The organism is Pseudomonas sp. GW823-FHT03E05, from assembly GCF_058796855.1.
Window position 1 is genome coordinate 172,332 of record NZ_JBXAJB010000003.1, and the last position, 56,813, is coordinate 229,144.

The following is a 56,813-nucleotide window of genomic DNA, read 5'->3' on the forward strand; positions in this document are numbered from 1 at the left end:
CCTGATGGGCAACGTGCTGGACGACAAGATGAAGCCTGAGGCGGCCGCCAAGGCCTGGCTGAAGCAGAACCCTCAGGTGCTCGATACCTGGCTCGCCGGCGTGACCACCATTGACGGTAAACCTGGCCTGGAGGCCGTGAAAGCCAAGCTTGCACAAGCTTCAAATTAAGTAGTGCGCTTACGCCGGGCGGGCTCGCCCGCCCGGGCTGTTTTTCCCTTGCATGCGGACGTTCAATACCATGCTCACTGATCAGAAAATCCCCCTGGGCCAGTACATCGCGGCTTTCGTCGAGTGGTTGACGAAGCACGGCGCCAGCACCTTCGACGCGATCGCTACCACCCTGGAAACCATGATCCACGGCGTGACGTTCGCGCTGACCTGGTTCAACCCCCTGGCCCTGATCGGCCTGATTGCCCTGCTGGCGCACCTGATCCAGCGCAAATGGGGCCTGACCGCCTTTGTCGTGCTGTCCTTCCTGTTGATCCTCAACCTGGGGTACTGGCAGGAAACCATGGAAACCCTGGCCCAGGTGCTGTTCGCCACCCTGGTCTGCGTGCTCATCGGCGTACCGCTGGGCATAGTCGCGGCGCACAAGCCGCTGTTCTACACCATGATGCGGCCGGTGCTGGACCTGATGCAGACCGTGCCCACCTTCGTCTACCTGATCCCGACCCTGACCCTGTTCGGCCTGGGGGTGGTGCCCGGCTTGATTTCCACGGTGGTGTTCGCCATCGCCGCGCCGATCCGCCTGACCTACCTGGGCATTCGCGATGTTCCACAAGAGTTGATGGACGCCGGCAAGGCCTTTGGCTGCTCGCGCCGTCAGTTGTTGTCGCGCATTGAACTGCCCCACGCCATGCCGAGCATCGCCGCCGGCATTACCCAATGCATCATGCTGTCGCTGTCGATGGTGGTGATCGCCGCCCTGGTGGGCGCCGATGGCCTGGGCAAGCCGGTGGTCAACGCCCTCAATACCGCGGATATCGCCCTGGGCTTCGAAGCCGGCCTGGCCATTGTGCTGCTGGCGATCATGCTCGACCGCATCTGCAAGCAACCTGAAGCCAAAGTAGGAGGTGACGCATGAGCATTATCCGCTTCGACAAGGTCGACGTGATTTTCTCCAAGGACCCGCGCGAGCCCCTCAAGCTGCTGGACCAGGGCATGACCCGCAACGAGATCCTGAAGAAGACCGGGCAGATCGTCGGCGTCGAGAATGCCAGCCTGGACATCGAGAAAGGCGAGATCTGCGTGCTGATGGGCCTCTCCGGTTCCGGCAAGTCGAGCCTGCTGCGCTGCATCAACGGCCTGAACACCGTGAGCCGCGGCAAGCTGTTCGTCGAGCATGAAGGCAAGCAGATCGACATCGCCTCCTGCAGCCCCGCCGAGCTGAAGATGATGCGCACCAAGCGCATCGCCATGGTGTTCCAGAAGTTCGCCCTGATGCCCTGGCTGACCGTGCGCGAAAACATCAGCTTCGGCCTGGAGATGCAGGGCCGCCCGGAAAAGGAACGGCGCAAGCTGGTGGACGAGAAGCTTGAGCTGGTGGGCCTGACCCAGTGGCGCAACAAGAAGCCCGACGAACTCTCCGGCGGCATGCAGCAGCGCGTGGGCCTGGCCCGTGCCCTGGCCATGGACGCCGATATCCTGCTGATGGACGAACCCTTCTCGGCCCTCGACCCGCTGATCCGCCAGGGCCTGCAGGACGAACTGCTGGAGCTGCAGCGCAAGCTGAGCAAGACCATCGTCTTCGTCAGCCACGACCTGGATGAGGCCCTGAAGCTGGGCAGCCGCATCGCCATCATGAAAGACGGACGGATCATCCAGTACAGCAACCCGGAAGAAATCGTGCTCAACCCGGCGGACGACTATGTACGGACTTTCGTTGCCCACACCAACCCCCTGAACGTGCTGTGCGGGCGCAGCCTGATGCGCAGCCTGGACAACTGCAAGCGGGTCAACGGCTCGGTATGCCTGGACCCGGGTGGCGATTCCTGGCTCGACCTGGCCGAAGGCAACACCATCAAGGGCGCACGCCGCAACGGCTCGCAGCTGGACCTGCAGAACTGGGTTCCGGGGCAAGCCGTGGAAGAACTGGGCCGACGCCCGACCCTGGTGGACTCCAGCATCGGCATGCGCGATGCCCTGCAGATCCGCTACCAGACCGGCAACAAACTGGTGCTCCACGACAACCAGAAAGTGGTGGGCATCCTTGGCGACAGCGAGCTCTACCACGCGCTGCTCGGCAAGAACCTGGGTTAAGCAGCAGACACAAAAACGCCGCGAGCAATCGCGGCGTTTTGCTTTAACCACCCACCCCCTTCTGTAGGAGCTGGCTTGCCAACGAACAGGCCCTGAAGCCTTGCAGCGCCCTTGAGGACGTCTTCGCCGGCAAGCCGGCTCCTACAAGGATGGGGCCGTTTTCACTCAGCTATAGACACGGCCAAGGAGCTGCCGATGGCTTTCGAACTGATCGAGCACATCCCGGGTGATCTGCTCCTGGGTGAAGCCCATCAAGTCGTATTCCTGGCTGCCGTTGTGCAGATACACCTCGGCGCGGTAGAAACGGCTGCGCACTTCGCTGTCGGCCCCTTCCGGCTGGGTCGATTCGCTAGGCGTCGCCAGGTAGCCGTCCAGGCTCACTTCATAGACGAAGGGATTGCCTTCATCCATTTCCACGCGCAGGCCCAGCAGGTTCTTCGACTTGCCCAGGTTGGTCTGCACTTCCAGGCTCAGGTTGCGCAACTGCGCAGCCGCTTCCTGCAAGGCCGGGCTGACGTGCTTGTCCATGTAGCGCTGCACCACCGACTGGGTCGGCTGCAGGTCCAGCTGGCTCAGGCGCTCGCTGAAACCGCGGCGGCCACGCTCGGCCAGTTGCGCCTGTTCCTGCTCGATCTGCACGTCCTGGCGCATGGCCTTGTGCAAGCCGAACATGAAGCAGATCAGCACCACCGAGAACGGCAGGCCGGCCAGCACCACCATGGTCTGCATGGCTTCGAAGTTGCCGGCGAACAGCAGGCCGATGGTCACCAGGGTGATCACCACCGACCAGAAGATCCGCAGCCAGTGCGGGGCGTCTTCGTCGACGTTGCCGCCCTTGCACGAAAGGTTGGCCATCATCACCGCCCCGGAGTCGGCGGGGGTCAGGAACAGCACGAAGCCGACGAAGATCGACACACCGATGACAATCTTCGAGGCCGGGTAGTGCTCGAGCAGTTGGTAGATCGCCATGGACGGCTGTTCCAACGCCGTCTTGCCCAACTCCACGGCTCCCTGATTGACCACCAGATCCAGGGCCGAGTTACCGAAGATCGACAGCCAGGCCAGGGTGAAGCCCAGGGGAATCAGCAGTACGCCGGCCACCAGTTCACGCACGGTGCGACCACGGGAAATACGCGCGATGAACATGCCTACAAATGGCGCCCAGGAAATCCACCAGGCCCAGTAGAACAGGGTCCACAGGCCCAGCCAGCGATCGGACTTGGCGCTGTCGCCCTCATACACATAGAGGTCGAAGGTCTTGAGCACTACACCGTTCAGGTAGTCGCCGATGTTCTGCACGAAGCCGTTGAGCAGGTGCAGGGTCGGGCCGAACAGCAGGACGAAGATCAGCAGGCCGCTGAACAGCACGATGTTCAGGTTGGACAGGCGGCGGATGCCGTTTTCCACGCCGGACACCGCGGCGATGGTGGCCACCGTGCTCATGACGATGATCACGATCAGCAGGTTGGTGTTGCTGTGCTCCATGCCGAACAGGTTTTCCAGGCCGGAAGACACCTGCATCGAACCAATCCCGAGGTTGGTCACCAGGCCCAGCAGGGTCACGAACATGCCGAAACCGTCCACCGCGTGGCCGGCCGCGCCCTTGACCCAGCGCTCGCCCACCAGCGGGTACAACGCCGAACGCAGCGCCAGTGGCTGGTTATGCCGATAGGCGAAGTACGCCACCGCCAGGCCCACCAGGGCATAGATGGCCCAGCCGTGCAGGCCCCAGTGCAGGAACGTCAGCTGCAGCGCCTGGCGTGCGGCCAGGTTGCTGCCCGGTACGCCTTCCGGCGGGTTGAAGTAGTGGTCCAGCGGCTCGGAAGCACCGAAGTACAGCAGCGAGATGCCGATGCCGGAGGAAAACAGCATCCCCGCCCAGGCGCCGTAGCTGAAGTCCGGGGTGTCCTGCTTGGTCCCCAGCTTGAGCTTGCCGTAGGAGGAGAACGCCAGGCCCACCACGAACACCAGGTAAGCGGCGATCACCACCATGTAGTACCAGCCGAAGCTGCGGGACAACCAGGCCTGGGCAATGCCCAGCAGTCGGCCGGCCTCTTGCGGGGCGATGATCAGAATGGCGGTCAACAACAGGATCAGCGCGGTGGAGGTGTAGAACACCCAACCGTTGACCCGCACCTTCTCCGGTGGGGTCTTTATAAGAGAGGCAGAACTCATTGCGCAGATGCTCCGGGCAGTGCGAGAGAAGGACACAAGGCAACACGGCACCCGACCAATCGGTTAGTTGGCAGCCGATCATCGGGTGTTATAAAGACACCCCGAAAACACCCGAAACCGCAAAAGCCGCGTTGCGCAACCGCATCCGGGGCCGGTGACGAACCTGCAGTTCGTCGCCTGGAACCCGGAGCGTCCTGCCCCTTCAACACGTGTGCTCTCTTGCCGGTCCACGCTATGCCGCGTGTAAGTTTCGGGCATTTTCGGAGGTCGTTTTTCCGCCATCTGCGAGCAGGAGAAACTCCCCAGGCAGCGACGATTTGTCGCAGATCTTATTCTTTGTTGATTGAACGTTCAATCAAAACAAAATAGACTGGCCCACAAGTCGACGGGCGTCATACGCCAATCGACAGGCCTAAGGAGAGGTATCAGATGCCCAAGGTCGGTATGCAACCCATACGCCGCCAGCAATTGATCGAAGCCACGCTGCAAGCGGTCGATCAGGTCGGAATGGGGGACGCCAGCATTGCGCTGATCGCCCGTTTGGCCGGTGTCTCGAACGGCATCATCAGTCACTACTTTCGGGACAAGAACGGCCTGATCGCAGCGACGATGGGTTACATCATGAGCATGCTCAACGAAGGCGTCAGAGCACGCCGCCAGGCCCTGACGGACGACAGCCCGCGCGCTCATCTGAAAGTGATCATCGAGGGCAACTTCGATGCCAGCCAGGTGAACGGCCCGGCAATGAAAACCTGGTTGGCCTTCTGGGCTTCCAGCATGCACCAGCCCGATTTGCACAGGTTGCAGCGGATCAACGACCACCGCTTGTATTCCAACCTGTGTTGCCAGTTCCGCCGTGCCCTGCCGCTCTACCATGCGCGCAAGGCAGCCCGCGGCCTGGCGGCCTTGATCGACGGTTTGTGGCTGCGTGGTGCCTTGTCGGGTGATGCATTCGACACCGACCAGGCGATACGGATCGCTTACGAATACATGGATCTACAACTGGCTAAGCAGGAGCGCTAGAGCACAAAAGAGACGCTCGGCCCCTGAACCGCCACTGATCAGCGCGCCCCGAACTTAGGGGCATGCCCGGTGGTCAAGCCCACTACTTAATGCACTTGCGAGGACACTATGGCCCGTTTCGAACTGCAAAAACTCTACATCGACGGCGGCTACACCGATGCCGGCAGCGACGCCACTTTCGATGCCATCAACCCGGCCAACGGTGAAGTTCTCGCACAAGTGCAGCGTGCGACCAAGGAAGACGTTGAACGCGCCGTGGTCAGCGCCGAGAAAGGCCAGAAGATCTGGGCCGCCATGACCGCCATGGAGCGTTCGCGCATCCTGCGTCGCGCCGTGGAAATCCTCCGCGAGCGCAACGACGAACTGGCCGCCCTGGAAACCCTGGACACCGGCAAGGCCTTCTCCGAAACCAAGTACGTGGACATCGTCACCGGCGCCGACGTGCTGGAATACTACGCAGGCCTGGTACCGGCCATCGAAGGCGAGCAGATCCCGCTGCGCACCACTTCCTTCGTCTACACCCGTCGCGAGCCCCTGGGCGTAGTGGCCGGTATCGGCGCGTGGAACTACCCGATCCAGATCGCCCTGTGGAAATCCGCACCGGCCCTGGCGGCCGGTAACGCGATGATCTTCAAGCCGAGCGAAGTGACCTCGCTGACCACCCTGAAACTGGCCGAGATCTACACCGAAGCCGGCCTGCCGGATGGCGTGTTCAACGTCCTGACCGGCAGCGGCCGCGAAGTCGGCACCTGGCTGACCGAGCACCCGCGCATCGAGAAGGTCTCCTTCACCGGCGGCACCGACACTGGCAAGAAAGTCATGGCCAGCGCTTCCAGCTCCTCGCTGAAAGACGTGACCATGGAACTGGGCGGCAAGTCGCCACTGATCATCTTCGACGACGCCGACCTGGATCGCGCCGCCGACACCGCCATGATGGCCAACTTCTACAGCTCCGGTCAGGTCTGCACCAACGGCACTCGCGTGTTCGTGCCGAGCCACCTGAAAGCCGCTTTCGAAGCCAAGATCGCCGAGCGCGTTGCACGCATCCGCATCGGCAACCCGGAAGACGAAAACACCAACTTCGGCCCGCTGGTCAGCTTCCCGCACATGGAAAGCGTGCTGGGCTACATCGCCAAGGGTAAAGAAGAAGGTGCCCGCGTACTGTGCGGCGGCGAGCGCCTGACCGACGGCGAATTCGCCAAGGGCGCCTTCGTTGCACCGACCGTGTTCACCGACTGCACCGACGACATGACCATCGTCCGTGAAGAAATCTTCGGCCCGGTCATGGCGATCCTGACCTACGAAACCGAAGAAGAAGTAATCCGCCGCGCCAACGACACCGACTTCGGCCTGGCTGCCGGCCTGGTCACCAAGGATCTGAACCGCGCTCACCGCGTGATTCATCAGCTCGAAGCCGGTATCTGCTGGATCAACGCCTGGGGCGAGTCCGACGCCAAGATGCCGGTTGGCGGCTACAAGCAGTCGGGCGTGGGCCGTGAGAACGGCATCAGCTCGCTGAACAACTTCACCCGCATCAAGTCGGTGCAGGTCGAGCTGGGCGACTACGCCTCGGTGTTCTAAGCAGCCGCTAGCAGCCAGCTACAAGCGGCAAGCCAGGGCAACAGCCTGTCTTGCCGCCTGCTCCTCATTCAACGCCAAGCCCGCTTCGCTGCCTTTTCCCGCAGCTTGAAGCTTGAGGCTTGCAGCTCTCCACGGAGGCTCCAATGGCCCAAGAATTCGATTACATCATCATCGGTGCCGGCTCTGCCGGTAACACCCTGGCGACCCGTCTGACTGAAGACGAAGGCGTCACCGTCCTGCTGCTGGAAGCCGGCGGCCCGGACTACCGTTTCGACTTCCGCACCCAGATGCCGGCGGCACTGGCCTTCCCCCTGCAAGGCCGTCGCTACAACTGGGCCTACGAGACCGATCCAGAGCCACACATGGACGGTCGTCGCATGGAATGCGGTCGCGGCAAGGGCCTGGGCGGCTCGTCGCTGATCAACGGCATGTGCTACATCCGCGGCAACGCCATGGACTACGACGGCTGGGCCAAGCTGCCAGGCCTGGAAGACTGGACCTACCTGGATTGCCTGCCGTATTTCCGCAAGGCGGAAACCCGTGACATCGGCCCCAACGACTACCACGGCGGCGAAGGCCCGGTCAGCGTGACCACGCCCAAGGCCGGCAACAACCCGTTGTTCCACGCCATGGTCGAAGCCGGCGTGCAGGCCGGTTACCCGCGTACCGAAGACCTGAACGGCTACCAGCAGGAAGGCTTCGGCCCGATGGACCGCACCGTGACCCCCAAAGGTCGTCGCGCCAGCACCGCCCGCGGTTACCTGGACACCGCGAAAAAGCGTTCGACCCTGACCATCGTCACCCACGCCCTGACCGACAAGATCCTCTTCGAAGGCAAGCGCGCCGTGGGCGTGAGCTACCTGCAAGGCAGCACTGAAGAGCGCGTGGAAGCCCGTGCGCGCAAGGAAGTCATCGTCAGCTCCGGCGCCATCGCGTCGCCGCAATTGCTGCAACGTTCCGGCGTAGGCCCTCGCGCCCTCCTGGAAAGCCTGGACATCCCGGTGGTTCACGACCTGCCGGGCGTGGGCGAGAACCTTCAGGACCACCTGGAACTGTACCTGCAGTACGCCTGCACCCAGCCAGTGTCGCTGTATCCATCGCTGCTGTGGTGGAACCAGCCGGCCATCGGTGCCGAGTGGCTGTTCAACGGCACCGGCATCGGCGCCAGCAACCAGTTCGAAGCCGGCGGTTTCATCCGTACCCGCGAAGAGTTCGAATGGCCGAACATCCAGTACCACTTCCTGCCGGTGGCGATTAACTACAACGGCAGCAATGGTGTGAAAGAGCACGGCTTCCAGGCGCACATGGGCTCCATGCGCTCGCCGAGCCGTGGCCGCGTGCAGCTCAAGTCCAAGGACCCGCGCCAGCACCCGAGCATCCTCTTCAACTACATGGCCACCGAGCAGGACTGGCAGGAATTCCGCGACGGCATCCGCCTGACCCGTGAAATCATGCAGCAGCCGGCCCTGGACCCTTTCCGCGGCCGCGAGATCAGCCCGGGCATCGAGGTGCAGACCGACGAGCAACTGGACAAGTTCGTCCGCGAGCACGCCGAGACCGCCTTCCACCCATCCTGCTCGTGCAAGATGGGCACCGACGACATGGCTGTAGTGGATGGCCAGGGTCGCGTGCATGGCATGCAAGGCCTGCGCGTGGTGGATGCCTCGATCATGCCGATCATCACCACCGGCAACCTCAACGCGCCGACGATCATGATGGCCGAGAAAATCGCCGACAAGATCCGTGGCCGCCAGCCACTGCCACGCAGCACCGCGGCCTACTACGTAGCCGGTGAAGCCCCGGTACGTGGCAAGCCGATGCGCGATGTGACTCCCGCCGCGCAGTAAGCCTGACGGGCGCCGACCGCAAGGGTCGGCGCCCTTTTTCTCTTCCCTTCATTCCCTCAGAACTACTTCCTTGATCGCAGCCTTCGGCAGCGGCTACAGTTCTGCAACTTGCACATCCCCTTTCGCCCCCGCGCCCATCAGCACCTATACCTGTAGGAACCGCCGGGCGGTGTTCCGTTTGCTGGCGAAACGCGTCGACCCGCTATCGCGCCTCACAAGGAGGTCCTCCATGTTCGACTTTCACCCCCAGCTCAAGCAGCGCTTCGCTGCCTTGCGCACGGGCGCCGAATTCTTTTCCCTGCGTTATGTCCGCGAGTCGGACCAGTACCTGTCGGTGCGCAAGAACGTCGCCGAGCCGCCGAGCCTGGGCCGAGACGAAGGGGCGATGCTGACCGTGCGGGTGCGCGGCGTGGAAGCCTACGCCGCCACCAACGACCTGTCGCAAAGCGGCCTGCAGGCCGCCCTTGACCGCGCCGAGCAGCAGGCCCGGGTCATCGCCGCCCATGCCCTGCTGGACCTGCGTGAGCAACCGGTCTCCAGCCACCGCGCGGACTATTTCTCGCCCAACCTGGAGCAGCCCTTCCCCTCCCTCAGCGACTGCTATCAGCTGCTGGGCGAGGAGTCGGCCTCGGTGCCCAAGGATGAACGCCTGGTGAACTGGCAGGTGGGCATCGGCGTGACCCAGGTCGAACAGATCTACCTCAACAGCGCCGGCGCCGAGCTGCGCCAGGCCCAGCGTTTTGTCTACCCGGGCCTGGACGTGACCGCCTACGACGGCAGCGACAGCCAGACCCGCAGCCTCGGCCGGGAGAACTTCGGCCAGCAGGGCGCCGGCGATGTGATCAGCCGCTGTGGCCTGCTGGGGGCCGCGCCGCGGGTCGCCGACCAGGCCCTGCAACTGCTGCTGGCGCCCAATACCCCCCAGGGCCCGCGGGACCTGCTGCTGATGCCGGACCAGATGATGCTGCAGATCCACGAATCCATCGGTCATCCCCTGGAGCTGGACCGCATTCTCGGAGACGAGCGCAATTACGCCGGCACCAGCTTCGTCAAACAGCAGGATTTCGGCCGCCTGCAATACGGCTCCTCGCTGCTCAACGTGACTTTCGACCCGCAGATCCCCGAGGAACTGGCCAGCTACAGTCACGACGACGACGGCACCGCGGCCAGCAAGCAGTTCCTGATTCGCGAGGGCCTGCTGGTACGCCCCCTGGGCAGCGCCCTGTCGCAATACCGCAGCGGCCTCGACGGCGTCGCCAACAGCCGCGCCAGCAGTTGGAACCGTGCACCGATCGACCGCATGGCCAACCTCAACATCGAGCCCGGCGACCAGCCCCTGGAGCAACTGATCGGGCACATCGAGCACGGCATCCTGATGTCCACCAACCGTTCCTGGTCCATCGACGATGCGCGCAACAAGTTCCAGTTCGGCTGCGAATGGGGCCAGTTGATCGAGAACGGCGAACTCCGCGGCGTGGTCAAGAACCCCAACTACCGGGGGATTTCCGCGCAGTTCTGGCGCAACCTCAGCGCGGTCGGCGACCGCAGCACCTTCCAGGTGCTGGGCACACCCAACTGCGGCAAGGGCGAGCCCAACCAGGTGATTCGCGTCGGCCATGCTTCGCCGGCCTGCGTATTCAGCAAGATTGATGTATTTGGAGGAGACGCCTGATGACCAGGACAGCCGATCAGGCCCAGCCATTCAAGGCCTTGGTGCAGTGGCTCAAAGACGCGCTGCGCGAGACCGAGCAGTTCACCCTGAGCTACGCCGCCGAAGCCTCGGAGTTCATTCGCTTCAACCACGCCAAGGTGCGCCAGGCCGGGCAGGTGCAACAGGCCAGCGTGCATTTCAAGCTGATCGACAATGGCCGCCACGCCGACCTCAGCATCACCCTGAGCAATGACCCCGAGGTGGATCGCCAGCGCCTGGCCGATGGCCTGCAACAACTGCGCGAGACCCTGCCACTGCTGCCGGCCGACCCGTACCTGATGCTCAACCACACCCATTGGCAAAGCCATCACGTGCAGGACCAGCCGCTGCCCGGCAGTGAGCAGGTGGTGGAAGAAATCGGTCGCGCCGGCGCCGGCCTGGACCTGGTGGGCATCTACGCTGCCGGCCCCATCAGCCGTGGCTTCGCCAGTTCCGGCGGGGCCTTCGGCTGGCACCAGGCCAACAGCTTCAACTTCGATTTCAGCCTGTTCCACGAAAACGGCGAGGCGGTGAAGGCCAGCTACGCCGGGCACGCCTGGGACAGCCAGGCCTTCGCCCTGCGCTTCCAGCAGGCCCGGGAACAACTGGAATTCCTTGGCCGGCCACTGCGCACCCTGGCGCCCGGGCAGTACCGGGCCTACCTGGCGCCGGCGGCCCTGGAGGAGATCATGGGCATGCTGGCCTGGGGCGGCTTCTCGGCCCAGTCGATCGCCAGCAAGCACAGCCCGTTGCAGAAGCTCTATGCCGGTGATGCCGCGCTGAACCCGCTGGTGTCGCTCGACGAACAGGTCAGCGGTTCCCTGAGCCCGGCGTTTTCCGACGAAGGCTACCCGCGCAGCGACCTGTCACTGATCGCCGCGGGCAGCGCTAATGCCCAACTGATCAACTCCCGCAGCGCCGCCGAGTACGGCCTGACCACCAATGGTGCCGGCAGCGGCGAGTACCCCAGTGCACTGAACATGGCCGCTGGGCGGTTGTCCCAGCAGGAGATCCTCAAGCAGCTGGGCACCGGGCTGTACATCAGCAACCTGTGGTACCTGAACTACTCGGACCTGCCGGCGGCGCGCCTGACCGGCATGACCCGCTTCGCCACCTTCTGGGTGGAGAACGGCGAGATCCAGGCGCCGGTGAGCACCATGCGCTTCGATGACAGCGTCTACAGCCTGCTGGGCTCGCAGCTGGAGGCCCTGACCGAGCAACGCGAGCTGCTGCTGTCGGCCAGTACCTACGGCCAGCGCCAGACCGCTTCGATGCACTTGCCCGGAGCGCTGGTCAGCCGCCTGACCCTGACCCTGTAGAAACCGCCCTCAAACCTGAACTCACCCAGAGGTCCCATGCCCGAACGCGCGCCACTCGATGCCACCACCGCCCGCTGGCTGCCCTGGGTGGTGGCCATCGCCTTCTTCATGCAGTCCCTGGACGGCACCATCCTCAATACCGCCCTGCCGGCCATGGCCCAGGACCTGGCGGAAAACCCGCTGCGCATGCAGGGGGTGATCATCGCCTACATGCTCACTGTGGCCCTCTTGATCCCGGCCTCGGGCTGGATCGCCGACCGCTTCGGCACCAAGCGGATCTTCTTCGGCGCCATCTTGCTGTTCAGCATCGGTTCCCTGCTCTGCGCCCTGTCCAACACCCTGACCCAGCTGATTGGCGCCCGGGTGATCCAGGGCCTGGGCGGTGCGCTGATGCTGCCGGTGGGACGGCTGGTGGTGCTGCGTGCCTACCCGCGTTCGGAACTGGTGCGGATCATGGGCTTCATCACCATTCCCGGGCTTCTGGGGCCGCTGATCGGCCCGACCATGGGCGGCTGGATGGTGCAGTACCTGACCTGGCACTGGATCTTCCTGATCAACCTGCCGGTAGGCGCCGTTGGCTGCTATGCGGTGTGGCGTTTCATTCCCGACCTGCGCGGCAGCGAGCGCACACGCTTCGACAGCCTGGGCTTTGTGCTGTTCGGCGCGGCGATGGTGCTGATCACCATCGCCATGGAAGGCCTGGGGGAACTGCACCTGCCGCACTTGCGGGTGATGTTGCTGCTGTTCGGCGGGCTGGCCTGCCTGGCGGCCTACTGGCTCCGGGCCGTGCACACCGACAACCCGCTGTTCGCCCCGTCACTGTTCAAGGTGCGGACCTTTGCCGTGGGCATTCTGGGCAACCTGTTCGCCCGCCTGGGCAGCGGCGCCCTGCCGTTCCTGGTGCCCCTGCTGCTGCAAGTGGCCCTGGGCTATTCACCGTCCCAGGCGGGGATGAGCATGCTGCCCCTGGCGGCCGCGGCAATGCTGGCCAAATCCATCGCCCGGCCACTGATCGAGCGCCTGGGCTACCGCATCGTGCTCACCGGCAACACCCTGGCCCTGGGCATCATGCTGGCCAGCATGGGGCTGGTCAGCGAACAGACGCCCTACCCGCTGCTGCTGGGCATGCTGGCGGTGCTGGGGGCGATCAACTCGCTGCAGTTCACGGCGATGAACACCGTGACCCTGATCGACCTCGACGATGCCGCCGCCAGCAGCGGCAACAGCCTGCTGTCGGTGGTGGCGCAACTGTCCCTGAGCCTTGGGGTGGCCTGTGCCGGCGCGCTGCTGGGCGGCTTTACCGCTGAGTTGGGCAACGATGGCGTGGACACCGTGCTCGGCGCCTTCCAACTGACCTTCCTCACGGTAGGCATCATGGCGATGCTGGCGGCGGCGATCTTCCTCCAGCTGTCGCCCACCGATGGCCGGCGCGCGCGCAAGCTCGAGGAGGAGCACATCGAACACTGAACCCACGCACCTCCCCCCGTAGGAGCCGGCTTGCCGGCGAAGAGCCCCCCCGGGCCCTGCGCCAACCTCGCGGCCGCTTTCGCTGGCAAGCCAGCGCCTACACAAAACCGCCCCTGCAAGGCTGCTCGTCCAGAATTTGCAGGTTGTGGGAGCGGGACTGATACACTGCGCGACATTTTGTTTTGCAGGCCAGTCCCGTGACCACCATTGCCACCGCTTTTAATACTTTGCCCCTGTCTCCCGCCATGCTGGCTAACCTCGACTCCCTCGGTTATGCCCAGATGACGCCGATCCAGGCGCAGAGCTTGCCGGTGATCCTCAAGGGCATGGACCTGATCGCCCAGGCCAAGACCGGCAGCGGCAAGACCGCGGCCTTTGGCATCGGCCTGCTGAACCCGATCAACCCGCGCTACTTCGGCTGCCAGGCCCTGGTGATCTGCCCGACTCGCGAGCTGGCCGACCAGGTGGCCAAGGAAGTGCGCCGGCTGGCTCGCGCCGAAGACAACATCAAGGTCCTGACCCTGTGCGGCGGCGTGTCGTTCGGGCCACAGATCGCCTCCCTGGAGCACGGTGCGCATATCATCGTCGGCACCCCAGGGCGTATCCAGCAGCATCTACGCAAGGGTTCGCTGGTGCTCGACGGCCTGAACACGCTGGTGCTCGACGAAGCCGACCGCATGCTCGATATGGGCTTCTACGACGCCATCGAAGACATCATCGAAAAGACCCCGTCGCGCCGCCAGACCCTGCTGTTCTCCGCCACGTACCCGGTGGGCATCAAGCAACTGGCGTCGAAATTCATGCGTGATCCGCAGACGGTGAAAGCCGAAGCGTTCCACGACGACACGCAGATCGAACAGCGTTTCTACGAGATTTCCCCGGAAGAACGCATGAGCGCAGTGACCAAAGTCCTGCACCACTTCCGCCCGGCCTCCTGTGTGGCGTTCTGCTTCACCAAGCAGCAAGTGCAAGAAACCGTCGATCACCTGACCGCCAAAGGCATTTCCGCCGTCGGCCTGCACGGCGACCTGGAGCAGCGTGACCGCGATCAGGTGCTGGCGATGTTCGCCAACCGCAGCACATCGGTACTGGTCGCCACCGACGTCGCCGCCCGTGGCCTGGACATCGATGCGCTGGACATGGTGATCAACGTCGAGCTGGCCCGCGATTCGGAAATCCACATTCACCGCGTTGGCCGTACCGGTCGCGCTGGCGAGAAAGGCATCGCGGTCAGCCTCGTCGCACCGTCCGAAGCACATCGTGCGCAAGCCATCGAACAACTGCAGAAAGCCCCGTTGAACTGGGATCAGGTCGATAACCTCAAGTCCCAGGGCGGCGCCCCGCTGCAGCCACCGATGAGCACGTTGTGCATCGCCGGCGGGCGCAAGGACAAGGTACGTCCGGGGGATATTCTCGGCGCACTGACCGGCGACGCCGGCATCCCGGGCGCCCAGGTCGGCAAGATCGCGATCTTCGACTTCCAGTCGTATGTGGCGGTTGAACGCACCGTGGTCATGCAGGCGCTGCAGCGCCTGAACAACGGCAAGATCAAGGGCCGTTCGCTGCGCGTGCGCGTCCTTTAACCCCACCGTCCCTGTAGGAGCGAGCAAGCTCGCTCCTACAGAATTTTGTGCGAGGACACCGTTTTGCGTTCTACCGAAGTCGTGATCATTGGCGCCGGCGCCGCCGGCCTGATGTGCGCCCTGACCGCGGCTGGCCGGGGCCGCCAGGTGTTGCTGCTGGACCACGCCAACAAGGCCGGCAAGAAAATCCTGATGTCCGGCGGCGGTCGCTGCAATTTCACCAATATGTACACCGAGCCGGCCAATTTCCTGTCGCAGAACCCGCACTTCTGCAAATCGGCCCTGGCGCGCTACACCCAGTGGGATTTCATCGGCCTGGTGGCCAAGCACGGCGTGCCCTACCACGAGAAGAAACTCGGCCAGCTGTTCTGCGATAACAAGTCCAGCGACATCCTCGGCATGCTGCTCGACGAGTGCGATCAGGTCGGCGTGGAGCTGCGCCTGGACACCTCGATCCAGACCATCGAAAAGGTCGAAAGCGGCTACCTGCTCGACACCACCCTCGGCCAGGTTCAGTGCCAATCGCTGGTGATCGCCACCGGCGGGCTGTCGATCCCGACGCTGGGCGCCACCGGCTTCGGTTATCAGGTGGCCAAACAGTTCGGCCACGAACTGCTGCCGACCCGTGCCGGCCTGGTGCCGTTCACCATCACCGACCAGCTCAAGGAACTGTGCAGCGAGCTGTCGGGGACCTCGGTGGATTGCCTGGTGAGCTGCAACGACCAGAGCTTTCGCGAGAACATCCTGTTCACCCACCGCGGCCTCAGCGGCCCGGCGATCCTGCAGATTTCCTCCTACTGGCAGCCCGGCGACAGCGTCGAGATCAACCTGCTGCCGGACCACGACGCCCTGGGCTGGCTGCAACAGCAGCAGGCCGAGCGCCCCAACAGCGAGCTCAAGACCCTCCTGGGGGAGATCTTCACCAAGAAGATGGCCGGCCTGCTGGCCGACCACTGGTTCGTCTCCAAGCCGATGAAGCAGTACACCCCGGCGGAGCTGGCGGACGTGGCGCAGAAACTCGGCAGCTGGCAACTGGTACCGGCGGGCACCGAGGGCTACCGCACCGCCGAAGTGACCCTGGGCGGCGTCGACACCCGGGAAGTTTCGTCCAAGACCATGGAATCGCTGAAGAGCCCGGGGCTGTATTTCATCGGTGAAGTGCTGGACGTCACCGGCCACCTGGGCGGCTTCAACTTCCAGTGGGCCTGGGCCTCGGGCTACGCGGCGGCGCAGTACGTCTGAGCCGCTGCGTGTCCCTGTAGCCGCTGCCGCAGGCTGCGAACGACCCGAAGGGGCGCGGCGATCCAATGTCAGCTGAGGTCCTGCGGACCTGTCGCAGCCTGCGGCAGCGGCTACAGGTGTCCGACCGGCAACGGCAACAGAATTTGCCGGCCGATGTGACGACGGCATTGCGCCGTCGTCAATACTGGCTCAATTTAGCTGCATCGCCCCGGAAGGCCTGCCCTACTCCATGTCCTCGACCTCTTTTCGCCAATCCCTGCGCCGCCTCTGGGCGCTGGATAAATTCAGCTACAGCGTGCGGGTGTTCATCGCCCTGACCGGCAGCATGGCGCTGTGCTGGTATCAGGATGAAATGGCCCTGCTGATCCCGCTGTTCCTCGGCATCATCGCCAGCGCCCTGGCGGAAACCGATGACAGCTGGCAAGGCCGGCTCAATTCCCTGGCCGTGACCCTGGTGTGCTTCAGCATTGCCGCGCTGTCGGTGGAACTGCTATTCCCCTACCCCTGGATCTTCGCCATCGCCCTGGCCCTGGCCAGCTTCGGCCTGACCATGCTGGGGGCGCTGGGCGAACGCTATGGCGCCATCGCCTCGGCGACCCTGATCCTCTCGGTCTACACCATGATCGGCGTCGACCAGCGCGGCGGCGCGGTGATCGATTTCTGGCACGAGCCGCTGCTGCTGGTGGCCGGCGCCGCCTGGTACGGCCTGCTGTCGGTGCTGTGGCAAGCGCTGTTTTCCAACCAGCCGGTGCAGCAGAGCCTGGCCCGGCTGTTTCGCGAACTGGGTTACTACCTCAAGCTCAAGTCCTCGCTGTTCGAGCCCATCCGCCAGCTGGACGTGGAGGCCCGGCGCCTGGAACTGGCCAAGCAGAACGGCAAGGTGGTGGCGGCCCTCAACGTCGCCAAGGAAATCATCCTGCACCGGGTGGGCAACGGCCGGCCGGGGTCGAAGGTCAGCCGCTACCTGAAGCTGTACTTCCTGGCCCAGGACATTCACGAGCGCGCCAGCTCTTCCCACTACCCGTACAACGCCCTGACCGAGGCGTTTTTCCACAGCGACGTGCTGTTCCGCTGCCAGCGCCTGCTGCGCCAGCAGGGCAAGGCCTGCCGTGCCCTGGCCGAATCCATCCAGTTGCGCCAGCCGTTCGTCTATGACGCCACCTTCGCCGAGGCCCTGGGCGACCTGCACGCTTCCCTGGAACACCTGCGGATCCAGAGCAACCCGGCCTGGCGCGGGCTGTTGCGCTCATTGCGAGCCCTGGCGGCCAACCTCGGCACCCTCGACCGCCTGCTCAGCGACGCCAGCAACCCCGACGCCCTGGCGGACGCCACCGACAGCAGCCTGCTGGACCGTTCGCCACGCAACTTCAAGGATGTCTGGACCCGCCTGCGCACCCAGCTGACGCCAACCTCGCTGCTGTTCCGCCATGCCCTGCGCCTGCCCCTGGCGCTGAGCATCGGCTACGGCATGGTGCATTTGATCCACCCTTCCCAGGGTTACTGGATCATCCTCACCACCCTGTTCGTCTGCCAGCCCAACTACGGCGCTACCCGGCGCAAGCTGGGCCAGCGGATCATCGGCACCGCCATCGGCCTGACCATCGCCTGGGCGCTGTTCGACCTGTTCCCCAGCCCCTTGGTGCAGTCGCTGTTCGCCATTGCCGCCGGGGTGGTGTTCTTCACCAACCGCACCACCCGCTACACCCTGGCCACGGCGGCCATCACTCTGATGGTGCTGTTCTGCTTCAACCAGGTGGGCGACGGTTATGGGCTGTTCCTGCCGCGGCTGTTCGATACGCTGTTGGGCAGCCTGATCGCCGGGCTGGCGGTGTTCCTGTTCCTGCCGGACTGGCAGGGCCGGCGCCTGAACAAGGTGCTGGCCAACACCCTGACCTGCAACAGCATCTACCTGCGCCAGATCATGCAGCAGTACGCCGCCGGCAAGAGCGACGACCTGGCCTACCGCCTGGCCCGGCGCAACGCCCACAACGCCGACGCCGCGCTGTCCACCACCCTGGCCAACATGCTCATGGAACCCGGGCATTTCCGTAAGGAAGCGGACGTGGGCTTCCGCTTCCTGGTGCTGTCCCACACCTTGCTCAGCTACCTCTCGGGCCTGGGCGCACACCGCGAGACCCGGCTGCCGGACGAAGTTCGCGAGCACTTGATCGAAGGCGCCGGGGTCAGCCTGGCGGCTAGCATCGACGAGATTGCCCAGGGTTTGGCCAACAAGACCCCGATCGATATCCAGAGCGATGCCGAAGAAGCCCTGGCCAATGAGCTGGAGCAAATGCCCGACGAGGTCGACGAAGGCCAGCGCCTGGTGCAGACCCAACTGGCGCTGATCTGCCGTCAGTTGGGCCCGTTGCGGACCCTGGCGGCGCATCTGATCAAGGACACCAGCGACAACGCAAAACCGTAGGAGCCGGCTTGCCGGCGAAAGGGGCCGCAAGACTCATGCACGGTCCGGAGTCGCTTTCGCTGGCAAGCCAGCTCCTGCATCTTCGGTTACATGCCGTGCTGGCGCAGCAGGCGGTCGTAGCTGCCGTCAGCTTTCATGGCAGCGATTTCCTTGTCGAACCTGGCCACGATCTGCGCATGCTCGGGGTTCTTCAGACTGACCAGGATATGCAGGCTGTTCTCGCTCAGGGGCTTGGGCAGGAACTCCACCGCATTGCGTACCCGCGGTGACTCCCGGGCCAGGTAGTAGCGGGCAACGTATTCGTCCTCCAGGGTCAGCTTGACCCGATCCGCCGCCAGCATGCGCACCGCCATGGCGAAGTTGTGCACCGGCACCTTCTGCAGGTCGGGGTCATTGTCGAATTCGGGGGAATAGGCGTAGCCACGCACCACTGCCACCGGGTACTCATGCAGCTGCTTGAGGTTGCTGTATTCCAGCGGCGCGTCCTTGCGCTTGATGAAGCGCACGCGGTTGACCATGTATTCCGCGGAGAACTGCCCCAACTGGGTGCGCTCTTCGTTGTACCAGGCATTCACCAGCACGTCGTAGCGCCCCTCGCCGATGCCCAGCAGGGCCCGGGCCCAGGGCACCTGCTCGAATTCGCTGGAATAGCCGGCGCGGGACAGGGCGGTGCTGACAATGTCGGTGGCCACGCCGCCATTGACCAGGGTCGCGTCGGTAAAGGGTGGCCAGGCATCGGCGACCAGCCGCAGCCTTTCGGCAAAAGCGCTCTGGCCCAGCAACAGCAATCCGATCAAAGCCAAAGCTCGATGCAGTCGCAGCATGCTAATAGATCCTTAGCGGGCCCTGGGCCCAGCGCGTTCCAGCCCATACTCCAGGGTCGCGGCCTGTGCGGCACAGGTCGGCCCAGCTCCTAACATTAGCTCATCAGAACCCATGCACAGGTCTTGAAAACAGATTACACAAAGAAGACAAATACCAGTGATCTCAGTAGTGGCATTTTGACCCATCTCACAGAAACAATTTCTGCGTGACAACCGGCAAGACATCCCGTGGCGATGTGCTTACTATTTCGCGCAGCACTCAATACAGGATATGAAGATGACCATCGAATGGGTCTGCAAACACCACACCGACCTGGGCAAGGAACAGTTGTACGCGATTCTGCAATTGCGCACCGAAGTCTTCGTGGTGGAACAGAAATGCCCTTATCAGGAAGTCGACGGCCGCGACCTTGAAGGCGATACCTGCCACCTGATGGCCTGGGACGGCGACCGGTTGCTGGCCTACCTGCGCCTGCTGGACCCGACTTCCCAGGGCGGCGACGTGGTCATCGGCCGCGTGGTCATCGCTGAACAGGCCCGTGGCCAGGGCCTGGGCCACACCCTGATGGAGCAGGCGCTGAAGCAGGCCGAGCGGCACTGGCCGCAAACGCCGATCTACCTCTCGGCCCAGGCTCATCTGCAGGCCTATTACGGCCGCTACGGTTTCGTGGTGGCGGGCGAAGCATACCTGGAGGACGGTATTCCTCACATCGGCATGCGTCGCTCCTGAGCCTCAGGGATAGCCCAGCACGGCCTTGATCTGCCGCAGGTTGGGCTCGATCCAGCCCTTGTCGATGGCGCCCCAGTTGTGGATCCGGTAACGCCCGGCATGGTTGCGCGCGCCGTCCTGCTGCTCGAACTCGCAGAGGATGTCCAGGTCCGCCAGGGCCGCGATGGTGTCCTGGGCGGTGCGCCGCGGCATGCCGGTGACCTCGGTCAGCGCCGGCACGCTGCTGGCCAGGCCGCTGTCGATCAGGTACGCCACATACAGGCGGCGGTAGAAACTGCTCTTGGTCTTGCTCACATCCATCGCCCACTCCTTGCCTTCAGGGGTTAATCCGGCGCTCCCGCCTTGCCTTGCAGGTCGCGCCAGGTCAGGTAGACCCGCAGGTCGAACTCCAGCTGGTGATAGCCCGGCAGCATATGCTCGCAGAGCTTGTAGAACGCCTTGTTGTGATCCGATTCCTTGAAGTGGGCCAGCTCGTGCACCACGATCATCCGCAGGAATTCCGGCGCCGCCTCCTTGAACAGCGAAGCGATGCGGATCTCTTTCTTGGCCTTGAGCTTGCCGCCCTGCACCCGGGAAACCGTGGTATGCAGGCCCAGGGCACGGTGGGTCAGGTCCAGACGGTTGTCGAACAGCACCTTGTCGATGGCCGGCGCATTGCGCAGGTATTCCTGCTTGAGCTCCAGAGCGTAGCTGTACAGCGCCTTGTCGCTCTGTACGGCGTGCCGGCCCGGGTAACGCTGGCTCAGGTAGTCGCCCAGGCGCTGTTCATCGATCAACTGGCGCACTTGCTGCTGCAAGGCAACGGGATAGGCCTGGAGGTATTTGAGTGCGGTCATGAAGGGGCAACGCAGGGCATAAAAGGCGCCAGTGTAGCGAATTCAGGCCTGTAGCGCGCTCCAGTCAAAGGGCTGGGCAAACTGGCTGGCGATACTGGCGGTCAGCGGCCGAGCCACCAGGAAACCTTGCACATACTCGCAGCCATTGGCCTTGAGCCACTGGTATTGCTCGAGGGTTTCCACGCCCTCGGCGATCACCAGCAGGTCGAACTGCTTGCACAGGTCGATCACGCAGCGGGCAATGGCGGCATCCCTTGGCGAGGTCAGTAGGCGGGCAATCAGGTGGCGATCGAGCTTGAGGGTGTCCAGTTGCAGGTCACGCAGGTAGGCCAGGCAACAACTGCCCGAGCCGAAGTCATCCAGGGCCACCCGCACCCCCAGCTGACGCAGGAGCTGCAACTGTTTGCGGGTGTCATCCAGGTTCTGGGTCAAGGCGGCCTCGGTAACCTCCACCTCCAGTTGGCGCGGTTGCAGGCCATGGCGCGACAGCACCTGGCGCAGCTCGGCCACCAGGTTGGGCATGTTGAACTGGGTGGCACTGAGGCTGACGCCCAGCACCAGGTCGGGGCTGAACACCTGCTCCCAGTCCTTGCGCTGGGCCGCGCCCTGTTGATAGATCCAACTGCCCAGGCGGCTGATCAGCCGTGCCTCCTCAAGCAGGGGCAGGAACAGCCCCGGAGGCACGTCGCCCACACTCGGATGACGCCAGCGCAGCAAGGCTTCGAAACCGCGCAGGCGCCCGTCGGCAATGGCCACCTGGGGCTGGTACACCAGGGTGAATTCCTTGCGCTCCACGGCGCTGCGCACGCTTTCCTCGAGCATCAGCCGCGAACGGGCGCGGCCATTCATCTCATGATCGTAGTAGCGGTACTGCTGGCGGCCGGCGCGCTTGGCTTCGTACATGGCGATGTCCGCCGCCCGCAACAGGCCGTCCAGGTTGGAGCCGCAGTCGGGGTAGATGGCGATGCCGATACTCGCCCCCAGCACCACCTCCAGGCCATCGATCTGCTGGTTGATGGACAGGCGTTCGATCAGCTTCTCGGCGATCTTCGCCGCCTGCTCGGGGAAGCTCAGTTCCAGCAGCGCGGTGAATTCGTCGCCGCCCATGCGCCCGAGAATGTCGAAGGAGTGCAGGCAGTCCTTCAATTGCTCGGAAACCCAGCGCAGCACCCGGTCGCCGGCGTCGTGCCCCAGGGAGTCGTTGACCCGCTTGAAGCCGTCGAGGTCCAGGTAGAGCAGGACCAGGGACTTTCCCGAGCGGTCGCTGCGCAGCAGGATGTTTTCCACCGTCTGATAGAAGCCGCGGCGGTTGAGCAGGCCGGTCAGCGGGTCGGTCACGGCCTGGTATTCCAGTTGCTGGTGCAGGTGACGCACTTCGGACATGTCCAGCAGGGTGACCACCATTGCCTTCTGGTCACTGGGCAAGGGCGCACAGGACAAGGCCACGCTGATCAACTGGCCGGGCACGGTGCGCATCTGAGCGTCGTGCAGGCGATAGGTTTCGCCCCGGCGATAACAGGCGTAGAGCTCGGAGCCGCTCCAGTCGGGAACGTGGGGCTTTTGCAGGTAGTCGAGAAAGGGCGAGCCTTCCAGCTCCTTGACCTGGGCATTGAGCAGGCGCGAGACCGCCGGATTGGCGAAACGCACGCACCCGCCCTCGTCCACCACCAGGATGCCCTCGGCAGCGTTGTCCAGCACCGAGGCATTGAAGGCCCGTGCCACCTCCAGGTCGTGGCTGAGGTGCTGCAGGGCCCGGCGGTTGCGCTGATGCTCCAGCAGGGCCTGGACCTTGGGCTTGAGAATCTGTGGGTCGAACGGCTTGAACAGGTAGTCCACGGCGCCACTGGCATAGCCCTTGATCACAGCGTCCTGAGACTGTTCGTTGGCGGTGAGAAAGATGATCGGGGTCAGCCGGGTACGTTGGCTGCCACGCATCAGGCGGGCGACTTCGAAGCCATCCATGCCGGGCATCTGTACATCCAGCAACACCAGGTCCACTTCATGTTCGAGCAGCAGGCCCAGGGCCTCGACCCCCGAGGCGGCGGTCATCACCTGCCAGTCCTGGCGCTGCAACAGAGCACGCATGCTGAGGAGGTTTTCAGGATAGTCATCGACGATCAGAAGAGTGGAGTGGCCTTCGGCTGGCTCTGGTTGCACGCATTCCATGCTGCTTCTCTTGTCTGTAATAAGACTGAACGGGTGTAAAAACCCGGTAAAACCTAAGGTTTCACTCTAGACCCGGATCCTCAAAAGCAGAAGCTGCCAACACGCCATCACTTCGCCAATGGGCACGACTCCCGACTAACGGTCACAGAGTTGCCGCATAAAAACCGGGATAGATGGCATTTCGACATTTTGCTGACGCCATATATCCGCCATACGGGCCTCGCCAAGCACCGCTTCTGCGCTATAAAGACCCCCTAAGAAGCGCAGGCTAAAGCCTTCGGCCACCTGCATCAGTCATGCCTTGCGGAAAACCACCATGATCGACCTGGCAACCTGGAACCTCAGCGTTCCCGTCGGCAGCCCGCCGGCGACCATCGACACCCCGACACTGGTCAAGGGGTTCAAGGACCAGTATTTCCACTCCGATACCGGCACCCTGTTCTTCTGGTCGCCGGTGACCGGCTCGAAAACCGAGAACGCCATCTACCCGCGCACCGAGCTGCGCGAGACCTACTCCAACGGCACCTTGCGCAACTGGACCTACCCCGAAGCGGACAACCTGCTGTACGCGACCCTGGCGGTGAACCAGGTGCCCTCCTCGGGCAAGATCGTCATCGGCCAGATCCACGCCTACAACAGCACCAAGCCGCTGGTGAAGGTCGAGTACCAGTACAAGACCAGCAAGGGCAGCGGCAACATCGTGGCCAAGGTGCGCCTGCACCCGGACGACGAGGAAGGCCGTGTCATCACCATCGCCGAGAACGTGCCCATGGACCGGGAGTTTTCCTACCTGATCCACCTGAGCCCGGGCGGCGCCCTGGGCGTCAGCGCTGCCGGCTATCAGTGGGACAGCCAGTTGAGCGCGACCTGGCGCGACAAGCCGCTGTACTTCAAGGCCGGGGTTTATGTGCAGGACAACACCGGCTATACCAGCGAAGGCGGCAAGGTGACCTTTTCCAAGCTGGACATCGACCACAACAAGACCTGACCCCCCTCCCTGCGTAGGAGCCGGCTTGCCAGCGCCTACGAAGGCAAGAATTCCGGATACAAAAAAGCCCGCATCGCTGCGGGCTTCTTCGTTCGACGCTTAGGCTCAGTTGACCTTGGCGTTCAGCTCACCCTTGAGGTAACGCTGGAACATGGCTTCCAGGGAGATCGGCTTGATCTTCGAGGCGTTGCCGGCGGTGCCGAAGGCTTCGTAACGGGCGATGCAGACATCGCGCATGGCGGTCACGGTGGCGCCGAAGAACTTGCGCGGGTCGAACTCGCTGGGGTTGGTGGCCATCAGGCGGCGCATGGCACCAGTGGATGCCAGGCGCAGGTCGGTGTCGATGTTGACCTTGCGTACGCCGTACTTGATGCCTTCGACGATTTCTTCAACCGGCACGCCGTAGGTTTCTTTGATGTCGCCGCCGTACTGGTTGATGATCGCCAGCCACTCTTGCGGAACCGACGAAGAGCCGTGCATCACCAGGTGAGTGTTAGGGATGCGCTTGTGGATTTCCTTGATGCGGTCGATGGCCAGTACGTCGCCGGTAGGCGGCTTGGTGAACTTGTAGGCGCCGTGGCTGGTACCGATGGCGATGGCCAAGGCATCCACCTGGGTCTTCTTGACGAAGTCCGCGGCTTCTTCCGGGTCGGTCAGCATCTGGCTGTGGTCCAGCACGCCCTCGGCGCCAATACCGTCTTCTTCACCGGCCATGCCGGTTTCCAACGAACCCAGGCAGCCCAGTTCGCCTTCTACCGACACGCCGCAGGCGTGAGCCATGGCTACGGTTTGCTGGGTAACACGGACGTTGTATTCGTAGTCGGTCGGGGTCTTGCCGTCTTCACCGAGGGAGCCGTCCATCATCACCGAGGAAAAGCCCAGTTGGATGGAGCGCTGGCAGACGTCAGGGCTGGTGCCGTGGTCCTGGTGCATGCACACCGGGATATGCGGAAACTCTTCGATGGCAGCCAGAATCAGGTGACGCAGGAAAGGCGCGCCGGCGTATTTGCGGGCGCCGGCCGAAGCCTGGACGATCACCGGGGAGTCAGTCTTGTCAGCGGCTTCCATGATGGCGCGCATCTGCTCAAGGTTGTTGACGTTGAAGGCTGGAACGCCGTAGCCGAACTCGGCTGCGTGGTCCAGCATCTGGCGCATGCTGATGAGTGCCATTGTGTGTGTCTCTCCCGGTCGAGGGTCGTTAATCGTGCAAGCCTGCCGTAGCGGCGACTGCTATTCAAGTGATTGCAGATCGGGGGTCAACCCGCTCTGTTCCATTCGTTAAAACCAAATCTCTACAGCCACGCAGGAGCCGGCTCGCCAGTGAAAGGGGCCTTGAACCTTGCACAGGTCTGGAGGCCGCCTCCGCTGGCAAGCCTGCCCCTACATGGCCTTGCAGCCGCGGCCGATCAGGTCATTGGTGGCGACCCAGTAGACCAGGCCCTCCTCGCCCTTGACGTGAAACGCCAGCATGTCGTCGCTGTACAGCGAGCCCGAACCGCTGGGCTCAAGCTTCAGGCGGCGTACCTGGTCGTCGCCCCCCAGGCGCACGTCGACGGCCTTGCGGCTGTCGTCGGTGTAGCGCCAGAGCACCTGGGCCTGGCTGTCGCAGGTCCAGGTGGTCCAGTTGTCAGTGGTCGGCGACTTGAGCAGGTTCAGGTTGGCACAACCTGCCAACAAGCCCAGCATCGCCACGGCGATCAAACCTTTCATCAATGTTCCTCGGCGGGCGGCCAACAGGCCCCGGCGCGTTGCGTTAACCCATCTGACCCGTCAAGGGCAACCCTGTTCCCTGGCCTTTGACGGCGTCTCGTACTTCTCCAGGCCCTCAGGGCCCAGGCGCTTGTTGATCACCGGAGCCGTCTCGGCCTGCCAGTCAGCCTGGTAGCAGCCTTTCTGCACCTCGCCGGCATCCTCCGCAGGCGTTGCCTTGGGGGCACTGGAACAGCCCGCCAGCAACGCCACGGCGATCAACAGTGGCAACGTCTTGACCATCAGAACACTCCTTTGCCCGGCCAATCGAGGCCTCAGGCCTTGGCCCGGGCTTCCAGGACTTCAACCGCCGGCAGCACCTTGCCCTCGACGAACTCGAGGAAGGCGCCGCCACCGGTAGAAATGTAGGAGATCTGCTGGGCTACGCCATATTTGTCGATGGCTGCCAGGGTATCGCCGCCGCCGGCAATGGAGAACGCGGCGCTGTCAGCGATGGCCTGGGCCAGGACCTTGGTGCCATTGCCGAACTGGTCGAATTCGAACACGCCCACCGGACCGTTCCAGAGGATGGTCCTGGAGGATTTCAGCAGTTCGGCGAACTGCGCGGCAGTCTGCGGGCCGATGTCGAGAATCATGTCGTCATCGGCCACATCGGCGATCAGCTTGACGGTGGCCGCAGCGCTCTCGGCAAATTCCTTGGCCACCACCACGTCCACCGGCAGCGGTACGCTGACCTTGGCGGCGATGGCGCGAGCGGTGTCCAGCAGGTCCGGCTCGTACAGCGACTTGCCCACCGGATGCCCGGCAGCGGCGAGGAAGGTATTGGCGATGCCGCCACCGACGATCAACTGGTCGCAGATCTGGCTCAGGCTATTGAGCACGTCCAGCTTGGTCGACACCTTGGAGCCGGCAACGATGGCCGCCATCGGCTTGGCCGGGTCGCCCAGGGCCTTGCCCAGCGCGTCCAGCTCAGCGGCCAGCAAAGGACCAGCAGCAGCCACTTTGGCGAACTTGGCCACGCCATGGGTCGAACCCTCGGCGCGGTGCGCGGTGCCGAAGGCGTCCATCACGAACACGTCGCACAGGGCAGCGTATTGCTGGGCCAGCTCGTCGGCGTTCTTTTTCTCGCCCTTGTTGAAGCGCACGTTCTCGAACAGCACGATGTCGCCGGCCTTGACCTCGACACCACCCAGGTAATCGGCCACCAGCGGTACTTCGCGACCCAGGGCGCGGCTCAGGTAGTCGGCCACCGGCTTGAGGCTGTTCTCGGCGGAAAACTCGCCTTCGGTCGGGCGGCCCAGGTGCGAGCAGACCATCACTGCCGCGCCTTTTTCCAGGGCCAGCTTGATGGTCGGCAGCGAAGCCAGGATTCGCGCATCGCTGGTGACAACACCGTCCTTGACTGGGACGTTGAGGTCTTCACGGATCAGCACGCGCTTACCTTGCAGATCGAGGTCGGTCATCTTCAACACGGTCATGGGTCGCAATTCCTGGGTTACTGTTCTTCAGAAACAGAGAGTTGAGTGTCAGTGCGTGGAGCGGCTGTGTGCAGGTAGTGCCCAGCTACGTCCAGCATTCGGTTGGCAAAGCCCCATTCGTTGTCGAACCAGGCCAGGATGTTCACCAGCCGGGGGCCGGAAACACGGGTCTGACTGGCATCGACGATCGCCGAATGGGGATCATGATTGAAATCACAGCTGGCATGCGGCAGCTCGGTGTAGGCCAGCAGGCCCTTGAGCGGACCGCTGGTGGCGGCCTCGCGCAGGATCCGGTTGACCTCGGTGGCGTCGGTATCGCTCACGGTCTGCATGGTGATGTCCAGGCAGGACACGTTCACCGTCGGCACCCGCACTGCTTTGGCCTGAATTCGCCCGGCAAGTTCCGGCAACAGGCGCTCGATACCCCGCGCCAGACCGGTGGACACCGGGATCACCGACTGGAAGGCCGAACGGGTACGCCGCAGGTCTTCATGGTGATAGGCGTCGATCACCGGCTGGTCGTTCATCGCCGAGTGAATGGTGGTGATCGATACGTACTCCAGGCCAATGGCCTGATCCAGCAGGCGCAACAGCGGCACGCCGCAGTTGGTGGTGCAGGAGGCGTTGGACACCAGCCGTTCGTCGCCGCTCAGGCAGTCCTGGTTCACCCCATAGACGATGGTGGCGTCGACATCCGCCTCGCTGGCCATCGGCTGGGAGAACAGCACCCGCGGCGCGCCGGCGTCGAGAAAACGCTGGCCGTCTTCGCGGGTGTGGTAGGCACCGGAGCATTCCAGCACCAGATCGACGCCCAGGGACGCCCAATCGATGCCTTCGGGGGTGGCACTGCGCAACACTTTCACGCAGTTGCCATTGATATGCAGACAATCGCCATCGACCTTCACCTCACCGGGAAAACGCCCGTGGGTGGAATCGAAGCGTGTCAGGTATTCAACGCTGGCCATGTCGGCCAGATCGTTGATGGCAACGATCTCGAACCCGGCCGCAGCCCCTCGCTCGAACAGAGCACGCAAGACGCAACGACCAATCCGGCCGTAGCCGTTGAGTGCAACTTTGTAGGGACGCGGTTGAGGCATGGGGTTCTCAATGACCGGTGGTGAAACCATCAGCTTCGTGCTGCCTGCGCCATCGTCATCGCGAGCAAGCTCGCCCCCACAAGGACGGTATACATCCCTGCAGGAGCGAGCTTGCTCGCGATTGCGTCAGTACAGACAACCCGGCTTCCGGGTTTAGTCTTCCAGCAACTCTTCAGCCTGGCCCAGGATGTTGTCCAGGGTGAAGCCGAACTCTTCGAACAGTGCCGAAGCCGGAGCCGATTCGCCGTAGGTGGTCATGCCGATCACGCGACCTTCCAGACCCACGTACTTGAACCAGAAGTCGGCATGAGCCGCTTCGATCGCGATACGTGCGCTGACCTGCAGCGGCAGAACCGATTGCTTGTAGCCAGCGTCCTGAGCATCGAACACGCTGGTGCAAGGCATGGAAACCACGCGCACCTTGCGGCCTTGCTCGGTCAGTTTGTCGTAGGCCTGAACGGCCAGGCCGACTTCCGAACCGGTGGAGATCAGGATCAGTTCAGGCTCGCCTGCGCAGTCCTTCAACACATAGCCACCGCGGCTGATGTCGGCGATCTGGCCGGCATCGCGGGTTTGGTGCTGCAGGTTCTGGCGCGAGAAGATCAGCGCCGAAGGGCCGTCTTTACGCTCCAGCGCGTTTTTCCAGGCCACCGCCGATTCAACGGCATCGGCTGGACGCCAGGTGTCGAGGTTCGGCGTGGTACGCAGGCTGGTCAGTTGCTCGATCGGCTGGTGCGTCGGGCCGTCTTCGCCCAGACCGATGGAGTCGTGGGTGTAGACATGGATCACACGCTTCTTCATCAGCGCCGACATGCGCACTGCGTTGCGGGCGTATTCCATGAACATCAGGAAGGTCGCGCCGTAAGGCACCAGGCCGCCGTGCAGGGCAACGCCGTTCATGATGGCGGTCATGCCGAACTCGCGCACGCCGTAGTACATGTAGTTGCCGCTGGCATCTTCAGCGCTGACACCCTTGCAACCTTTCCACAGGGTCAGGTTGGAACCGGCCAGGTCGGCCGACCCACCGAGCACTTCCGGCAGCAGGGGGCCGAAAGCATTCAGGGTGTTCTGGCTGGCCTTGCGGCTGGCGATGGTTTCGCCCTTGGCGGCTACTTCGGCGATGTAGGCGTCGGCCTTCTCGGCGAAGTCGGCAGGCAGGTCACCGCTCAGGCGACGTACCAGTTCGTTGGCTTCGGTTGGGAAGGCAGCGGAATAGGCCGCGAAACGCTGGTCCCACTCGGCTTCGGCAGCGCGACCTTTTTCCTTGGCATCCCACTCGGCATAAATGTCGGCCGGGATTTCGAACGGGCCATAGTTCCAGTTCAGCGCCTGGCGGGTCAGGGCGATTTCCGCGTCGCCCAGTGGCGCGCCGTGGCAATCTTCCTTGCCCTGCTTGTTCGGCGAACCGAAACCGATGGTGGTCTTGCAGCAGATCAGGGTCGGCAGCGGGCTCTTGCGCGCGGTGTCGATGGCGGTCTTGATCTCTTCCGGATCGTGGCCGTCGACGTTGCGGATCACTTGCCAGTTATAGGCTTCGAAACGCTTGGGCGTGTCGTCGGTGAACCAGCCTTCGACTTCGCCGTCGATGGAGATGCCGTTGTCATCGTAGAAGGCGATCAGCTTGCCCAGGCCCAGGGTGCCGGCCAGGGAAGCGACTTCGTGGGAAATGCCTTCCATCATGCAGCCATCACCCAGGAACACGTAAGTGTGATGGTCGACGATGTTGTGGCCTGGACGGTTGAACTGCGCCGCCAGGACTTTCTCCGCCAGGGCAAAGCCCACAGCGTTGGCCAGGCCCTGGCCCAGCGGGCCGGTGGTGGTTTCCACGCCTGGGGTGTAACCGACCTCCGGGTGGCCCGGGGTGCGGCTGTGCAGTTGGCGGAAGTTCTTCAGGTCATCGATCGACAGGTCGTAGCCGGTCAGGTGCAGCAGCGAGTAGATCAACATCGAGCCGTGGCCATTGGACAGCACGAAGCGGTCGCGGTCGGCGAAGGATGGGTTGCTCGGGTTGTGCTTCAGGTAGTCACGCCAAAGTACTTCGGCGATATCCGCCATACCCATAGGGGCACCTGGATGGCCGCTGTTGGCTTTTTGCACGGCATCCATGCTGAGGGCACGAATGGCGTTGGCACGCTCACGACGGCTTGGCATCGCTGATCTCCTGGGGATTGAATAAAACGAAACGGAAAAAAGGCCTGCATTTTCCCTCAGGCGTCAGGCGGGGGCAATGACAGATAGTCACTCAGGCATGTTTTTCCCCTGCTGAAGACACAATCCATTGATGAAACCCCTTCGCCACTCGTTGACTGTAGAAGCAGAGGCTCTGGAAAAGCCCCTGCAGACTCCAATATCAAAACTTTTTGATATTGGCCTTGCGAGCATTTGCGGGCATCTCTAGACTGCTGCCCCATGAACCTGCCCGCGCCTGCCATCAGCCATGACGATTGCGACGAACTGGCGGCCCTGTGCAAGGCCGGCGGCGACCCCCTGCGGCTGAATGTATTGCGCGCGCTGAGCAACGATTCGTTTGGTGTGCTGGAGCTGGCGCAGATCTTCGCCATCGGCCAGTCGGGCATGAGCCACCACCTGAAGGTCCTGGCCCAGGCCAGCCTGGTGGCAACCCGCCGTGAAGGCAATGCGATTTTCTATCGCCGCGCCCTGCCCCATACCGGGCTCCTGGGCGGCAAACTACACGCAGCCTTGCTGGAAGAGGTCGACCAGCTGAACCTGCCGGGCGAGGTACAGGCCCGGATCAGCCTGGTGCACCGGCAGCGGGCTGCAGCCAGCCAGGACTTCTTTTCCCGGGTGGCGGAAAAATTCCGCGCCCAGCAGGACCTGATCGCAGGACTGCCCCAGTATCGCGACAGTGTGCTGGCGCTGCTGGACAAACTGAGTTTCGACCCAGTGGCCACGGCCATTGAAGTCGGCCCCGGCGACGGTGGATTTCTCCCCGAGCTGGCCCGACGCTTTGCCCGGGTTACCGCGCTGGACAACAGCCCGGCGATGCTGGAGCTGGCACGCCAGCTGTGCGAACGCGATACATTGGCTAACGTCAGCCTGCAATTGGCCGATGCACTGAACGGTGTACAGCTGCAGGCCGATTGCGTGGTGCTGAACATGGTCCTGCACCATTTCGCCGCGCCGGCCGAGGCCCTCAAGCAGATGGCCCAATTGCTGCAACCAGGCGGCAGCCTGTTAGTGACAGACTTGTGCAGCCACAACCAGAGTTGGGCCAAAGAGGCTTGCGGCGATCTCTGGCTAGGGTTCGAACAAGATGATTTGGCCCGTTGGGCCACCGCTGCGGGACTGACTCCCGGGGAAAGCCTGTATGTAGGCTTACGTAATGGTTTCCAGATCCAGGTTCGCCATTTTCAGCGACCGGCTGGCGACACTCACCATCGGTAAATTTAGGAAACCTTCAAGATGAGCGAATACTCCCTTTTCACCTCCGAGTCCGTGTCTGAAGGGCATCCGGATAAAATCGCTGACCAGATTTCCGATGCGGTGCTGGACGCCATCATTGCCCAGGACAAGCACGCCCGCGTAGCGGTCGAGACCCTGGTCAAGACTGGCGTGGCCATTGTTGCCGGCGAAGTCACCACCAGCGCCTGGGTCGACCTGGAACAGATCGTTCGCGATGTGATCTGCGATATCGGCTACACCAGCTCCGACGTCGGCTTCGACGGTGCTACCTGCGGCGTGATGAACATCATTGGCAAGCAGTCCCCCGACATCAACCAGGGCGTCGACCGCGCCAAGCCGGAAGATCAGGGCGCTGGCGACCAGGGCCTGATGTTCGGCTACGCCAGCAACGAAACCGAGGTGCTGATGCCGGCGCCGATCACCTTCTCGCACCAACTGGTCCAGCGCCAGGCCGAAGCCCGCAAATCGGGCCTGCTGCCTTGGCTGCGCCCGGACGCCAAATCCCAGGTCACCTGCCGCTACGAAGGCGGCAAGGTGGTCGGTATCGATGCCGTGGTGCTGTCGACCCAGCACAACCCCGAGGTGTCCTACAACGACCTGCGCGAAGGCGTGATGGAGCTGATCGTCAAGCACGTGCTGCCTGCCGAGTTGCTGAGCAAGGACACCCAGTTCCACATCAACCCGACCGGCCAGTTCATCATCGGTGGCCCGGTAGGTGACTGCGGCCTGACCGGCCGCAAGATCATCGTCGACAGCTACGGCGGCATGGCCCGTCACGGCGGTGGCGCGTTCTCCGGCAAGGATCCATCCAAGGTCGACCGTTCCGCCGCTTACGCCGGTCGCTACGTGGCCAAGAACATCGTTGCCGCCGGCCTGGCCGAGCGCTGCGAGATCCAGGTGTCCTACGCCATCGGCGTGGCCCAACCGACCTCGATCTCGCTGAACACCTTCGGCACCGGCAAGATCAGCGACGACAAGATCATCAAGCTGGTACGCGAAGTGTTCGACCTTCGCCCCTACGCAATCACCACCATGCTCGACCTGCTGCACCCGATGTACCAGGAAACCGCTGCCTACGGTCACTTCGGCCGGGCTCCGCAAACCAAGACCGTGGGTGACGACACCTTCACCACCTTCACTTGGGAAAAGACCGACCGCGCCGACACCCTGCGCGCCGCTGCCGGCCTGTAAGCTTCACCTGGCAACATCCAAAGCCCCGCCCGGCTCGCCCGGCGGGGCTTTTTTGTCGCCTGAAGTTTCTTGCACATCCCGCAAACCGGCGCTGGTACGGGGCCGAGCGAGCAAGGACACAGGTGCTCGCTGACGGGGAAACACCTCGCAACCACCTTCGTCCCGGCCTTCAGCCAATCCCCTCTAGCCTTTAGCGCATGACCCACAGAGCAAGGATGCTCCCCATGCTGCCAAGAGCCGTTGTGCTGCTGAGCCTCACTCCATTCTTCGCCCAGGCCGCCTGCCCCGACTGGCCGGTTCCCCGTGCCACCGATGAAATCACCGCCCTGCAGCAGCAACTGCAGCGCTGGGATAGCAGCTATTACCGTGACGGCCGATCACTGGTGGCGGATGAGCTCTACGATCAGGCCCGCCAGCGCCTGCTCACCTGGCGCCAGTGCTTCCCCCAGGCTCCCCGTGCAATGGACCAGCCCCTGCTCGGCGCCGGGGGCAGCATCCGCCACCCCATCCCCCACACAGGAGTGGAAAAACTCGCCGATGCCAATGCCGTGACGGGGTGGTTCAAGGGCCGCGACGACATCTGGGCGCAACCCAAGGTCGACGGCGTAGCGGTGACCCTGATCTACCACCAGGGGCAGTTCCAGCAAGCACTCAGCCGTGGCGACGGCGTGCATGGCCATGACTGGACCCGTGCAGCCTGGCAAATCGAGGCCATACCCAAACGACTGCCACGGCCCGTCGACCTGTTGCTGCAAGGAGAGCTCTATCTGCGCCTGGAGCAGCATGTCCAGGCTCGCTCCGGCAGCCTCAAGGCGCGCAACCGGGTGGCAGGCTGGATGGCGCGCAAACAGCTGACGGCGGCGGAGGCGGCGCAGATCGGGCTGTTTGTCTGGGACTGGCCCCAGGGCCCGGCTACGTTGAGCGAACGCCTGGAGCAACTGGCAGACCTGGGCTTTGTCGAACCCCGCGAGTACAGCCGGCCCGTAGGCGGCTTCGCCGATGCACAACAGTGGCGGGCCCGCTGGTATCGCTCGCCACTGCCCTTTGCCAGTGACGGCATCATCCTGCGGCAAAGCCGGCGTCCCGCCGCCGAACGCTGGCAGGCCAAGGCCCCATACTGGATTGCCGCCTGGAAGTACCCCTACGCCCAGGTGCTGGCCAGCGTTCGTCAAGTCGATTTTCGTATCGGCCGCACGGGGCGCATCACGCCCCTGCTGGAGATCGAGCCGGTGACCCTGGACGACCGGCAGATCCGCCGTGTCAGTCTCGGCTCGCTGCAACGCTGGCGATCCCTGGATATAGTTCCCGGCGATCAGGTAGCCATCAGTCTCGCCGGGTTGAGCATCCCGCACCTGGATGAAGTGGTACTCAGAAGCACCCTGCGCCAGAGCATCCAGCCCCCGCGAGAAGCCGACTTTCACTTCCTGAGTTGCTGGCAGCCATCACCCGGCTGCGAGGAACAATTTCTGGCCCGACTGACCTGGCTCAGCAGCAAACAAGGCCTGAACCTGCAGAATATCGGCAGCCGGACCTGGGCCCGGCTGGTTGAAACAGGCCGTATCAAAGGCCTGCTGGATTGGCTGACCCTGGATCAGGCAGAGCTTGCTAACATTGCCGGCTTTGGTGATCGCAGCAGCAAGCGTTTGCTCGAGAGTCTGCACAGCGCCAGGCAACAGCCCTTCCCTCGCTGGCTCAAAGCCCTCGGCATCCCGCCCAGTGGCTCGGCCGACCTGAGCGGGCCATGGCAGGCCCTGGCCATGAAAAGCAGCCTGGACTGGCAGAATGAAGCCGGTATCGGAGCGGAGCGGGCCGCACAACTGGTGGCGTTTTTTCGCGCGCCAGAGGTCCTGGCCTTGCAAGGCGCCCTGAACAGCGCCGGTATCGAAGGTTTTTAGCCCGATGGCACGTGGAACCACCCAAGCCGGAATACGCTCCAACAGCCCATTCCCGGTACAACAGTCAGTATTTTTATTGTTTATTTCTTGATCTTTTTCACCTGGAGCCTTCAATGAAACTTTTTCCATCGCTCGCCACCCTGACCCTCTGCAGCCTGATGAGCGCGCCACTGCTGGCCGCCGAGCAGGCCCCCGAGCTGACCGGCTGCGCCGCCAAGCGCCAGGCCATCATGAACCAGATCGAACAGGCCAAGGCCCACGGCAACAGCAATCAGCAGGCCGGCCTGGAGCGCGCCCTGAGCGAAGTGACCGCCCACTGCACCGACGCCTCGCTGAAGAAAGAGCGGGAAAACAAAGTGCTTGAGGCCAAGCATGAGGTCAGCCGACGCCAGGCCGACCTGGAAAAAGCCATGAAGAAAGGTGACTCGGAGAAGATCAACAAGCGCAAGGACAAGCTTGCCGAGTCGCGCAAGGAACTGCAGCAAGCCCTGGACGAACTGGACAAGTAAGCAACCTGATGCCGCGGCCCTGCTCAGCAGAGCCGCCAATCAGTGATTGCGGAACTCTTTGTGGCAGGCGCTGCAAGCATCCTCGACCTTCTGCACCGCCGGCCCCAGATTGCTGGCCTTGTAGGGCTGGACCTGGCTGATCGTCACCAGCTCACCGGTGGCGGCTTCCAGGGTGCGGGCCAACTCCTGGAAACGCGCCTGCTTGCGCCAGACGTCATCGGTGGCGCTGCTGTGATCCTCTTCCTTGACCTCGGGGAAGTGCTTCCACGGCTCATGGGACAGGCTGTCGAGTTTCACCGCGCCTTCGGCAAAGCGCGCGCCGTCGAAAGGAATCCGCCCACGCAGCATGCCCCCCAGGTCCTCGCCGGTCTTGAGCATCTGCTTGAAGATCGCCTTGCGCTGGCCCAGGGGAGAATTGGGATCGACACCGCCACAGGCGGAAAGCGTCAGGCAGGCCAGCAATACAACAGAAAGTCTTTTTAGCGTCATGGTGGCTTCAGGTCTGGTCACGGAAACGGCGGCCAGTATCCTCGCCTCCCCGGCAAAGACCAATAGCCCTATTAATAATATGGGTTGTCCCCCATCACCAATGCGGCGGGCAGCCTCTCAAGGAAATACAGCATGAACCCGAGCCCGCTCCGCTGGCCTCGCCATCTGCTCTGGGCCCTGCCGGCCCTGGCGCTGCTCGCTGGCTGCAACGGCGGCGACAATACCAAGCCAGCCCCCACCCACGCCCTGGCCACCTACAACAGCGCCACCTGGGACGCCCTGCCCAACGTCGCCGACAACGACCTGCTGGCCGGTTTCGGCTCCTGGCGCAGCGCCTGCACCCGCCTCAAGGCCGACCCGGTGTGGGGCGCCACCTGCGCCGCAGCCGCGACGGTGCCGCAAACCCCCGAGGCCATCCGCGGCTTTCTTAAGGAGCACCTGCAGGTCTACGGCCTGCGCTCGGGCAACGGCAGCAGTACCGGCCTGATCACCGGCTACTACGAACCGGTCTATCCCGGCAGCCTGACCCAGACCCAGGTGGCCAATGTGCCGGTATACGGCGTGCCGGAGGACATGATCATCGTCGCCCTGGACAGCCTCTACCCGGAGCTCAAGGGCAAGCGCCTGCGTGGCCGGCTCGAAGGCCGGGTACTCAAGCCCTATGACGATGCGGCGACCATCGAAAGCAAGGGAACCAAGGCCCCGGTGATTGCCTGGCTGACCGACGCCATGGACCTGCAATTCCTGCAGATCCAGGGTTCCGGGCGAATCCAGCTGGATGACGGGCGCCAATTGCGGATCGGCTATGCCGACCAGAACGGCCACCCCTACCGTCCCATCGGCCGCTGGCTGGTGGATCAGGGCGAGCTGAAGAAAGAGGACGTGACCATGGGCACCATTGCCGCCTGGGCCAAGGCCCACCCGGCACGGATTCCCGAGCTGCTGGGCAGCAACCCCAGCTACGTGTTCTTCAACCGCAACCCGGATAGCAATGAAGGCCCGCGGGGCTCGTTGAACGTACCGCTGACGTCAGGCTATAGCGTGGCCGTGGACCGCAAGGTGATCCCGCTGGGCAGCCTGCTGTGGTTGTCCACCACCCGCCCGGATGGCAGCAGCCTGATACGGCCGGTAGCCGCCCAGGACACGGGCGGCGCAATCACCGGTGAGGTGCGCGCCGATCTGTTCTGGGGCACGGGCGATGCCGCGGGGCAGCTGGCCGGAGACATGAAGCAGCAGGGCCAGATCTGGATGCTCTGGCCCAAGGGCGTAGCGCTGCCCAAGGTGCCGGAAGTGCCCGACGCCCCTTGAGCCCCTGCGGGAGCCGGCTTGCCGGCTCCCGCAAAAGGGTGTCTCAGACTGAAACGAAGAAGAAACTGGCGATCAGGCCCATGCCCACGAACCACACCAGGGACCGCAGGATCGCCCAGTCCGCCAGGTAGCAGATCATGTACAGCAGGCGGCTGGTGATAAACAGCACCGCCAGCACGTTGATCGTCACCAGCTCGGCGTTACCTGCCACATGGGCGATGATCACCGCCGCAGCGAATGCCGGGGTCACCTCGAAACCGTTGAGCTGCGCGTTGTGGGCACGCTTGGGCAAACCCTCCAGAGTACTCAGGAACGCCCGTGGGTCATGGTTGTAGCGAAGCCCGTATTTGCCGGCGCCCTTGGCGATGGCAGTACAGAGATAGGGCAGGATGATTGCAATCAACACACACCAGAAAGCGACAGTCATGGAGCAAATCCTTTTTTAGAGTTTTTAGGGAGCCTTCAGAACTTCATCACCAACATGCCAATCAGCACCAGTCCACAGGCTAAGAGCCGTGGCCGGCCGAAAGGTTCTTTCAGGTAGCGCATGCCGAACAGCACCACCAGGATCACACTGATTTCACGCAACGCAGCCGCTTCGGCGATCGATCCCAGTTGCATGGCCCAAAGCACCAGAGCGTAGCTGAACAACACGCAAAACCCGACGCTCAGCCCCAGGCGCCACTGCTCGCGCCAGAACAGGGCAAAGGCCGGGCGCTTCCAGACCACCGCCACCAGCGGAAAGGGCCAGGCGCTGAGCAGCGTGACCCAGGTCAGATAATCCAGCGGGTGCGACCAGCGGCGCAGCGCCTGGCCGTCAATATAGGTGTAGCAACCGATGCACAGGCCGATCAGCGCCACCACCGGCAGCATCGACCAGGGCAACCGCGCCCCACCGCCGCCCTGCCAGAGCAGGCAGAGCATGCCGAAGGGAATCAGCAGAATGCCTAGGACCTGCTGAGTGCTCAGCGCCTCGCCGGCGAAGACCAGGGTCAACGCCAGCACCACCAATGGCGAAAGTCCGCGCATCAACGGGTACACCAGCCCGAGATCCCCCACGCGATAGGCCTGGATCAGCAGATAGCGATACAAGAGCTCGAATGCCGCCGAGGCGATGATCCAGGGCCAGATATCCAGTGGTGGGGATTCGAGAAAAAACAGCATGATGGCCACGAACAGCAGGGCCACGGTGTCCATGCAGGCCACCACCAGCAAGCGCTCGCCACTGAACTTGATCAGGGTGTTCCAGGCTGCGTGCAACAACGCCGCCACCAAAACCAGACTTGTCGCCAGCACCTTGCACTCCCTGGTTGCCTGAAAAAGCCGGATACCGCACATCCGGGCAGAAGCCGGGAATCCTCGCATGCCTGCGGCCCTGCTTGCACGGGCTACCGGCGCATTTGGCAGTGCCAGCAGCCAATTCGGCAACATGGGCATGTTCGAGGTACTTTTCCCCAAGTGCCTGCAACGTCGGGTCGAGGCTGTGGTCAATGGCTGCGGTCAGGCGACGATGGCGAAAACTGTGTCCCTCGCCGACGCCGGTACATCAAACCCTTAGCCTGAAAGCATTCAGGTCGCTTTTTCTGTAATCATCCAAAGGAGTCCGGATGCTTGAACTTGTCGCTGCCTTTATCTGCCTGACGACGCTGCTCACCTACGTCAACTTCCGCTTTATAGGCCTGCCACCGACCATCGGCGTGATGGTCACCGCCCTGCTGTTCTCGCTGCTGCTGCAAGGCCTGAGCTACCTGGGCTACCCCGGCCTGGAAGAACATGTGGAAGAATTGATTGGCAAGATCGACTTCGGCGATCTGCTGATGAACTGGATGCTGTCGTTCCTGCTGTTCGCCGGCGCCCTGCACGTCAACCTCAACGACCTGCGCAGCTACCGCTGGCCCATCGGTCTGCTGGCCACGGTTGGCGTGCTGATCGCCACCTTCGTCATCGGCAGCCTGGCCTACTGGATCTTCGGCCTGTTCGGCTGGCACGTGAGCTTTCTCTACTGCCTGCTGTTCGGCGCGCTGATTTCCCCCACCGACCCGATTGCGGTGCTGGGTGTACTGCGTACCGCCAACGCTTCCAAGCCACTGAAAACCACCATCGTTGGCGAATCGCTGTTCAACGACGGCACCGCGGTAGTGGTGTTCACCGTGCTGCTGGGCATCGCTCAACTGGGGGAAACCCCGACCGTGGCTGCCACGGCCTGGCTGTTCGTGCATGAGGCCATTGGCGGCGTACTGTTCGGCGGGCTGATCGGCTACCTGGTGTATCTGATGATCAAGAGCATCGAGCAGCACCAGATCGAAGTGATGCTGACCCTGGCCCTGGTCATCGGTGGTTCGGCGATGGCCAGCGAGCTGCATGTCTCGGCGCCGATTGCCATGGTGGTGGCCGGCCTGATCATCGGCAACCTGGGACGCAACCTGGCGATGAACGACATGACCCGGCGCTACCTGGACGGTTTCTGGGAGTTGCTCGACGACATGCTCAATGCCCTGCTGTTCGCCCTGATCGGCCTGGAGCTGTTGCTGCTGCCGTTCAACTGGCTGCACCTGGCGGCTGCCAGCCTGCTGGCGGTGGCCATCGTGCTCTCTCGCGTGCTCACCGTGGCCCCGGCAATCCTCCTGTTGCGGCGCTGGCGCAGCGTGCCCCGGGGCACTATCCGCGTGCTGACCTGGGGCGGCTTGCGCGGTGGCGTCTCGGTGGCGCTGGCGCTGGCCCTGCCCCTGGGGCCGGAGCGTGACCTGGTGCTGAGCATCACCTACATCGTGGTGTTGTCGTCGATCCTGCTGCAGGGTCTGACCATCGGCAAACTGGTGCGCCATGTCACCCAGGATGCCCCGGCGGCCAAGGCCGAGGCCCACTGATCATTTCTTGATCTGCCGCGGATCGGGCGCCGGTGCCCGGTCCGCGTTCCTGTTCGGCTTGCCACTTTCACTGCGCACCTGGGCATGGCTAATCAGGGCGAAGATGAAACTGCCTCCAATGATGTTCCCGGCCAGGGTCGGCCCGGCGAACACCATCCAGAAATCCCGCCACGGCAACTCGCCGGCAAATACCAGGTAGGACACTTCCGCCGAGCCCACCACGATGTGAGTGAAATCCCCCAGCGCCATCAGGTAGGTGATCAGGATGATGATCCACAGCTTGGCGCTCTCCATGGACGGGATCATCCAGACCATGGTGGCAATCATCCAGCCGGAGATGATGCCCTTGGCGAACATCTGCGCTCTGTCGTTCTCCATGACCTTGCGGCCGATTTCCAGAAAGGCCTGATCGGTCTTGCCGTCGAAAATCGGCAAGTGCAGCATCACATAGGCCACCAGCAGGGTGCCGCACAGGTTGCCCACCAGCACCACGCCCCACAAGCGCAGCAAGCGCCCGAAGTTGTTCAGGCTCGGCTTGCTCATCACCGGCAGCACGGCAGTCAGGGTGTTTTCCGTGAACAGTTGCTGGCGCGCCAGAATCACCGCCAGAAAACCCGCGCAATAGCCAAAGCTGGCAATGACCTTGAAGGCCTCGCCGTCGGGCAGGCGGGAGTTGAGCAGGCCCATGCCCATCAGCGACAGGCCCATGGTCAGGCCGGCAGCCAGGGCCGACCACCAGAGGGCTGCGACACTGCGCTCCAGTTCCTGGTCGCCCTGGGTGCGGATGATTTCATGCAGGACCGCCGCGCGGGGCGGCTGGTTATGGTCGACCTCATGCTGCTCTTGAGCAGAGAGGCCGGGGGTCTTGCCATCTTTTTGCGCGTCCATAAGGCTCCTGAACCAGGCGGGTCATTTAGCTACGACACGCTGGGCTCAGGGCTGTTCCTTTCTGCGCAAGGCATCAGGCGTCGGAAGCGTCATCCTTGAACTGGTCTTTGACGTATTTGATTTCGGTGCGGCCGTGAGGCGCCGGCAGGCCGTCTTCCCCCAGGTTGACGAAGACCATCTTCTCCACCGTGAGAATGGATTTGCGAGTGATCTTGTTGCGCACTTCGCACGTCAGGGTGATCGAGGTGCGACCGAATTCGGTGGCGGTGATACCCAGCTCGATGATGTCGCCCTGGCGCGAGGCGCTGACGAAGTTGATTTCCGAGATGTACTTGGTCACGACTCGCTGGTTGCCCAGCTGGACAATGGCGTAGATCGCCGCTTCTTCGTCGATCCAGCGCAACAGGCTGCCGCCGAACAGCGTGCCGTTGGGGTTGAGGTCTTCGGGTTTTACCCACTTGCGGGTGTGGAAATTCATATGCACTCCTGACCGTCCTGCCAATTGATGCCCGGCATAATGGCAGACCGGGCAGTCATGCTCTATGCAACATCGACTATGGTCGCGATTAACGATCTTCATCCAGGTGACATAAACACTTTTGGAAGTCTGGCTCAGGCGGCTATAATCGCCACCGTTTCAAAACGGTCATCTGCACTTGATACCGTTTTCCCGCCACCTGTCCGAGGGGCGCTGCAGCAGGCATGACCTGTCAGGCTCGGATGGGGCGTTGTTGGTACAGGGCTCCCTGTATGGACACTAAACGCACAACGGCGCCCATTCGCACACTACGAATGGAGGCTCTTGATGAGCGCTGTAAACACGCCTGCAGGTTTTACCGACTACAAAGTCGCCGACATCTCCCTGGCTGCCTGGGGTCGTCGCGAAACCATCATCGCCGAATCGGAAATGCCGGCCCTGATGGGTCTGCGCCGCAAGTACCTGGCTGAACAGCCACTCAAGGGCGCCAAGATCCTCGGCTGCATCCACATGACCATCCAGACCGCCGTGCTGATCGAAACCCTGGTTGCCCTGGGTGCCGAAGTACGCTGGTCGTCCTGCAACATTTTCTCGACTCAAGACCAGGCTGCAGCCTCCATCGCCGCTGCCGGCATTCCTGTGTTCGCCTGGAAAGGCGAGACCGAAGAAGAGTACGAGTGGTGCCTGGAGCAGACCATCCTCAAGGATGGCAAGCCTTGGGACGCCAACATGATCCTCGACGACGGCGGCGACCTGACCCAGCTGCTGCACGACAAGTACCCACAAGTACTGGACCGCGTTCACGGCGTGACCGAAGAAACCACCACCGGCGTGCACCGCCTGCTGGACATGCTGGCCAAGGGCGAGCTGAAGGTTCCTGCGATCAACGTCAACGACTCGGTGACCAAGAGCAAGAACGACAACAAGTACGGCTGCCGTCACAGCCTGAACGACGCCATCAAGCGCGGCACCGACCACCTGCTGTCCGGCAAGCAAGCGCTGGTCATCGGCTACGGTGACGTGGGCAAGGGCTCGGCCCAGTCCCTGCGTCAGGAAGGCATGATCGTCAAGGTTTCGGAAGTGGACCCGATCTGCGCCATGCAAGCCTGCATGGACGGTTTCGAGCTGGTTTCGCCGTTCATCGACGGTATCAACCACGGCACCGAAGCCAGCATCGACAAAGCCCTGCTGGGCAAGATCGACCTGATCGTGACCACCACCGGTAACGTCAATGTTTGCGACGCAAACATGCTCAAGGCCCTGAAAAAGCGTGCCGTGGTCTGCAACATCGGCCACTTCGACAACGAAATCGACACCGCTTTCATGCGCAAGAACTGGGCATGGGAAGAAGTGAAGCCACAGGTGCACAAGATCCACCGCACCGGCCCTGGCGATTTCGATGCACAGAACGACGACTACCTGATCCTGCTGGCCGAAGGCCGCCTGGTGAACCTGGGCAACGCCACCGGTCACCCAAGCCGCATCATGGACGGTTCGTTCGCCAACCAGGTCCTGGCACAGATCTTCCTGTTCGGCCAGAAGTACGCCGACCTGTCGCCGGCCCAGAAAGCCGAGCGTCTGACTGTTGAAGTACTGCCGAAGAAACTCGACGAAGAAGTGGCCCTGGAAATGGTGCGCGGCTTCGGCGGCGTGGTCACTCAACTGACCAAGCAACAGGCTGAATACATCGGCGTAACCGTCGAAGGCCCGTTCAAGCCAGACGCCTACCGCTACTAAGAGCAGCTGCAGGCGGCAAGTCATCAGCGGCAAGCAAAGAGCCAAAAGCTCTGCTTGCTGCAACTGACCTGGTGCTTGCCCTAATCGCTATAGCAGTTTCAAGCAGCAGGCTGCAGGCACGAGAAACCAGCGCACCTCCGCTTTTTCTTGGCGCTTGCCGCCTGTTACTTGCAACTGGAGGTCCCCTCCATGTCCAAAGATCGTCGCTACAGCTTCGAGTTCTTCCCCACCAAGACCGATGCTGGGCATGAAAAACTGCTCGCCACTGCCCGTCAGCTGGCCGGCTACAACCCCGATTTCTTTTCCTGCACCTACGGTGCCGGCGGCTCGACCCGTGATCGCACGGTCAACACCGTGCTGCAACTGGAGAGCGAAGTTAAAGTCCCTGCGGCGCCGCACCTGTCCTGCGTCGGCGACAGCAAGGACGACCTGCGCGGCCTGCTGCAGCAGTACCAGGCAGCCGGCATCAAGCGCATTGTCGCCCTGCGTGGCGACCTGCCTTCGGGCATGGGCATGGCCAGCGGTGAACTGCGCTACGCCAATGACCTGGTGAGTTTCATCCGCGAGGAAACCGGCAGCCACTTCCATATCGAAGTTGCCGCGTACCCGGAAATGCACCCGCAAGCGCGCAACTTCGAGGAAGACCTGGTCAACTTCGTGCGCAAGGCCAATGCCGGTGCCGACAGCGCGATCACCCAGTACTTCTTCAACGCCGACAGCTACTTCTACTTCGTCGAGCGCGTGCGCAAGATGGGCGTGAACATCCCGATCGTGCCGGGCATCATGCCCATCACCAACTACAGCAAGCTGGCGCGCTTCTCCGACGCCTGCGGCGCAGAGATTCCGCGCTGGATCCGCAAGCAGCTGGAAGCCTATGGCGATGACAGCGCCAGCATCCAGGCCTTCGGTGAACAGGTAATCAGTGACATGTGCGAACGCCTGCTCCAGGGCGGCGCACCCGGACTGCACTTCTATACCTTGAACCAGGCCGACCCGAGCCTGGCGATCTGGAACAACCTCCAGCTGCCACGCTGACAGGCTGCAACCCAAGCTCCGGGCCCTGGTGAAAACCGGGGCCTTTTTGTTTGCAGCAGCCTTGAGCTAGAGCGTCCGGAACTGCCTCTAGCAATTGCATGATCTCTCGTCGTAATCTCCAGCAATGTCCGTCATAGCCCGGTTGCTGACCACCTTTCTCTGCACTTGCCTGAGCCTTGCCGCCCATGGCGAGAAGCTGCGCATTGTCACCGAACCCTGGGCGCCCTATGTCTATGAGGAAAATGGCACGGCCAAGGGCCTGGACTACGAAACCACCGCCATTGTCTTCCAGCGCCTGGGCATAGAGGTGCAGTGGCAGTTCCTGCCCTGGAAACGCTGCCTGGCGATGCTGGAAACCGGCCAGGCCGATGGCGCCCTGGACATCTTCCACAGCGACCAGCGCGACGGCACCCTGCTCTACCCCAACGAGCCGCTCTCGGACGTGGAGTTCGTGATGTTCTATGCCAACCAGCGCCCGCACCCGTTCAAGCGCCTGAACGAACTCAAGGGCCTGACCATCGGCACTTCCCCCGGCTATCTGTACAGCGACGATTTCAGCAACTCGACCCTGTTCAACCGCGAGCCGGCCCCCACCCACGAAGCCAATTTCGGCAAGCTGCTGCTGGGGCGGATCGACCTGCTGATTACCGACAAACGGGTCGGCCAGCACCTGTTGGACAGCCTGGGGCTGCGTGACCAGGTCAGCCAGAACCCCACTGTCATCAGCCGCCAGAGCCAATACCTGGCCGTGCGCCGCAATGCCGGCATGGACCTGCTGGTACAGCGCTTCGGCGCCGAACTGAAGCGCTTCAAGCGCGAACCGGCCTACGCCCAACTGAGCGCCAAGTACGGTGCTGAACCTGCCCTGCCGCCGGTCAGGTCTTCATCAACCCGCGAGTCAGAAAAAACCGTTGAGCAGCAGGAAAGCAGCGCACACTGATTGCTCTGTTATACTCCGGCCTCCCGCCAGGCTCACGCCCGGACGCTGGACCCTGTTCAAGGCCTCTCCACCCCGCTACGGCGCAGCCAACCGGCCCGCGCGAGCCGCCGGTGAATGACCCTTCAGGCCAGCAGGACCGGACGGGATTGCGTCCTCTTAAACGCCATTCACGCCCGGCAAGATTATCCCTTTGGGCCAAGCCCTCACTAAAACAGGATTACTCATGTCCTTTGCTTCCCTCGGTCTCTCCGAGGCTTTAGTCGGCGCCATCGAAGCCGCCGGCTACACCCAGCCTACTCCGGTGCAACAGCGGGCCATTCCCGCCGTGTTGCAAGGTCGCGATCTGATGGTCGCGGCACAGACAGGTACTGGTAAAACCGGCGGTTTCGCCCTTCCGATCCTGGAACGGTTGTTTCCCAACGGTCATCCGGACAAATCCCAGCGTCATGGCCCGCGCCAACCCCGCGTACTGGTCCTGACCCCCACTCGCGAGCTGGCCGCGCAAGTGCATGACAGCTTCAAGCTGTACGCCCGCGACCTGAAGTTCGTCAGCGCCTGCATCTTCGGCGGCGTCGGCATGAACCCGCAGGTTCAGGCCATGGCCCGTGGCGTCGATGTGCTGGTGGCGTGCCCCGGCCGTCTGCTGGACCTGGCTGGCCAGGGCAGCGTCGACCTGTCCCACGTGGAAATCCTGGTTCTCGACGAAGCCGACCGCATGCTCGACATGGGCTTCGTCCATGACGTCAAGAAAGTCCTCGCCCGCCTGCCGGCCAAGCGCCAGAACCTGCTGTTCTCCGCGACCTTCTCCAAGGACATCACGGACCTGGCCGGCAAGCTGCTGCACAACCCCGAGCGCATCGAAGTGACCCCGCCGAACACCACGGTGGAGCGTATCGAGCAGCGGGTCTTCCGCCTGCCGGCCAGCCACAAGCGTGCCCTGCTGGCGCACCTGATCACCGCCGGCGCCTGGGAACAGGTCCTGGTGTTCACCCGGACCAAGCACGGCGCCAACCGCCTGGCCGAGTACCTGGACAAGCACGGCCTGAGCGCTGTGGCGATCCACGGCAACAAGAGCCAGAACGCCCGTACCAAAGCGCTGGCCGACTTCAAGGCTGGCGAAGTGCGGATCCTGGTCGCCACCGATATCGCCGCTCGCGGCCTGGATATCGACCAACTGCCTCACGTGGTCAACTTCGAACTGCCTAACGTCGACGAAGACTACGTGCACCGTATTGGCCGTACCGGCCGTGCCGGTCGCTCCGGCGAAGCCATCTCCCTGGTGGCTCCGGACGAAGAGAAACTGCTGAAAAGCATCGAGCGCATGACCAAGCAGAAGATCGCCGACGGTGACCTGATGGGCTTCGATGCCAGCGCAGTGGAAGCCGAGAAGCCGGAAGTGCGCGAGCGTCCGGATGTGCGCAACCCGCGCAATCCCCGTGGCCCACGCGGCGATGGCCCGAACGGTGGTGGCGGTGGTGGCGGTCGCAAGGACAAGGGCAAGGACAAGGGCGGCAAGGAAAAACCCGCCCGTGGCGAACGCCCGGCCCGCGAGCAGAAGCCTCGTGAAGGCACCCCGGCCCGCGAACAGCGTCAACCGACGCCCCGTGCCGATCGCGCACCGGACGAGTTCCTCGACGACGACGTGGACAACTTCGGTAACCGCGCTGACTACGTCAGCCCGTACCAGAACAAGAACAACCAGGGCCGCGGCCGCCGTCCAGGGGCTCCGGCCCAGGGTGCGGGCGCTGGCAATCCGCCACGCGGCGGTGCCGGTGGTGGCCAGGGTCGTTCCGGCAACCCGCGCAACAGCAACGGCAGCACCACCGGCACCGCGCCGGCCAAGCGCAGTGGCGGCCCGCGCAACGGCGCCCCTCGTGACAGCCAGGGCCGTCGCGACGAGCCGCGCAATCGCCGCCCGAACCGTGACGATCAGCCACGCCAGGAACCGGCCGTGCAGAATCCTCGGGGCAACCAGCCGAAGATCATGCACAAGGAATCCAAGGCCGATCGTTTCCCGACGCCTGAGCAGCTGGATCAGTTGCCAAGCCGTCCACGGGGCGAAAAGCCGGCGCTGCTGACCCGCAACCGCTGAGCCTCGCGCTGAAATGAAAAACGCCCCTGGCCGCAAGGCCCGGGGCGTTTTTCATGGTGGCTGGTCGAGGGCGTTTCTGTAGCCGCTGCCGAAGGCTGCGAACGACGGGGAACCCGGCGCCAGGACCTGACCGGTTTACCGCATTTCATGACGGGCAATAAAAAACGCCCCCGGTTTGTGGCCGAGAACGCTCTCTGTAGCCGCTGCCGAAGGCTGCGAACGACGGGGAACCCGGCGCCAGGACCTGACCGGTTTACCGCATTTCATGACGGGCAATAAAAAACGCCCCCGATTTGTGGTCGGGGGCGTTTTTTTGCTTTCGCAGGTTGCGACCAGTCCTATAAGGGCTGTGCGGGGGAGATCGCGAAGGCCCTGCGGGCCTTGTCGCAGCCTGCGGCAGCGGCTACAGACGAAGCATTACTTCGCTTTCACGCCTTCGAAGCTGATGTACAGGTCGACATTGTTGGAGGCCGGGCCCAGGTCCATCATCTTGCCGAAATCCTGGCGATTGATGCTGGTGGTACCTTCGAAGCCGGCACGGTAGCCGCCCCATGGGTCCTTGCCTTCACCCAGGAAGGTGGCCTTGACCACGACCGGCTTGGTCACGCCGTGCAGGGTCAGGTCGCCGGCAACGTCAGCGGTCAGCTTGCCGTCGGCGTTCTTGCCGGTGGGCTTGACGCTGGTGGAGACGAACTTGGCGTCGGCAAACTTGCCGGCGTCCAGGAAGTCCTTGCTGGTGATGTGCTTGTCACGTTCGGCGTGGTTGGTGAACACGCTGGCGGTGCGCACGTTGACTTCGATCTTGGCGTCTTCCGGCTTGGCCGCGTCAAAGCTGAACTTGCCGTCCAGGTCCTTGAAGGTACCGGTGATGAAGCTGTAGCCCAGGTGGCTGATCTTGAAGTCGACGAAGGCGTGCTGGCCTTCCTTGTCGATCACGTAGTCCGCTGCCATCACTTGACCGGCCGCCAATACAGCAGATCCGATTGCCAGAGCGGCGAGAGTCTTTTTCAACATGCTTTCTATTCCTTTTGAGTCAAGGTTGAACATCAGGCTTTGCGACCCAGCATACGGGTAAGGGTCGCATCACGATCGATAAAGTGGTGCTTCAGCGCAGCCAGGCCATGGATACCGGCAAAGATCACCAGTGCCCAGGCCAGGTACAGATGCACCACACCTGCTACATCTGCCTGGTCCGGTAGTCCGGAGATCAGGGCAGGAACTTCAAACAAGCCGAACACCGGGATACCCACGCCGTCGGCGGTGGAGATCAGGTAACCGGCAATCATGACCGCGAACAGGCCGAGGTAGAGGAACGCGTGCCCCAGCTTGGCCCCCAGGCGGGTCAGCGGTCCATGGTTGGCCGGGGCCGGCGGCGGTGGGCTGACCCACCGCCACAACACCCGCAGCAGCATGATTGCAAACAGTGTCAGGCCGATACTCTTGTGCAGGTCCGGCGCGTCTTTGCGCCAGGTGCTGTAGTAGTCGAGGCCGACCATCCACAGGCCCAGGGCGAACAGACCAAACACCGCCAGGGCCACGCCCCAGTGCAGAACAATGCTGACCCAACCATAGCGAGAAGAAGAATTACGTAACTGCATCAGTTGCATCCTGTAAGAAACGCAGATCAAGACTAGCGATTTACCTATCGAATTAAAGCGGAATTTTTTGCTTTGAAATATCGAGAAATACGATCAGTAGTCTGGACCGAGCGCGTTAAGAAAAGATTAAGCCTCACGCCAAGCCAGCCTTCTTGCTCCCTCGTGCCGTGCCCTGGGTCTTGCAGGCGGCGTCTTTGCACCTGACGCATCACGCCGTGGCGCGTCTTGCACAATAGGTTGTCCCGCGGCCATGCATTGCATAGGCTTGCCCGATTGTTCGCCCGCGCCGTTGGCGGGCCGCTTCCAGGAGACTGTACATGGGCCTGAATAACCAGTGGATGCAACGCGATCTTGCGGTGCTGTGGCATCCCTGCACCCAGATGAAAGACCACGAACAGCTGCCGTTGATCCCCATCAAGCGAGGCGAAGGCGTCTGGCTGGAAGACTTCGAAGGCAAACGCTACCTGGATGCGGTCAGCTCCTGGTGGGTCAATGTGTTCGGCCACGCCAACCAGCGCATCAACCAGCGCATCAAGGACCAGGTGGACCAGCTGGAACACGTGATCCTCGCCGGCTTCAGCCACCAGCCGGTGATCGAGTTGTCCGAGCGCCTGGTCAAGATCACCCCCGAAGGCCTGACCCGCTGCTTCTACGCCGACAACGGTTCGTCATGCATCGAAGTGGCGATGAAGATGAGCTTTCACTACTGGATCAACCGCGGCCAACCGAACAAGAAGCGCTTCGTCACCCTGAGCAACAGCTACCACGGCGAAACCATCGCCGCCATGTCAGTGGGCGATGTGCCGCTGTTCACCGAGACCTACAAGGCCCTGCTGCTGGACACCCTCAAGGTGCCGAGCCCGGACTGCTACCTGCGGCCCGAAGGCATGAGCTGGGAAGAACACTCGCGGAACATGTTCGCCGCCATGGAGCAGACCCTGGCCGAGCACCACGAAACAGTGGCCGCGGTCATAGTCGAGCCGCTGATCCAGGGCGCCGGCGGCATGCGCATGTATCACCCGGTGTACCTCAAGCTGCTGCGCGAAGCCTGCGACCGCTATGGCGTGCACCTGATCCATGACGAGATCGCCGTGGGTTTCGGCCGCACCGGCACGATGTTCGCCTGCGAGCAGGCCGGCATCCGCCCGGATTTCCTGTGCCTGTCCAAGGCCCTGACCGGCGGCTACCTGCCCCTGGCCGCGTGCATGACCACCGACGATGTCTACAGCGCCTTCTACGACGACTACCCGACCCTGCGCGCCTTCCTCCACTCCCACAGCTACACCGGTAACCCGCTGGCCTGTGCCGCGGCCCTGGCGACCCTGGATATCTTCGAGCAGGACAAGGTGGTGGAGAACAACCACGCGCTTGCCCGGCGCATGGCCAGCGCCACCGCGCACCTGGTGGACCACCCCCACGTTGCCGAAGTACGCCAGACCGGCATGGTCCTGGCCATCGAGATGGTCCAGGACAAGGCCAGCAAGACCGCCTACCCCTGGCAGGAACGCCGCGGCCTGAAAGTCTTCCAGCACGCCCTGGAACGCGGCGCCCTGTTGCGTCCCCTGGGCAGCGTGGTGTATTTCCTGCCGCCGTACGTGATCACCCCGGAACAGATCGACTTCCTCGCCGAAGTCGCCAGTGAAGGCATCGATATCGCCACCCGCGACCAGGTCAGCGTGGCGGTGCCCAAGGACTTCCACCCCGGCTTTCGCGATCCGGGCTAGAGCAGGTCGTTAGTTGTGGCGAGGGAGCTTGCTCCCTCGCCACAGAACGCTTTCCACCGATTCACATTCAACAGAGAACCCAGATGAGATTGTCCCGCTTCTTTATCGACGCCCCCCTGAGCCTAGGCGAACACGAGTTGCCGGAAGCCCAGGCACACTACATCGGGCGCGTACTGCGCATGGCCGAAGGTGCTGCCCTGCAGGTGTTCGATGGCTCGGGCACCGAGTTTCGCGGGGCTCTGGTGGAAGTGGGCAAGAAGCGGGTTCGGGTCCAGCTGAATGAAAGCTTCGCCGGCCAGGCAGAATCACCGCTGCGGATTCACCTGGGCCAGGGCCTGTCCCGGGGCGAGCGCATGGACTGGGCGATCCAGAAGGCCACGGAGCTTGGGGTCAGCGAAATCACCCCGATCTTCAGCGAGCGCTGCGAAGTGCGGCTCAAGGACGAGCGCGCCGACAAGCGCCTGCTGCACTGGCGCCAGGTGGCCATCAGCGCCTGCGAACAGTGCGGCCGCTCACAGGTCCCGGTGATCCACCCACCCGTGCTGCTGGCGGACTGGATCAAGCAGGCCCGGGCCGATCTGAAGCTGGTGCTGCACCCCGTGGCCCAGCCCCTGGAAAGCCACGCCAAGCCTGCCAGCCTGGCGTTCCTCATTGGCCCTGAAGGCGGCCTGACAGACGCCGAAGTGGAACTGTCCCACAGCGCCGGTTTCCTCCCCGCACGCCTGGGGCCGCGGGTGCTGCGTACCGAAACCGCCCCGGTAGTGGCCCTGGCCGTGGCCCAGCAACTGTGGGGCGACTTCTAACCCCTCCTGGTGGTGGCTATTGCACCGGATCGCTGGTGGGCTGGGCGATGATCGCTTTGAGTTCACTGGTCATGGGGAATTCCAGGTTCAGGCCCTTGGGCGGAATCGGCTGCTGGAACCAGCGCTGGTAAATGCCGTTGATCTCCCCGGAGCGGTACAGGTCCGCCAGGGCGCCATTGACCAGGGCCAGGAACTGCGGGTCATCCTTGCGCACCATGCAGCTGTAGATCTCCCGCGACTGTTCTTCCCCCACCACCACCCAGTTGTGCGGATCCCGGGCCTTGGCCCGCTCGCCGTACAGCAACGCATCGTCCATGTAGAACGCCGCCGCACGCCCCGACTGGAGCATCTGGAAGGCCTCGCCGTGGTCCTTGGCGCTGATCACGAACATGTCGATCTTGTGCTCGACGTTGTAGCTCTTGAGAAAGCGCTCGTTGGTGGTCCCCGCCGTGGTCACCACGTTCTTGCCCCGCAGGTCGGCGAAGCTCTTGATCCCGCTGTCCTTGGCGGTCAGCAACTGGCCTTTGACGTAGATGAAACCGTAGGAAAACGCCACCTGCTTCTGCCGCTCGGCCGTCACCCCGGTGGAACCGCACTCCAGGTCCACGGTGCCGTTCTGCACTAGGGGAATGCGGGTCTGCGAGGTCACCAGGTTGTATTTCACCTTCAGGTTGGGCAGGTGCAACTGCTGCTGGATGCGCTCCACCACCTTGCTCGCCAGCTCCACGGAATAACCCATGGGCTTGCCGCTGTTATCCCCCACGTAGGAAAAGGGCACCGAGGCATCGCGATAACCCAAGGTAATACTGGCGCTGTTGGCGATCTTCGCCAGGGTGCCCTGCAGAGGCGCTTCATTGGCCTGGGACATGGCGCTGAACAGCAGCCCCAAGGTGCAGCCGAGCAACGTGATCTTATGCATTGTTATTCTCCGTTGTGGGTAAGGGCAGTTAGCGGCGGGCCGCGATGATGCTGATTTCTACAAGGATCTGCGGGCGCGCCAGGGCCGCCTGCAAGGTGGTGCGCGCCGGCGCCTGGCCGGGGGACAGCCAGGCCGACCAGACTTCGTTCATCACCGCGAAATCGGCCTGGATGTCCTTGAGGTAGATCGTCGCGCTGAGCAGGTGCTCCTTGTCGCTGCCGGCCTCGGCCAGCAAGGCGTCGATCTTCTCCAGCACCTCGCGGGTCTGGCCGCCGATATCGCTGCTGGCCCCCGGCACCTGCCCGGAAAGAAACACCAGTCCGGCAAAGCTCACCGCGCCACTCAGGCGCTCGTTGCTGTGGATACGCTGGATACTCATCTGAAGACTCCTTTTAACGTTCAGGCAACGCGGGGCGTCAGGCCCTGCATGTCGATACTGGTGCAACGCTGGCCGATCAGTTCGCCCAGCAACTGGCCGCTGCCACAGGCCAGGGTGAACCCCAGCGCGCCGTGGCCAAGGTTGAGCCACAGGTTGCGGTAGGCGGTGGCCCCGATCAGCGGCACGCCGCTGGGGGTAGCCGGACGCATGCCGGCCCATTCCACGGCTGCCTGATAGTCACCGGCCTCGGCGAAGGTCTGGGCCGCCTGACGGCGCATCAGGGCCAGGCGGCCGGGGTCTGGCGCCGGGTCGAAACCGACGATGTCGACCATGGCCGCCACCCGCAGTTGCTGGCCGATACGCGCATAGACGATCTTGCGGTTGTAGTCGGTGATGCTGATGTCCGGCGCCCGGTGCTGCGGGCCGATGGGCACGCTGAGGCTGTAGCCCTTGAGCGGATACAGCGGCAGCTGGAGCCCAGGCAGGCGCAGTTCGGCGCTGCGGTGCCCGGCAGCCAGCACCAGTTGGCCCACCGGCAACACGCGCTCCCCCAGGTCGATGGCCTGGACCTTATCCCCCCCATGGTGAATGCCCCGCACCCGCTGGCCCAGTAGGATTTCGCAGCGCCCGGAAGCGCGCAGCCGCGTGGCCAGTTGCTGGCAGAAGGCGTGGCAGTCGGCCACTTCTTCATCCGGGGTATAGATACCGCCGACGAAGGGCGTATCCCCCAGGGCCGGTTCCAGGGCCGTGCATTCGGCAGCGGAAAGCACCTGTTGCTGGCCGCTGTCCGCCAGGTTGTGGCGGGCGTGCTCGAAGCTTTTTTGCTCGCGGAAAGTCACCAGCTTGCCGTTGCGCCGCCAGTCGAAGCCCTGTAAGCCATCCTGTTCGCGCCAGCTTTGCAGGGTGCTCTGGCTGAGCAGCGCCAGGCGCAGCAGGTGCGCGCCATTGCGCCGGTTCACCGAGTGCCGGCAAGCACCGAGGAACCCCGCCAGCCAGCGCCACTGCGCCGGGTCCAGGCGTGGCCGCAGCTTGAGCGGAGAGTCGCCCTTGAGCATCCAGCCCAGGGCCTGCCAGGGCACCCCGGCATCGGCCAGAGGCGCCACATAGCGATAGGACAGCTGCCCGCCGTTGGCGAAACTGGTCTGGCTGCCCAGGGACTCCTGAGCCTCCACCAGGGTCACCTCAAAGCCCTGGCGGACCAGGGCGTAGGCACAGGCCAAACCGATGACGCCCCCTCCAATGATGCAAACCCGCTGACTCATGATTGCCCCTGGCCTGTTGGTCGATGGCCCAAGGTTAGGGGCAGGTGACAGACGCCGGACAATGAATAAAGATGGACCTCCCATAAACAAAGGTTATGGACTGCCCCATGCGCCTTCGTCATATCGAGATTTTCCAGGCCATCCGCCAGACCGGCTCCATCAGCGGCGCGGCGCAGTTGCTGCATGTCTCCCAGCCGGCGGTGACCAAGGTTTTGCAGCACGCCGAACTGCAGTTGGGTTTCCCGTTGTTCCTGCGGGTACGGGGCAAGTTGCAGCCAACCCCGGAAGCCCTGGAGCTGGAGCGGGAAGTGGACAAGGTCAGCGAGAGCCTGCAAGGGGTACGGCGCCTGGCCCAGAACCTGCGCCGGGCGCCGGGCCACAGCCTGCGCATCGGCGCCACACCAGCCCTGGCCCTGGCCTTGCTGCCGCCCGCCATCAGTGAATGGACCCGCCTTTACCCGGACAGCCTGTGCGAACTGTCCAGCGCCCATAGCCGCGAGCTGGTACAGGACCTGCTGATGCGCGAAATCGACCTGGCGCTGACCCTGCAACCCCCGGATCACCCGGGCCTGAGCGCCCAACCCCTGGCCCAGGGCGTGCTGGTGGCCCTGGCGCCGCAGGGCTTCTGGCCCGAGCACAGCCGAGGCCAGCCCCTGGCGCTGCAGGAGCTGGCGGACGCGCCACTGATTGGCCTGAGCAGCGCCGACCCGTTGTCGGCCCGGCTCGACAGCTACCTCAAGTCGGTGGAGCCGCCGCCGCGGGTGAGCATTGCCGTGCAGACCTATTCCCTGGCCCGGGCCATGGTCGAGTCCGGCGCCGGGCTGGCCCTGATCGACCCCTTCACCGCCCTGGGCGCCTCAACGGCCAACACCGCTATCCGCCCCTTGAGCCCGCCGCTGCCGATCACCCTGTACGCCGTGACCCGCGCCGCAGAACCGCCGCCCCACACCCTGGCCAGCCTGCTGGAAATCTTCGCCCGCCAGGCCCAGGCCCAGCTCGACCGCCCCTTGTAGGAGCTGGCTTGCCAGCGAAAACGCCCGCCAGCCCGGCGCAAATCCAGAGGGCCTCTTCGCCGGCAAGCCGGCTCCTGCACCAATCCACAACACCCCGCCCCGTAGGAGCTGGCTTGCCAGCGAAGGCGTCCGCCAGCCCGGCGCATATCCAGAGGACCCGCTGCGCCGGCCAGCCGGCCCCTACAGGACGTAGAACAGGATCGCGACGAAATGCAGCAGGCTGCCGGCGATCACGAACAGGTGCCAGATGCCGTGGGCATGGCGCAGGCGGCTGTCGAGGGCAAAGAAGATGATGCCCACGGTGTACAGCACCCCGCCCGTGGCCAGCCAGGCGAAGCCGGCTGGCCCCAAAGCCGCCAGCAGCGGCTTGACCGCCACCAGGACGATCCAACCCATCACCGCGTAGATCACGATGGAGAGAATCCGCGCCTCGGAGCGCGGCTTGATCTCCTGGAGGATGCCGATCAGCGCCAGCCCCCAGACGATGCCGAACAGGGTCCAGCCCCAGGGCCCGCGCAGGGTCACCAGACAGAACGGCGTGTAACTGCCGGCAATCAGCAGGTAGATCGAAAAATGATCAACCTTCTGCATGATGTTCTTCGCCCGTCCGCGCACGCTGTGGTAGACCGTGGACACGCTGTAGAGCACCAGCAAGGTGAAGGAATAGATCGCCACGCTGACGATCTTCCACGGGCTGCCATCCAGGCTGGCCAGCACCACCAGCCAGATGCCGCCGATAAACGCCGCGATTGCCCCCAGCAGGTGGGTCCAGGCGTTGAATCTTTCTCCGTGATACATCAGTCGCTCACCCTTGAAACATTGAAAAAACACGCAAGGCTCAGGCCTGCAGCTTGAAAGCGCAATATGTCTATTGGGGCGCGGCCGAGAAAAAACCAGCGGCCACGTCCTGACCGATCGGGCATCATCAGCCCCTCCTCAGCAGAGTCCGGACCATGCTCATCGACGAAGAGTTGACCCTGAAAAAGCTCGAAGTGTTTCTGGCCTTCATGCGCACCGGCAACCTGGCCCGCGCCGCCGCCGAGTTGCAGACCAGCAATGTCAGCGTGCACCGGGCCATTCACTCCCTGGAAAATGCCCTGCGCTGCCCGCTGTTCAAGCATGAAGGGCGCAACCTGACGCCCCTGGAAAGCGCCTTCGTCCTGGAGGAACGGGCACAGAAGCTGGTGCAGGACGTGGTCGAGAGCGTGCGCCTGACCCGCGAAGCGGCGGGCTTTTCAGCAGAACGCTTCAAGCTCGGCGCACTTTACTCGCTGACGGTGAAAACCGTGCCGCAGCTGATCATGGGCCTCAAGCTGCGCCGCAGCGAGCTGAACATCGACCTGATCCTGGGCTCCAACATCGACCTGCTGTACAAGCTCAAGAACATGGAAGTGGACGCCATCCTGATTTCCCTGGACGACAGCGCCCATGACCCGGACTGCGAGCAACTGCCGTTGTTTTCCGATGACATTTTTCTCGCCACCCCCGCCGATTCGCCCTTTGCCCAGCAGAGCGAAGTGGACCTGGCCGACGTGCGCGACGCCACCTTCATCACCCTGACCCAGGGCTTTGCCACCCATCAGGACGGGGTGCGAGTGTTCAAGCAGGCGGGGTTCGAACCCAAGGTGGCGATGCAGGTCAACGACATCTTCACCCTGCTGAGCATGGTCAGCTCCGGGGTCGGTTATGCGTTGCTGCCGGGGAGGATCGCGGCGGTGTATGAGAACCGCGTGAAACTGATACCGCTGCAGGCGCGCTACCGCCTGCAGCAGCATATCGGCGTGGTGTTTCTCAAGGCCAAGGAGCGCGACCCGAACCTGTTGGC

50 protein-coding genes and 1 riboswitch (2 of these 51 cut by a window edge) are annotated in these 56,813 nt (G+C 63.3%); of the genes, 28 read left to right on the forward strand and 22 right to left on the reverse strand.

The features are described from left to right. The 3 genes from AC1RCO_RS13750 to choV all read left to right on the forward strand — a co-directional run. Positions 1–169, forward strand: partial view of a choline ABC transporter substrate-binding protein gene (locus AC1RCO_RS13750; RefSeq protein ID WP_011063937.1) — the end only. It extends 788 nt beyond the left edge of the window; only the last 169 of its 957 coding nucleotides appear in the window; its start codon lies beyond the left edge, outside the window; its stop codon occupies positions 167–169. 70 nt (positions 170–239) lie between these two features. Beyond that, complete coding sequence (choW, locus tag AC1RCO_RS13755) at positions 240–1,085, forward strand: choline ABC transporter permease subunit (protein WP_019095263.1); 846 nt, start codon at positions 240–242, stop codon at positions 1,083–1,085. Beyond that, positions 1,082–2,260 carry a choline ABC transporter ATP-binding protein gene (gene choV, locus AC1RCO_RS13760; RefSeq protein ID WP_011063939.1) on the forward strand — a complete coding sequence of 393 codons (1,179 nt, stop codon included), beginning with the start codon at positions 1,082–1,084 and terminating at the stop codon, positions 2,258–2,260. Before choW ends, choV begins: the two co-directional genes overlap by 4 nt. Positions 2,261–2,425: 165 nt before the next feature. On the opposite strand, the gene AC1RCO_RS13765 is transcribed toward choV, so the two are convergent. After that, on the reverse strand, positions 2,426–4,378 hold the full coding sequence (locus AC1RCO_RS13765) for a BCCT family transporter (protein ID WP_225368821.1): 1,953 nt from the start codon (positions 4,376–4,378) through the stop codon (positions 2,426–2,428). 486 nt (positions 4,379–4,864) lie between these two features. On the opposite strand from AC1RCO_RS13765, the gene betI reads away from it, so the two are divergent. The 9 genes from betI (at position 4,865) to yccS (ending at position 18,609) form a co-directional block, all read left to right on the forward strand. Beyond that, entirely contained in the window at positions 4,865–5,458 is a 594-nt protein-coding gene (gene betI / locus AC1RCO_RS13770) for a transcriptional regulator BetI (protein ID WP_011063941.1), read from the forward strand. Between the two features lie 108 nt (positions 5,459–5,566). Next, entirely contained in the window at positions 5,567–7,039 is a 1,473-nt protein-coding gene (gene betB / locus AC1RCO_RS13775; RefSeq protein WP_011063942.1) for a betaine-aldehyde dehydrogenase, read from the forward strand. Between the two features lie 143 nt (positions 7,040–7,182). Further along, positions 7,183–8,886, forward strand: coding sequence for a choline dehydrogenase (gene betA, locus AC1RCO_RS13780; protein ID WP_015637324.1), 1,704 nt, complete (start codon positions 7,183–7,185; stop codon positions 8,884–8,886). 229 nt (positions 8,887–9,115) lie between these two features. Further along, complete coding sequence (locus AC1RCO_RS13785) at positions 9,116–10,558, forward strand: TldD/PmbA family protein (RefSeq protein WP_492617802.1); 1,443 nt, start codon at positions 9,116–9,118, stop codon at positions 10,556–10,558. Beyond that, entirely contained in the window at positions 10,558–11,895 is a 1,338-nt protein-coding gene (locus tag AC1RCO_RS13790) for a TldD/PmbA family protein (protein WP_072451781.1), read from the forward strand. The genes AC1RCO_RS13785 and AC1RCO_RS13790 overlap by 1 nt, the downstream gene beginning before the upstream one ends. A 36-nt stretch (positions 11,896–11,931) precedes the next feature. Continuing rightward, a complete protein-coding gene (gene mdtD, locus AC1RCO_RS13795) occupies positions 11,932–13,362 on the forward strand; it encodes a multidrug transporter subunit MdtD (RefSeq protein ID WP_342402945.1) in 1,431 nt (476 codons plus the stop codon). 245 nt (positions 13,363–13,607) lie between these two features. Beyond that, positions 13,608–14,945 (forward strand): ATP-dependent RNA helicase DbpA, encoded by a 1,338-nt coding sequence (dbpA, locus tag AC1RCO_RS13800; protein WP_230493580.1) that lies wholly within the window; start codon positions 13,608–13,610, stop codon positions 14,943–14,945. A gap of 63 nt (positions 14,946–15,008) precedes the next feature. Beyond that, positions 15,009–16,187 carry a BaiN/RdsA family NAD(P)/FAD-dependent oxidoreductase gene (locus AC1RCO_RS13805; RefSeq protein ID WP_011063948.1) on the forward strand — a complete coding sequence of 393 codons (1,179 nt, stop codon included), beginning with the start codon at positions 15,009–15,011 and terminating at the stop codon, positions 16,185–16,187. Between the two features lie 229 nt (positions 16,188–16,416). Beyond that, positions 16,417–18,609 (forward strand): YccS family putative transporter, encoded by a 2,193-nt coding sequence (gene yccS / locus AC1RCO_RS13810; protein WP_019095267.1) that lies wholly within the window; start codon positions 16,417–16,419, stop codon positions 18,607–18,609. Positions 18,610–18,695: 86 nt separating this feature from the next. Here yccS and AC1RCO_RS13815 read toward each other — a convergent pair whose 3' ends face one another. Then, positions 18,696–19,433, reverse strand: a complete 738-nt coding sequence (locus AC1RCO_RS13815; RefSeq protein WP_011063950.1) for a substrate-binding periplasmic protein — start codon at positions 19,431–19,433, stop codon at positions 18,696–18,698. Between the two features lie 277 nt (positions 19,434–19,710). On the opposite strand from AC1RCO_RS13815, the gene AC1RCO_RS13820 reads away from it, so the two are divergent. Continuing rightward, complete coding sequence (locus tag AC1RCO_RS13820) at positions 19,711–20,163, forward strand: GNAT family N-acetyltransferase (RefSeq protein ID WP_011063951.1); 453 nt, start codon at positions 19,711–19,713, stop codon at positions 20,161–20,163. 3 nt (positions 20,164–20,166) lie between these two features. On the opposite strand, the gene AC1RCO_RS13825 is transcribed toward AC1RCO_RS13820, so the two are convergent. From AC1RCO_RS13825 to AC1RCO_RS13835, 3 genes are read right to left on the reverse strand one after another with little or no spacing between them, the layout of a single operon-like run. Continuing rightward, a complete protein-coding gene (locus AC1RCO_RS13825; protein WP_011063952.1) occupies positions 20,167–20,463 on the reverse strand; it encodes a winged helix-turn-helix domain-containing protein in 297 nt (98 codons plus the stop codon). A gap of 23 nt (positions 20,464–20,486) precedes the next feature. After that, the gene (locus tag AC1RCO_RS13830) at positions 20,487–20,999 is read right to left on the reverse strand and encodes a M48 metallopeptidase family protein (RefSeq protein WP_011063953.1); all 513 of its coding nucleotides are present in this window, start codon (positions 20,997–20,999) and stop codon (positions 20,487–20,489) included. A 42-nt stretch (positions 21,000–21,041) separates the two neighbouring features. Further along, the gene (locus AC1RCO_RS13835; RefSeq protein WP_011063954.1) at positions 21,042–23,165 is read right to left on the reverse strand and encodes a putative bifunctional diguanylate cyclase/phosphodiesterase; all 2,124 of its coding nucleotides are present in this window, start codon (positions 23,163–23,165) and stop codon (positions 21,042–21,044) included. 316 nt (positions 23,166–23,481) lie between these two features. Between AC1RCO_RS13835 and AC1RCO_RS13840 the strand changes: the two genes are divergently transcribed. Next, a complete protein-coding gene (locus tag AC1RCO_RS13840) occupies positions 23,482–24,153 on the forward strand; it encodes a polysaccharide lyase family 7 protein (protein WP_011063955.1) in 672 nt (223 codons plus the stop codon). 105 nt (positions 24,154–24,258) lie between these two features. Here the strand turns inward: AC1RCO_RS13840 and fba are convergent, their stop codons facing one another. The 6 genes from fba to tkt form a co-directional block, all read right to left on the reverse strand. Continuing rightward, positions 24,259–25,323, reverse strand: coding sequence for a class II fructose-bisphosphate aldolase (fba, locus tag AC1RCO_RS13845; protein WP_003229012.1), 1,065 nt, complete (start codon positions 25,321–25,323; stop codon positions 24,259–24,261). Between the two features lie 210 nt (positions 25,324–25,533). Next, positions 25,534–25,863 carry an MliC family protein gene (locus AC1RCO_RS13850; protein WP_011063956.1) on the reverse strand — a complete coding sequence of 110 codons (330 nt, stop codon included), beginning with the start codon at positions 25,861–25,863 and terminating at the stop codon, positions 25,534–25,536. Positions 25,864–25,923: 60 nt separating this feature from the next. Then, positions 25,924–26,145, reverse strand: coding sequence for a hypothetical protein (locus AC1RCO_RS13855; protein ID WP_011063957.1), 222 nt, complete (start codon positions 26,143–26,145; stop codon positions 25,924–25,926). A gap of 32 nt (positions 26,146–26,177) precedes the next feature. Then, positions 26,178–27,341 carry a phosphoglycerate kinase gene (locus AC1RCO_RS13860; protein WP_194238017.1) on the reverse strand — a complete coding sequence of 388 codons (1,164 nt, stop codon included), beginning with the start codon at positions 27,339–27,341 and terminating at the stop codon, positions 26,178–26,180. A 17-nt stretch (positions 27,342–27,358) separates the two neighbouring features. Beyond that, a complete protein-coding gene (gene epd / locus AC1RCO_RS13865; RefSeq protein ID WP_011063959.1) occupies positions 27,359–28,438 on the reverse strand; it encodes an erythrose-4-phosphate dehydrogenase in 1,080 nt (359 codons plus the stop codon). A gap of 153 nt (positions 28,439–28,591) precedes the next feature. Beyond that, positions 28,592–30,589: a transketolase gene (gene tkt / locus AC1RCO_RS13870; protein WP_492617803.1), complete on the reverse strand. Its 1,998-nt coding sequence runs from the start codon at positions 30,587–30,589 to the stop codon at positions 28,592–28,594. Positions 30,590–30,847: 258 nt separating this feature from the next. Here tkt and AC1RCO_RS13875 point away from each other — a divergent pair, with 258 nt between their 5' ends. The 4 genes from AC1RCO_RS13875 to AC1RCO_RS13890 all read left to right on the forward strand — a co-directional run bounded on the left by AC1RCO_RS13875 (position 30,848) and on the right by AC1RCO_RS13890 (position 35,456). Continuing rightward, entirely contained in the window at positions 30,848–31,843 is a 996-nt protein-coding gene (locus AC1RCO_RS13875) for an ArsR/SmtB family transcription factor (RefSeq protein ID WP_445493873.1), read from the forward strand. Between the two features lie 18 nt (positions 31,844–31,861). Continuing rightward, on the forward strand, positions 31,862–33,052 hold the full coding sequence (metK, locus tag AC1RCO_RS13880; protein ID WP_015637335.1) for a methionine adenosyltransferase: 1,191 nt from the start codon (positions 31,862–31,864) through the stop codon (positions 33,050–33,052). Positions 33,053–33,276: 224 nt separating this feature from the next. Next, on the forward strand, positions 33,277–34,947 hold the full coding sequence (ligB, locus tag AC1RCO_RS13885) for an NAD-dependent DNA ligase LigB (protein WP_443692391.1): 1,671 nt from the start codon (positions 33,277–33,279) through the stop codon (positions 34,945–34,947). 113 nt (positions 34,948–35,060) lie between these two features. Further along, positions 35,061–35,456 carry a DUF1090 domain-containing protein gene (locus AC1RCO_RS13890; protein ID WP_011063964.1) on the forward strand — a complete coding sequence of 132 codons (396 nt, stop codon included), beginning with the start codon at positions 35,061–35,063 and terminating at the stop codon, positions 35,454–35,456. Positions 35,457–35,495: 39 nt separating this feature from the next. Here AC1RCO_RS13890 and AC1RCO_RS13895 read toward each other — a convergent pair whose 3' ends face one another. Beyond that, the gene (locus tag AC1RCO_RS13895) at positions 35,496–35,945 is read right to left on the reverse strand and encodes a c-type cytochrome (protein WP_011063965.1); all 450 of its coding nucleotides are present in this window, start codon (positions 35,943–35,945) and stop codon (positions 35,496–35,498) included. A gap of 132 nt (positions 35,946–36,077) precedes the next feature. On the opposite strand from AC1RCO_RS13895, the gene mltA reads away from it, so the two are divergent. After that, complete coding sequence (gene mltA / locus AC1RCO_RS13900) at positions 36,078–37,253, forward strand: murein transglycosylase A (RefSeq protein WP_445493869.1); 1,176 nt, start codon at positions 36,078–36,080, stop codon at positions 37,251–37,253. Positions 37,254–37,296: 43 nt separating this feature from the next. Here mltA and AC1RCO_RS13905 read toward each other — a convergent pair whose 3' ends face one another. Next, positions 37,297–37,680 (reverse strand): MAPEG family protein, encoded by a 384-nt coding sequence (locus AC1RCO_RS13905; protein ID WP_011063967.1) that lies wholly within the window; start codon positions 37,678–37,680, stop codon positions 37,297–37,299. 35 nt (positions 37,681–37,715) lie between these two features. Next, complete coding sequence (locus AC1RCO_RS13910; RefSeq protein ID WP_194238019.1) at positions 37,716–38,549, reverse strand: EamA family transporter; 834 nt, start codon at positions 38,547–38,549, stop codon at positions 37,716–37,718. A 311-nt stretch (positions 38,550–38,860) separates the two neighbouring features. Here AC1RCO_RS13910 and AC1RCO_RS13915 point away from each other — a divergent pair, with 311 nt between their 5' ends. Next, positions 38,861–40,120: a cation:proton antiporter gene (locus tag AC1RCO_RS13915; RefSeq protein ID WP_011063969.1), complete on the forward strand. Its 1,260-nt coding sequence runs from the start codon at positions 38,861–38,863 to the stop codon at positions 40,118–40,120. On the opposite strand, the gene AC1RCO_RS13920 is transcribed toward AC1RCO_RS13915, so the two are convergent. Continuing rightward, complete coding sequence (locus tag AC1RCO_RS13920; protein WP_011063970.1) at positions 40,121–41,008, reverse strand: formate/nitrite transporter family protein; 888 nt, start codon at positions 41,006–41,008, stop codon at positions 40,121–40,123. Between the two features lie 73 nt (positions 41,009–41,081). Further along, positions 41,082–41,486: an acyl-CoA thioesterase gene (locus tag AC1RCO_RS13925; RefSeq protein WP_011063971.1), complete on the reverse strand. Its 405-nt coding sequence runs from the start codon at positions 41,484–41,486 to the stop codon at positions 41,082–41,084. 199 nt (positions 41,487–41,685) lie between these two features. Continuing rightward, positions 41,686–41,792: riboswitch (S-adenosyl-L-homocysteine riboswitch) on the forward strand. Between the two features lie 21 nt (positions 41,793–41,813). Here AC1RCO_RS13925 and ahcY point away from each other — a divergent pair. From ahcY to rhlE2, 4 genes are all read left to right on the forward strand, one after another. After that, positions 41,814–43,223 (forward strand): adenosylhomocysteinase, encoded by a 1,410-nt coding sequence (gene ahcY, locus AC1RCO_RS13930; RefSeq protein ID WP_011063972.1) that lies wholly within the window; start codon positions 41,814–41,816, stop codon positions 43,221–43,223. Positions 43,224–43,412: 189 nt separating this feature from the next. Then, positions 43,413–44,258, forward strand: a complete 846-nt coding sequence (gene metF / locus AC1RCO_RS13935; RefSeq protein WP_053160300.1) for a methylenetetrahydrofolate reductase [NAD(P)H] — start codon at positions 43,413–43,415, stop codon at positions 44,256–44,258. A gap of 124 nt (positions 44,259–44,382) precedes the next feature. Beyond that, positions 44,383–45,198 (forward strand): substrate-binding periplasmic protein, encoded by an 816-nt coding sequence (locus AC1RCO_RS13940; RefSeq protein WP_011063974.1) that lies wholly within the window; start codon positions 44,383–44,385, stop codon positions 45,196–45,198. Positions 45,199–45,421: 223 nt separating this feature from the next. Next, a complete protein-coding gene (gene rhlE2 / locus AC1RCO_RS13945; protein WP_011063975.1) occupies positions 45,422–47,290 on the forward strand; it encodes an RNA helicase RhlE2 in 1,869 nt (622 codons plus the stop codon). Positions 47,291–47,707: 417 nt separating this feature from the next. Here rhlE2 and AC1RCO_RS13950 read toward each other — a convergent pair whose 3' ends face one another. Then, positions 47,708–48,304 carry a YceI family protein gene (locus AC1RCO_RS13950; protein ID WP_011063976.1) on the reverse strand — a complete coding sequence of 199 codons (597 nt, stop codon included), beginning with the start codon at positions 48,302–48,304 and terminating at the stop codon, positions 47,708–47,710. Positions 48,305–48,336: 32 nt separating this feature from the next. Then, positions 48,337–48,888 (reverse strand): cytochrome b, encoded by a 552-nt coding sequence (locus AC1RCO_RS13955; protein ID WP_011063977.1) that lies wholly within the window; start codon positions 48,886–48,888, stop codon positions 48,337–48,339. A gap of 317 nt (positions 48,889–49,205) precedes the next feature. Here AC1RCO_RS13955 and AC1RCO_RS13960 point away from each other — a divergent pair, with 317 nt between their 5' ends. Both AC1RCO_RS13960 and AC1RCO_RS13965 read left to right on the forward strand, forming a co-directional pair. Next, positions 49,206–50,612 carry an adenosylmethionine--8-amino-7-oxononanoate transaminase gene (locus AC1RCO_RS13960; protein WP_492617804.1) on the forward strand — a complete coding sequence of 469 codons (1,407 nt, stop codon included), beginning with the start codon at positions 49,206–49,208 and terminating at the stop codon, positions 50,610–50,612. Between the two features lie 83 nt (positions 50,613–50,695). Further along, positions 50,696–51,415, forward strand: coding sequence for a 16S rRNA (uracil(1498)-N(3))-methyltransferase (locus AC1RCO_RS13965; protein WP_019095274.1), 720 nt, complete (start codon positions 50,696–50,698; stop codon positions 51,413–51,415). A 16-nt stretch (positions 51,416–51,431) separates the two neighbouring features. Here the strand turns inward: AC1RCO_RS13965 and AC1RCO_RS13970 are convergent, their stop codons facing one another. From AC1RCO_RS13970 to AC1RCO_RS13980, 3 genes are read right to left on the reverse strand one after another with little or no spacing between them, the layout of a single operon-like run. Beyond that, positions 51,432–52,334, reverse strand: a complete 903-nt coding sequence (locus AC1RCO_RS13970) for a transporter substrate-binding domain-containing protein (protein WP_011063980.1) — start codon at positions 52,332–52,334, stop codon at positions 51,432–51,434. 28 nt (positions 52,335–52,362) lie between these two features. Beyond that, positions 52,363–52,713 carry a RidA family protein gene (locus tag AC1RCO_RS13975; protein ID WP_011063981.1) on the reverse strand — a complete coding sequence of 117 codons (351 nt, stop codon included), beginning with the start codon at positions 52,711–52,713 and terminating at the stop codon, positions 52,363–52,365. 20 nt (positions 52,714–52,733) lie between these two features. Beyond that, positions 52,734–53,975, reverse strand: coding sequence for a D-amino acid dehydrogenase (locus tag AC1RCO_RS13980; protein ID WP_492617805.1), 1,242 nt, complete (start codon positions 53,973–53,975; stop codon positions 52,734–52,736). A 107-nt stretch (positions 53,976–54,082) separates the two neighbouring features. On the opposite strand from AC1RCO_RS13980, the gene AC1RCO_RS13985 reads away from it, so the two are divergent. After that, positions 54,083–54,988 (forward strand): LysR family transcriptional regulator, encoded by a 906-nt coding sequence (locus AC1RCO_RS13985; RefSeq protein WP_492617806.1) that lies wholly within the window; start codon positions 54,083–54,085, stop codon positions 54,986–54,988. A 180-nt stretch (positions 54,989–55,168) separates the two neighbouring features. Here AC1RCO_RS13985 and trhA read toward each other — a convergent pair whose 3' ends face one another. Continuing rightward, positions 55,169–55,786 carry a PAQR family membrane homeostasis protein TrhA gene (gene trhA, locus AC1RCO_RS13990; protein ID WP_011063984.1) on the reverse strand — a complete coding sequence of 206 codons (618 nt, stop codon included), beginning with the start codon at positions 55,784–55,786 and terminating at the stop codon, positions 55,169–55,171. A gap of 155 nt (positions 55,787–55,941) precedes the next feature. On the opposite strand from trhA, the gene AC1RCO_RS13995 reads away from it, so the two are divergent. Next, on the forward strand, positions 55,942–56,813 hold the 5' portion of the coding sequence (locus tag AC1RCO_RS13995; protein WP_015637350.1) for a LysR family transcriptional regulator. It continues 46 nt past the right edge of the window; the window shows 872 of its 918 coding nt (coding positions 1–872); it begins with the start codon at positions 55,942–55,944; the stop codon falls past the right edge of the window.

What these genes read in the sequence shown, in the direction of transcription:
- ligB (WP_443692391.1), top strand. Translation starts at nt 33,277, where the DNA reads ATGCTGCCAAGAGCCGTTGTGCTGCTGAGCCTCACTCCATTCTTCGCC.
- AC1RCO_RS13890 (WP_011063964.1), top strand. Translation starts at nt 35,061, where the DNA reads ATGAAACTTTTTCCATCGCTCGCCACCCTGACCCTCTGCAGCCTGATG.
- AC1RCO_RS13955 (WP_011063977.1), bottom strand. Translation starts at nt 48,888, where the DNA reads ATGCAGTTACGTAATTCTTCTTCTCGCTATGGTTGGGTCAGCATTGTT.
- AC1RCO_RS13860 (WP_194238017.1), bottom strand. Translation starts at nt 27,341, where the DNA reads ATGACCGTGTTGAAGATGACCGACCTCGATCTGCAAGGTAAGCGCGTG.
- AC1RCO_RS13850 (WP_011063956.1), bottom strand. Translation starts at nt 25,863, where the DNA reads ATGAAAGGTTTGATCGCCGTGGCGATGCTGGGCTTGTTGGCAGGTTGT.
- AC1RCO_RS13835 (WP_011063954.1), bottom strand. Translation starts at nt 23,165, where the DNA reads ATGGAATGCGTGCAACCAGAGCCAGCCGAAGGCCACTCCACTCTTCTG.
- metK (WP_015637335.1), top strand. Translation starts at nt 31,862, where the DNA reads ATGAGCGAATACTCCCTTTTCACCTCCGAGTCCGTGTCTGAAGGGCAT.
- AC1RCO_RS13960 (WP_492617804.1), top strand. Translation starts at nt 49,206, where the DNA reads ATGGGCCTGAATAACCAGTGGATGCAACGCGATCTTGCGGTGCTGTGG.
- tkt (WP_492617803.1), bottom strand. Translation starts at nt 30,589, where the DNA reads ATGCCAAGCCGTCGTGAGCGTGCCAACGCCATTCGTGCCCTCAGCATG.
- AC1RCO_RS13965 (WP_019095274.1), top strand. Translation starts at nt 50,696, where the DNA reads ATGAGATTGTCCCGCTTCTTTATCGACGCCCCCCTGAGCCTAGGCGAA.
- rhlE2 (WP_011063975.1), top strand. Translation starts at nt 45,422, where the DNA reads ATGTCCTTTGCTTCCCTCGGTCTCTCCGAGGCTTTAGTCGGCGCCATC.
- AC1RCO_RS13940 (WP_011063974.1), top strand. Translation starts at nt 44,383, where the DNA reads ATGTCCGTCATAGCCCGGTTGCTGACCACCTTTCTCTGCACTTGCCTG.
- betB (WP_011063942.1), top strand. Translation starts at nt 5,567, where the DNA reads ATGGCCCGTTTCGAACTGCAAAAACTCTACATCGACGGCGGCTACACC.
- AC1RCO_RS13840 (WP_011063955.1), top strand. Translation starts at nt 23,482, where the DNA reads ATGATCGACCTGGCAACCTGGAACCTCAGCGTTCCCGTCGGCAGCCCG.
- AC1RCO_RS13825 (WP_011063952.1), bottom strand. Translation starts at nt 20,463, where the DNA reads ATGGATGTGAGCAAGACCAAGAGCAGTTTCTACCGCCGCCTGTATGTG.
- mdtD (WP_342402945.1), top strand. Translation starts at nt 11,932, where the DNA reads ATGCCCGAACGCGCGCCACTCGATGCCACCACCGCCCGCTGGCTGCCC.
- AC1RCO_RS13980 (WP_492617805.1), bottom strand. Translation starts at nt 53,975, where the DNA reads ATGAGTCAGCGGGTTTGCATCATTGGAGGGGGCGTCATCGGTTTGGCC.
- AC1RCO_RS13855 (WP_011063957.1), bottom strand. Translation starts at nt 26,145, where the DNA reads ATGGTCAAGACGTTGCCACTGTTGATCGCCGTGGCGTTGCTGGCGGGC.
- betA (WP_015637324.1), top strand. Translation starts at nt 7,183, where the DNA reads ATGGCCCAAGAATTCGATTACATCATCATCGGTGCCGGCTCTGCCGGT.
- betI (WP_011063941.1), top strand. Translation starts at nt 4,865, where the DNA reads ATGCCCAAGGTCGGTATGCAACCCATACGCCGCCAGCAATTGATCGAA.
- AC1RCO_RS13950 (WP_011063976.1), bottom strand. Translation starts at nt 48,304, where the DNA reads ATGTTGAAAAAGACTCTCGCCGCTCTGGCAATCGGATCTGCTGTATTG.
- AC1RCO_RS13915 (WP_011063969.1), top strand. Translation starts at nt 38,861, where the DNA reads ATGCTTGAACTTGTCGCTGCCTTTATCTGCCTGACGACGCTGCTCACC.
- AC1RCO_RS13815 (WP_011063950.1), bottom strand. Translation starts at nt 19,433, where the DNA reads ATGCTGCGACTGCATCGAGCTTTGGCTTTGATCGGATTGCTGTTGCTG.
- AC1RCO_RS13830 (WP_011063953.1), bottom strand. Translation starts at nt 20,999, where the DNA reads ATGACCGCACTCAAATACCTCCAGGCCTATCCCGTTGCCTTGCAGCAG.
- AC1RCO_RS13905 (WP_011063967.1), bottom strand. Translation starts at nt 37,680, where the DNA reads ATGACTGTCGCTTTCTGGTGTGTGTTGATTGCAATCATCCTGCCCTAT.
- AC1RCO_RS13785 (WP_492617802.1), top strand. Translation starts at nt 9,116, where the DNA reads ATGTTCGACTTTCACCCCCAGCTCAAGCAGCGCTTCGCTGCCTTGCGC.
- AC1RCO_RS13925 (WP_011063971.1), bottom strand. Translation starts at nt 41,486, where the DNA reads ATGAATTTCCACACCCGCAAGTGGGTAAAACCCGAAGACCTCAACCCC.
- AC1RCO_RS13975 (WP_011063981.1), bottom strand. Translation starts at nt 52,713, where the DNA reads ATGAGTATCCAGCGTATCCACAGCAACGAGCGCCTGAGTGGCGCGGTG.
- AC1RCO_RS13875 (WP_445493873.1), top strand. Translation starts at nt 30,848, where the DNA reads ATGAACCTGCCCGCGCCTGCCATCAGCCATGACGATTGCGACGAACTG.
- AC1RCO_RS13820 (WP_011063951.1), top strand. Translation starts at nt 19,711, where the DNA reads ATGACCATCGAATGGGTCTGCAAACACCACACCGACCTGGGCAAGGAA.
- yccS (WP_019095267.1), top strand. Translation starts at nt 16,417, where the DNA reads ATGTCCTCGACCTCTTTTCGCCAATCCCTGCGCCGCCTCTGGGCGCTG.
- AC1RCO_RS13970 (WP_011063980.1), bottom strand. Translation starts at nt 52,334, where the DNA reads ATGCATAAGATCACGTTGCTCGGCTGCACCTTGGGGCTGCTGTTCAGC.
- AC1RCO_RS13920 (WP_011063970.1), bottom strand. Translation starts at nt 41,008, where the DNA reads ATGGACGCGCAAAAAGATGGCAAGACCCCCGGCCTCTCTGCTCAAGAG.
- dbpA (WP_230493580.1), top strand. Translation starts at nt 13,608, where the DNA reads ATGCTGGCTAACCTCGACTCCCTCGGTTATGCCCAGATGACGCCGATC.
- AC1RCO_RS13985 (WP_492617806.1), top strand. Translation starts at nt 54,083, where the DNA reads ATGCGCCTTCGTCATATCGAGATTTTCCAGGCCATCCGCCAGACCGGC.
- choV (WP_011063939.1), top strand. Translation starts at nt 1,082, where the DNA reads ATGAGCATTATCCGCTTCGACAAGGTCGACGTGATTTTCTCCAAGGAC.
- AC1RCO_RS13895 (WP_011063965.1), bottom strand. Translation starts at nt 35,945, where the DNA reads ATGACGCTAAAAAGACTTTCTGTTGTATTGCTGGCCTGCCTGACGCTT.
- metF (WP_053160300.1), top strand. Translation starts at nt 43,413, where the DNA reads ATGTCCAAAGATCGTCGCTACAGCTTCGAGTTCTTCCCCACCAAGACC.
- mltA (WP_445493869.1), top strand. Translation starts at nt 36,078, where the DNA reads ATGAACCCGAGCCCGCTCCGCTGGCCTCGCCATCTGCTCTGGGCCCTG.
- fba (WP_003229012.1), bottom strand. Translation starts at nt 25,323, where the DNA reads ATGGCACTCATCAGCATGCGCCAGATGCTGGACCACGCAGCCGAGTTC.
- epd (WP_011063959.1), bottom strand. Translation starts at nt 28,438, where the DNA reads ATGCCTCAACCGCGTCCCTACAAAGTTGCACTCAACGGCTACGGCCGG.
- trhA (WP_011063984.1), bottom strand. Translation starts at nt 55,786, where the DNA reads ATGTATCACGGAGAAAGATTCAACGCCTGGACCCACCTGCTGGGGGCA.
- choW (WP_019095263.1), top strand. Translation starts at nt 240, where the DNA reads ATGCTCACTGATCAGAAAATCCCCCTGGGCCAGTACATCGCGGCTTTC.
- AC1RCO_RS13790 (WP_072451781.1), top strand. Translation starts at nt 10,558, where the DNA reads ATGACCAGGACAGCCGATCAGGCCCAGCCATTCAAGGCCTTGGTGCAG.
- ahcY (WP_011063972.1), top strand. Translation starts at nt 41,814, where the DNA reads ATGAGCGCTGTAAACACGCCTGCAGGTTTTACCGACTACAAAGTCGCC.